Consider the following 55,048-nt stretch of genomic DNA (forward strand, 5'->3'; position numbering starts at 1 on the left):
AGACAGCTACAGACTGAAACAGCAACGCAAAGCCGGGCACGTCCCGACATCGAAGAAGTAACGACTGGCTCAGTTTTACTTTGCGCGATCAGGCGCGAAGTGGCTCAGATTTCAAATGCGTTTGACATCACCATCGTGATCAGCACGCCGAGCAGCGTGTCGAGCGTGCTCTTCACGACGTCGGGCATCTTGATGTCGCCGATCGCCAGATAGAACTCCAGCCCGATCACGACGAACAACGCCACCGTGTACATGTAGGCGAGGTTGCGCGCTGTGTGGTCGTGTTCGGCCGTAGCGAATTGGCGAGCGCTCGCGCGATCGTCGGCCGCGACCTTGTCGGCCTGCACCTGAATGCCCGCCATGCTCTCGGCGTGAGAAAAGCCGGCTTGCCGCATCTTCAGCTCGAAGTCCGCATCGGCCTGCTTCAACGCGAGCAGCTGCTCGGGCGTCACCGACTGGCCGGCCAGCGCCGCCTTCACGGCGTCCACCGAACCGTCACCGAAGCCGAGCTTATCCGCGATCGTCGACGCGGCCATCGCCGCGATACCGGGCACACCGCCGGTCAGCGCCGTTACCAGCCACGGCGCAACAGTTTTCAGAATGTCGAGCATCGTCACACCCCCAGTGCACGGTTCAGCTGCCACCCGTATTCGAATGTCTCGTTCTCCGGCCGGCGCTCGGCCAGTTCGATGTAGAACACCGACTGCTGCGCGGCGATCATGCCGTACAGCACGCGATGCCCGTCCGCCCCGCGCTGCTGCAGGAACGCCTTCAGGGCCGCGATCGTCATCGGGCCGATGCCGCCGTCGACCGAGACATCCGGGAAAGTCTTTTCGTTCTGGTTCAGGACGTTCAGCGCCCGCTGCATGAACTTGACGCCGGTCGGCGGCCCCGTGTTCACGCCGATGTCGAACAGCTTCTCCGCGAGCGTCGACGAGATCGCGTCGACCTGATCGAACTTCGGTCGCCGCCAGTAACGCGACTCGTAGATCGCAACGGCCGTCGTGCGCGGCATGTCGCACATCGGCCCCGTGTATCCGTACGCGCGGGCTTCGGCGGCCGTCACACCCCACATGGTTCCTTCGAGCTTCCCGAGATACCAATTGCCTCGATCGTTCGGATCGTTCGAGAATCCGCCTTCGCGCCCGATCAGCGCGTCGATCTTCGCAGTTACGTTCATTGCTTCCCTCCCCGGCTCAGTGCCTGTTCCAGTAAATCGATACGCTGCTGCTGCAGCCGGTTGAGCGCATCGCCCTCGTTGATGTGCGTGAATACCCAGACGATCGAACCGACCAGAAACGTCTGCACCACGCCGAGACACACGCCGAGCACCCACATCGCGCCCGTCGCCTTGTTCTTCATCGCGTCGACCTTGCGATCGACATCGGCAATCTCGTCGGCCAGCTCGGCACGCGCTCGTTCTTCCGCACGCGAACGGCTCCATAGCAAACTGACATCCTCACGCACCGTTTCCGCCCGCACCGCCATCTCCGCGAGCCGCCGGTCGAGATCCGCGAACGGCTGCACCGATCGCTTGATGTCCTCGACACTCGCCGCGACGGCCCGCATCTGCTGCGTCAACGTCGCGATCTGGACGGCCAGCCCCTCCTGCTTTTCATCACCCATCAAACCCCCGCTGAAAATAAAAAAAGCCGCCCGAGTTGCCTCGAGGCGGCTGCCAGAAATTGATGCACGCGCGTGTTACTTCGGCGGCGACGGTACGACCAGATCGACCTTCTTCGTCGGCTTCTTGCGATGGCCGACCTTCGCCTTGCCCTTGTTGCCGGCGTTCAGCTCCACCGACGTATCCCAACCGTTACCGGCATAGGTATGCCGGACAGAATCGACCAGAAAATCGCCGTCGGCCTCCTGCTTGAACCCCGACAGCTTCACGGTCTTCTCGGCCGATATGTCCGTGCGTCCCTTCATCCGCAGCACGCTGCGCGCGGTGTGCCGGTTCAGCTTCTCGAGACGCGACTTCGCGCCGGCCTTGGCGGCCTCTGGATTGGCGAAGGCATGGCGCTCGGTATGGACAGCGGCGGCGCCCGGCGGGGCATCCGGATTCGGGATCGTGAGGTCGATCTTCTTCCCCGTCTTCTTGTCGTGCACCTTCGTCCGTACTGCAACGAAGCTGGCACGATCAGGAAACGAGATCTCGTAGTCCGTCAGATCGCTCGGCGTCAACGTGATGACCGGCAGCGGCTTGCCGCTTGCGCTCTTGCCGCCACCGATCGGCCCGACGATGAGCTTGCCCGCCTTCACCGTCGCCGTTGCGCCGTACTGCCGCGCGATACGCGTGATGAAATGCAGGTCGCTCTCCCCGAACTGATCCGCGCGCGGAATCGCTGCGTCGACCGAGCACGCGGCAACCCATTTGTTGCGCCGCGCGACGTCGCCGACGATGTCGGCCAGCTTCACATTCGTCCAGCTGCCGTTGCGCTGCGTCTTCGACGTCGCGCGCATGTTGGACGGTCGTCCGCGGATGATGATCGTCGCCGGCGGGCCGCGCAGTACGATCTCGTCGACGGCATACTCGCCGAGCATCGACAGCCCTTGCCCTTCCCACCCGAGCGAGATCTTCAACGTCGCGCCCTTCGGCGGGAATCGGACCTTGCCGTCCCGGTCGTCCAGCTCGATCTCGCATTCGTCCGCTTCGAGCCCCGGTTTGTCGGTCGTCTGGATCCGCAGCACGCGATCCTGAATCACGCGCGTGATGTCGGCCCCGTTCGCGACCACCTGAAAAATTGCCTGCATTGACCCTCCCTCACGACCAAAGCTGAATCGGTTCGTCGCGCGGCGTGTCGAGATCCGGCATCGTGATCAACACGCCCGATCGAAACGGTTGCGGCTCCCGCGCGAGACCCGGATTAGCTTCGTACACGGCCTCGACCGTGCCCTTCAACGTCCCGTAATGGGCATAGCAGAGCGTGTCGAGAATGTCCCCGTCAGAGGTTCGCAAAGTCTTCGCCATAGCGGCCGAACTCCAGGGTGTAGGTTTGCTTGCGCGGCGCACCGTCAGACATCAGCGCCTCCTGCTCTTCGTCGACGCTGTGCAGATACCAGCGCCCGAGCACGTCGCCCGTGCCGGCCGTCAACTGCACCGGCTTCAACTTCGCGCCGATCGCGCGCAGCGTCTCCAACTGGCGGAACCCAGCACCGAGCGACGGAAACACGACGCCCGAAAGCGTGATCGTGTCGCCGCCCTGACTCACTGGCTGCTGCGCCTCCTCGCGATTCAGCCGTTCCTGCGACGCGATCTTGAAGCGCGTCGAGCGCCGCAGCTTGTCGAACGCCGCCGTCGACAGCCCGAAGTGGAACGCATCCCCGTCATCCGTTGATAGCGTCAGCAGATGAGGGGTGGAAGACGTCGCACTGTCGAACAGGCCGGAAAGGACCGAACTGAGACCCGTCGTCTGCGCGAACGTCTGCAGAGCGCCCGCCGTCTGCTCGCCGACCAACGCGGTGAACCGTGTTTTCGTGTCGCCCAACGCGCCCATGACGGACTGCGCGGCCGACTGGATCAACGGGTGATCGACCCCGCCGATCATCTTCACGATGCCGCTGACGGCAGCGCCGGTCGCCGCAAAACTACGCATCACCGTACCGATCTGCGGACTCAGGTCGCCGGCCACCGAGAGCATGCTCGTCGCCCCGCGCAACAGGTCAGCGGCCGACGTGAGATTCCCCGTTGCCAGCTTCGTCAACGTGTCGACCGTGTTCTGGCTTGCGCTGCGATTCCGATCGAACACGCGCACTACGTGCCGCACGCGTTCGGACGCGATGCTCGCCTGCGTTGCCGCCTGCGTCACACTCGAAATGAAGTCCATCCCTTCCCCTTACAGATGCGGCGCATCGAACATCGCCGACCGGTTACTCTTGTCCATCGACTCGCTCATGGTTCGCTGGATCAGCGGATTGATGCGCGCGAGCAGCTTGTCCGCGATCTCCGCGTCCGTGCCGCCCTCGACCTTGATGTGGAACACCGGGGCAAACGAGTTTTGCTGCTCGACCTTGAACGGCCGCGACTGCGGCGAGTCCGGGCCGGCCGCCACCTTCGCGGCCGCCTTCACCGCGTCGCTGTCGCCGTCCTTCGAACCCGTCGCCCACCGCGCCATCGCCCCAAGTAACTTTCCACCGGCAAACGTGCCGACCGCACCGCCGAGCACGCCACCGATGGCCGCACCGATCGGGCCGCCGAGCATGCCGATACCGGCACCGAGCTTCGCCCCGACGACGCCCCCGGCGAGCGACCCACCGATGCTCGCGTACCCTTCCGCCTTCCGCGCGGTCGGCTGATCGCTGCGCGCGACCGCATACGCATCCTTGGCCGCAAATGCGATTTTCAGGACGCTGCCGGCGACGGCCAGCTTCCCGGCGTAGGGAGCGAAACGGCCTGCGACCGTCCGAAACGCACCGATGACACGACCGAGACGACCGCGCGGAACACGGCCGCCGCTGGAGCCGCCACCGGCAAGATCGCCGAGCAGGTCGCCTGCTGCCCCGGCAACGCCACCAAGACCGCCGCCCGGCAGGTTGACGACGAATACGCGCTGCACGCCTCCGGCAGCACCGCTCAACGCGTCGAGTGCCTTACCAACGCGCCCTCCGGCTGCGCCGCCCCCGGCGGCTCCACCGCCACCGCGTCGCGCCATCCAACCGCCGCGCAGGATGTCGAGCACACCGCGCCCCATGTTCCACGCGGCACGGGCACCACGAACGGCAATCGCCGTGCCGATAACGCCAACGACCGCCGCCGTCGCGCCGGGTGCAGCGTCCGACGCGTGCTGCACCGTTTCGCCCGCCCGCTTCGCGACCTTGCCGGCCAGATCCGTCACGGGCCGCAGCGCATCGCCGATACTGCGCATCGCGTCGTCCCACTGCTGGACGACCTCGTTCCAGATCTGCTTCGACGTTGCGCGGCGGTCGGCGAGATCCTTGTCGATCTCACCATTGGCGTCTGCTGCGTTGCGCTTGAGCTTCTGATACAGATCGGCGTTCTGCATGTAGGCCGTCAGCGCCGCTTTGACCTGCATGTCGTTGAACAGGTCGCCGGTCTTCATCGTGTCCTCGAAGGCTCGCATCTGCGCCTGACGCTTGGCGGGATCCAGCTCGCTGTTGAGTTGCTTCGCCACCGCCGCGAGCTGCGCAGCCTTCTTCGGGTCGACGCGCTCGATGTACGCCCGAGCGAGAACGAACGACGCCTCCAGCGTCGACCAGCCCTTGCCGATCGCCTCCTTCATCTTCCCTTCGTAATCGACGCCGGCCTTCTTGTAGTTACGCTCAGTCTCGCCGGAACCGATCTTCGAGAACCAGTTTTTGAGGTTATTCGCCGCCTCGTCGGCGTTGCCGGCGGTCTTCATCTGAACCTGCAGCATCGCGCCGAGCTGCGTCACCGAGTCCTGCCCCGTGATACCGATCTTCTTCATTTCGGCGAGCAGCACCGGGAACCATCGGGCCATGTCGACGGACTCGAACGAGCCCTCCTTGCCGAGATACGCGATGGCCTCCAGCGCTTTCATCATCGCCTTGGGATCCGCGATGTTGGCGTTCTGCTGCAGCGCCTGAATCATCTGCGCGGTCTCGACGCTCGACGCGCCCTGACCAACAGAGAATTTCGCGACGGCCGGGCCGAAGTTCAGCGCCCGGTCGACGTCCATCCCGGCCGCGACCATCTGGTTGACGGCATCGGCCAGCTCGTCGCGCCCCATACCGTTCGACAGCGCGTCGCGACGGATGCGCTCGGACATCGTGCGCTCCTGCTCGGTGCGCGCGATGCCCGCCTTGATGGCAATGTCCCGGATGATCGCCTGATACTGCGCCGATACGGCGGTCGGCACGGCGACCGCCGCACCGAGCTTCACCGCATCACCAGCCGCACTGCGCATGCCGTCGCGACCGGCCGCCAGTCGTTCATGGCCGGCGGCCTTCAGCTCCAGCCCGCGCACCGTCCGGCCGAGCCGGGCATATGCGCGATCAAGCCGGTCGACCTCGAAACCCGCGTCACGCAGCGCACGGACGTTGTTGTCCAGCTTGCGCCGGATCCCGTCAGCCGCGCTGTCGCCGGCAAGATGCAGACGGCGGAACTCCTCCTGCAGCTTGATCGTCTCGCCGATCTGCCGCTGCCACATGCCGCGCTCGCTCGCAGTCTTGCGCAGCCCGACGATCTTCGAATTCGTATCGGCAAACGCCTTACCGAGCGTTGCCGACACCGCACCGCCGATGACGATGCCAAGTGCAATATCGCGTGCCATGTCAGTCCTCGCTCAATCCGTCAGCCACCACAACAATTCGTCGATCGTCATGTCTTCAACCGACTGCGGCTGCGTCCCGTACTCCTTCATTATTCGCCGAGCCAGCGCCTTTACCGTCTCGATTGGGAGCCGGACGAACGGATCGAAAGGATTCGTACGCACGCTGCATGGCGTCGTAATCGACCATGTCCATTGCTTCGATATCGTCGGGAGCGACCTCGGCGAGCGTCGCGAACAGCACGATCTCGCGCAGCTCGTCGTCGCCCTGCGCCTGCTTGCTCGCGGTACGCATGTCGCGCACCTTCGGGCGGCGCATCACCAGCTCGTTGCGCACGACACCGTCGAACGAGACGGGATACTTCAGCGTGATCTTCACGGTTTCCATTCAGCACCTCACAAATGACAAAGGGGCGGTCAATGGACCGCCCCTCGGGTTATCGAAAAGTTACTTTGCCGGCATTGCCGCCGGCCACCGCACTTACATGCCGAGCGCCTTGCGCACATCGGCAAGTTGGTCGACGCCGTCGATGATGCGGATCATGTTGAGCACGTCGATCTCACAGATCACCGCGCCGTCGATCTCGGCCTTGTAGTACGTCAGCTCGGCCGTGTACTTCAGTTCCGACGTGGAGCCCGGCTTCCAGCTGCCGGGATCGTATTCGGACAGCATGCCGCGCATGATGAGCGCGACCGACTTCACCTTGCCGCGCGTGTCGCGGAATGCGCCGCGAAACGTCGCGTTAAATGCGTTGTTGTCGGCCAGGCCGAAGAATTTCAGCACGTCGCGCTCGGCACTGCCCATCGAGAACGCAGCTTGCAAGCCTTCCATGCCCTGATCGATCTTGATGGGGGCGTCCATGCCGCCTGCGCGGTAGTCCTCCGTCTTGATCTTCAGCTTCGGCGGGCTCAGTTCGGGTGCGCGACCGGCGAAGCCGCGCCCGTCGACGTACAGCGCCATGTTGTTCAGAGTTTCCGGGACCATGCGTGACCTCTTACGATTGCGTGTCGAGAACTTCCGTCAGCCACTCGTTCGTGACCTCGAAGCGGAAGATCGGGTTTTCTGCCGGCGGAACGTCCGTGAAGCGGATGTTCCAGTACACCTTGCCCTGTTCGAGCTGCGACGCCGAATTGAGCTTCGGATCCGGGTACACCTCGAAGTTGATTACCGCGCCCTGCATACGCAGATCGCGCATGAACGCTCGCAGCCCTTCGGTGACGTCCTTTACGTACGTCGACGTGATACCTCGATCGACCGCCCACTTATGGCCGGCCTGCACCGCGTCCATCACGATGTCGAGCGTGCGCACCCGCGTCACGAACGACCACTTCGGATCCGCCGACAACGTGCGGTTGCCCCACAGGCGATACCCACCGTCGCGGATGATCGTCGTGATGAACGAGTTATTGAGCAGGTTCGCGCGGCAGGTCTCGTCGCCGTCGAGGAATTCGATCGGCCGCTTCGTGCCACTGATCCCGACGATTTCCTTATTCGATGGCGACGCCCAGAAGCCGATCGCCGCGTCGGTCTGGCAGAAGAGACCCGCAGCGTACGCAGATGCCGGGGCGTCGACGTCCGCGTTCTTCGCCGTGTCCCAATAGCGCACGCCGGGATCGACGAGATACAGCCGCTTGCTGCCGAAGTTCTTCGCGTACGCGATCGCGTCTTCATCGGTCTTGTTCGGCCCGTCGAGGATCGCGATTGCGCGCAGCTTCGCGGCCAGCTCGTCGGCCGCCGTCGCGACCGGCTGCTTCGCGGTGTGGCCCGGCGCGATCAGCAGCCGCGGCTTCAGGTCAAACAGCGACTTGCCGTCAAGCAGCGCCTGCATGCCGGTGCGCGCACCGCCTGCCGACACGCCACCGATAATCGCGGACGTCAGCTCGGCGTCGGTCTGGTCAGCCGCGATACCTACCGCGACCATGACCGTCTTGCTCTGCTTGTAGATGCCTTGAATCGCGCGCGTGATCGGGCTGGCCTCACCGAATGCGGCGGCCGCGTCGTATTCGCTCGTGATGCGCACGGGCACGTTGGGCGCGACAAGGTCCGGCCCCGGCGTGTAAGTGTCAGCGATACCGACGACCGACGTCGAGGGCACGGCGATCGTGCGCGGGCCGGTGTCGACCAGCACGGTCGTTACGCCGTGATAGAAAGAAGTAGCTGCCATTCAGGTCTCCGAGAAGGCTACAAATAGAAAGGCCGCTCAAATGAGCGGCCTGCGATGGGATGTGCGAGCGGTCGTCGCATTCTCGACTCCGCGTTCACTATCAGTCGGATGGCCCGGCGTCCGGATGTTCAATCGCGACCGGTTGCGGCGGCTGCGCTGCTGCGAGCCGTGCTGCGGCGTCAACCTCCAACTGCTTCTTCGCGGCTGCGGCTTCTGCCTCGGCTTGCGCAATGACCTGCGCCTCATCGGGTTCATCGGGCCAAACGACGCCCTCGGGGAACGTCGGTGAATCGACAAGCCGAACCAACGCCATTTGATACGCCGCCCACGCCTTGAAGACAGCTTGCTCAGCCAGCGTCATCATGCCGGCGGCAAACGCATCGGCCTTGCCGAAGTTCTTCTGCACGGCAACGGAGCGTCGCGCGTCGAAGTCCGCCATCGCCGCATCGCGAGCGCGCTGCGCAACGATAGACGGATCAACCTCCCACGATTTTGTGGAGTCGCTCCAGACATGCTCGTCAGAGGGTCGGGGCGTATCGGTCAAACCGGCATCGTCGGGCGTAATGCCGATCACCAGGATCTCTGCGACTTCGCCATTGCCTTTCCGGTAGAGGCGCAGCGTTCGATAGTCCGGCACCAGCGACCACGCGCCATCGCGAAAAACCGGCCACGTCAGGCGCAGGCGATCGGGCAGCGCCACCGAAGTAGCAAATGCCGGTTCCAACCAACGCTCCGGATTAAGCGGATCAGGATCGGCCAGAAAGCTATGCAGGTATTGCCCCGTCTGGCTGTCGTATTGATGTAAAAGCATGTCGAACTCCATTCAATAAGCGCGAATCATCGCCAGCAATGCGATGTTGCGCGGGCGCGCCTCGTTTCCGCCATCACCGTTGACCGTGATGGCGTGGATGTGATCGCCCACTGCACCGACTCCAACGTTGTGAGCGTGGTTGCCTGCGCCATCGGTATCAAATACGTGTGCATGGTCGCCGACCACGTCTGTCCAAGGCTGCACGGGGGAGTCGATTGAAAACGTACTGCCGACACCGCCTCGGTCCGTGTCACCGATCCACTCGGGGGTTCGATAGTTGAGCGGATGACTATGTGCGCCCGCGCCGGCAGTCGCTCCGTGGTGACCGTGCCACCCCTGCGTATCGGTCCACGCGGAATGGCCATGGGCGCCGGCTCCTGCTGCCGATGCGCCATGCGCGTGATAAGCGTTCTGCCCGCCTTGCCACGTCCCGATCGCCCGAGAAACATCAGCACCCCGTCCGTCGTCCCAGCAACGCAGAAACTCCCCGCGCAGTTCCGGCAAACGAAACGTCGTTGCGCCGTCACCCTGCGAAAAACAGCCATTGCTGCCAGCACCCCATGCCGCGTCGGTGACAAGCGCTCCGCTCGCCTGAGCGTAAGCCCATAGCTTCGGGTAGTCAGCCCGCTTGAGCAGCGCACCGTTGCACTTCAGGTAGCCTGCCCGTGCCTGCGTGCGCGGTTCGAACACGATCTGCCCAATCACGGCGCTATCGAAGACGAAGTTTCCAAGGTCGGTTGCATCGACCATGCACTTCAGCCCGGACCCATCGAGATTCCAGCCGACCTTGATCTTGTTGGCACCTTGGTTCGTACCGCCACCTTGCTGGACCGGCGTAAATCCAAGTGCGGGCTGGTAGTTCTGCCCCCTCACCCATTCGGCGTTGACCGCGGCAACGCCGCTTTCGCCGACGGCCGGTGTCGGCACCGTCGGTACGCCCTTAAACGCGGGAGAATCCAGCCCTGCTTTGGACGCAAGTGCGGTCGTGAGAGTCGTGGCGAAATTCGGATCGTTGCCGAGCGCCTTCGCGAGCTTGCTGAGCGTGTCGAGCGACTGCGGAGCTTGCGCAACCAGAGCAGCGACCGTTTCTGCGAGGTCCCCGTGCGTCGCATATTGCGGATGCGGATCAGCCGCCTCAACGTGCTGCTCAAAGTTGCTTTGACCGGCCTCGATCGCCATTTTCAGATAGCGCGTCCGATTCGCAAGTTGCTTTGCCTGTACGTTATCGATACCGTCCGGACCACCCATTACAGGGTCGGACGTTTCGAGCTGATAGATCCCGTCCTCCCATTGCTCGATCTCGACCAGATCACTCATGTTGCGATACTCCCTCTAGTGTATTGCCCGTCCCGAGTTGCCACGCCGTTGTGCCGAATCGCAACAGCCGTGTAATCGAGTGCCGTGAGCTTGCTTCGGGCAGGCGCGTAACGCTCAATTGCCTGCCACAACTTCTCCGCCTGATCGCGGGTCACCGGCCGCCCCAACTTCACGATGTACTCAGCCCACGCACCCGCCTTACCGCGAAACTGTTCCCCGTTACGGACGATCGCCCCATCGCGACGCCCGCCACTGCGGCCCTCAACGATCGTTACCTCGCCGAACCCGAGACGCCGAATCACCTCGCGCACCGCCCATGGCGTGCCCTTCTTTCGATGCAACGCTAATGAGCCTTTCACCAGCGTTCGCCGGGCATCTTCCGATTCAGCGAGTTCCCAGCCATCGACTGCCAGCGCCCACGCGAGCCACGGTAGCCACGCTGCAGGACAGCGGTCAGCGTCCCACAGCGTGCGCAGCACTTCCGGATCGACGGTCGGACGCATCACGCGTGCGAGCGCGGCCTCGAGCGGCGTCTGATTGGACGGGAGAAGCGGCTCATGCGTCATCGACCTTCACCTCCAGATTAATGGCCGTGCAATGCGCGAACTCTCGCCGACCACACAAAACATCGACCGCAGGTGAACGCAGCTCGATGCGAGTAACGCCACTGTCCGGCGCATGCAGGGCGCCGTCGATTGCAGTCCGTGGCATCCCGCCACGAAGCCGTCGTGACTTGGCCACCACGCTGTCGAGCGCCTTACGCCTTGCGTCGAGCACGATGTTCGGGTCCGGCCCGCTACCGACGTAGATCACGGCGTCGATCCCGTACTCGATCTTGGCCGCTCGCTCGACAAGAACGGTATCGTTGAGCGGGCGGACCGTCTCAGGCGAAACCTTCGCGCGCACCAGATCAAGCAACGCCTCATCGGGTACACCGTCACCACGTGCGGACATGATCGTGAGCCGCACGGTGCCGGCTTCAGGGCGATCGACGGCGACATCGAGGACGTCGGCCGACGCATCCATCGCGAACGCGCGGTATGCCGCGAATGGCCCGGCGACGGTCGCGCGCTCCATCGACATCTGCGTGCGCAACTTCAGCCGGTCGTCCGATTCCATGCGCCGTTCGACTGGAGGATTCGCATCCGGATCGCCGGGGTCGACCACCGCTCGCTCCGTATCCAGCAGCACCGCCAGATGCTCCAGGTCGGCTCCCGTCGAAAACGCAAGCATCACGGCGCGGGCTGCGTCGTTCAGTCGCGACGCAGCGCGAATTTCGTCGTATGCCGCGAGTTCGATCAACTTGACGACCGGATCGGACTTCAACGCCGCCGTCCAATCGGGATAGATCGATTTGAAATACTCCAGTTTCATCTGGAACGCCGCCTCGAAGTCGAGCACCTCGACAAGATCAGGCGGGTCCAGCGAAGCGAGATCGATAATCGTCATGTTGGCACCTCGATTTCGACGGCCGTGCCGTCATACTCGCCACGAATCGCGAACGTTGGTTTGCCGTCGATGACCGACAACACCTTGACCTGAGCGAGCTTGATTCGCGGCTCCCATCGGCCGATTGCCCGCGCGGCCTCCGCCTGTGCCGCCGAAATCCATCCGCGCGTGATCGGAAGATCGACCATCAACGGGATGTCCGAACCGTAATCAGGCAGTTCTCGCCGAGTACCCTTGCGCGTGCTGAGGATGTCGCCGAGACTCTGCTTCAGGTGCGCGACGCCGCTGATCGGCGCACCCGTCCATCGGTCCATGCCGACGAGCGCACCGGACCGACTCATCCGCGCTCCTCAAGGCGCTTGAAATCCGGATGCGCATCGAGGTATTCGATCTGTGCTTCCGTTCTTGCGATCGCTTTGCCCGAAAGAACATGCACGACATCGCCGCTCGGGAACACGATCACGCGACTACGGAACCGCGTATCGAGAAATCGCGCGACGGACGGAGCGGCCCGAGTAACGGCCTGCGGAGTGTCTTTTGCCATGGTGATTCCCTCAAAAACAAAACCCCGCCGAAGCGGGGCAAAGCAACTTTGCGAACGTGTGCGTTACAGCGGCGGCGACACGGGCGCACCGTCACCCTCTTCCATGTGCGAATGCTTGAGGAACGACTTACCGCCGATCTCGACGTCGTCCGTGTAACGCGCTCCGCCCTCAACCTGGACGGCAGGGCCACCGTCACCGCCGCCCTTGCCCTGCATCCCGCCGTTGAACGTCAACAGCTTCTCGGTCGTCGTGTTGCCCGTGAACGTCGAATCGGGCACGTCGCCAAGCAGTTGCTGTGTGCGCAACGTCACGCCATCGGCGCGCAGTTCCAGCTCCGTTGCGCCGATGCGGAACACGATGCGCCCGCCTGCCGGCACGTCGACGCGGTACTCGTGCTTCTCGTGGTCATAGACTTCCGATGCCCCGTCCGGGTAGTCCCACGCGGTCTCGTTCGGATTGGACCGCGCCGAACCACCATGCTGATCCGAGTAATACCCCGGAGCCGCGTACGCGCCGGCCAGATCACCGGACGGCGCGAACATCGACGCCTGCTCGCCAACAGACGGCGGACGCCAGAAGCGAACCACGCCCGCTGCGGCGGTCTTCCACGGCATCCAGTCGCTGACCCAATCGCCGATTCGCACGCGACACTGCGGCGGCTGATAGGAGACGGTCTCGACAGTCCCGTGCTGCACCATGCACGCCATGCGGCGATCGATCTCGCCCAGCTCGTAGTCGCTCATGGTTCGCCGCCTCCCGCGTCCGCCGGATTCCAATACTGCCCTTCATTGCCAAGGCCGGTGCCCGGATCAACGCCCCACACGACCGATCGACCGTCCAGGATCTCGTCCAGCTCCATGCCGATACCGAATTCGTGCGTCCATTCGACGAGCCAGACGCAGTACGTATCGAGCTGCGGCCGGAATGGATCCTCCGCTACCTGTACGACCTTGCCCGGCGTGATCGGCAGTTCCCACGTGTTCCCGTGCACCACCATCGCGACACGTGCGGCAACCTCGCGCACGGCCAGCTCGGCCCCGTCGTCGATCGGATCGAACACGACACGGGCCTGCATGCGCGCGATCAGCGCCACGTCGCCCGTGCCATCGTCGTGACCGGGCTCGAACTCGTTCAGCTCGATCGCGATCAATGGTGTTTCGATTTTCTGACCGAGACGCGGGTATGCCTCGATGCGCTTGATCGTCGGCAGCTTCACACGAATGTCGCGCTCAATCGCTTCATGTAGCGCTTTCAGGTTCTCAAGCACGGCGCATCACCTTCTGCAGTTCGTAGTTCACTTCCTGACGGAGAATCACCATCAGCCGAGCCTCGCACGCCTTGGCTGCACGTCGAAACGCTGGATCGCCTGATTGTTGCCATGCCACCGTCACCATCCGGTAAGGCATCCGCTCCTTGCCGACACGCTCGTAGATCGGTCCATCGGGCTTTCGCTTCGATTGTCGCCACGCACCCTGGAACGACTGGCGACCGACTCGCATCCCCTTGCGCGTCCTCGTCGCATTGCCAAGGCGATGCGCCTCGAGCGGGTTCAGGCCGAGCCACACCTTGCCGGTGTCAGCCGAGCGAAGAAAGAAGTAGAGGCGACGACGGATGACCTTCTGCGGGACCTTTGTCGCGGCCCCGACCTCTTTCGCTGTCTGGCTCTTGATCCACCCGGCCGTCTTGCGCAACGTCCGCCGCCACGCTGCCTGCATCGCAGACGGCGACAAGCCTTGCAACACTGCCGTCGCCTCTTTGATGTCGATTTCGATCTTCAGATCGTCCATAGCACCTACTGGAGAATGAGGACGGTCCAGCCGGTGCCGTCCGGATGTGCCTCGAGCACGCGGTAGCGCTCGCCATTCGCGACCAGGATGCTGCCCTGCCGAACTGCAGCAGCGTCGCGGTCGCGCAGGTGGAATACCGGCGCGACGAGCTGTGTGCGCTGGCCGCCGAGATCCGGCCCAAGCCAGGGCGACGCGAACATCCCTTCGACTGACCGGCCGTCGATCGTGATATCCGCGTCTCCCAGGTCGCGTAGCACCGCTGCGTCGACGTCCGAGATCAGATCCCGGAACGCCACGTCACACCTTCAGCTTGATGAGCGCCTTCGGGCGCGTGCACAGATGGATCGGGTTCGATTGCGCTTCGATCTCGACGCCCTTGCCGAAGTCCATCAGCTCTTGCTTCGCGTAGTACGGCAGGCCCGTCGTGTTGACCGCTTCGACGTAGTCGGCCGGCGCAAAGCGCGTGATGAACAGCTCGGCCACGCCCTCCGGCACGGCGTGCGCTTCGTCGTCCGCCACATAGCCGACGTCACCGACGCGCCCGCGATACCGTTCGAACGTGCAGCCGCCGAAGTCGAACGCGTCGCGCGCGTCGCCGCGCAGCTGCGCGGCCATCACGGACGCGAGATACGTTTCCTTCACCGACTTCGCGACGATCAGCTTGTTCCAGAACTCGCGCCCGCACAGCACGCGCACGCCCGTGTACGTCATCGCGCCGAGCGCGTCTTCGATCGCGTCCTGCACCTCGACGCACTTCTGGCGAATCTCGGTCGTCGCGGTCGACAGCTCGAACGGAATCACCGTCTGCTCGATGCCGAAGTATTTGAGCAGATCGATCAAGACCGTCTTTCCGTCCGCATCGAGCACCGCGCCCTTGATTGCGCCGATGCGGTGGAACTCGTGCGTCGCATCGAGTTGCCGGCGCATCTTCGCGAGCCGGCGATTCACGACCGTCTGCATCGCTTCCAGCTCCGTTTCGGAACCAAACGCACGCAGGTTCGCGATTTCGTCGGCCATGATCACTGCGCGCTGCGGCAGGTGCACCGTATTGAACGGGATCATGCTGCGCTTGCTGCCCGCGACAACGGCGGCCGGTGCACCACGCTGGCCTGCCGCGACGAGCGACAGCGTGTCGCCGTCGCGCTCGATCTGCACCGTCGTCGTCGTGATCCCGTCCTCTTCGAACAGGCCGAGCGTACCGATGCGGCCCGGCACATACGGCTGCTCGTTGATCGCAGCACTGAGGGACGACAGCGAAAATGCGTCGTCTTGAAACAGGGCGATGTCCGCCATACAACCTCCAACATGAAATGGATACAAAAAAGGCCACGCGTGCTGCGTGGCCTTGAATCGCGCCGACTGTGGTCAGCGGACGATCACGTGGCGCTCGGCGAGATCACCGCGGCCGGTAACGTCGAGCCCCGTCAAGAGCGCACCGGCCACCTCGGCGAGCCGCACGATGCCGGTTGCCGGACGCGGCGCATCCGACGCCGGCAGCGCCGCATAGAGCACCCCGGCGGCGACTTCGGAACCGTCGTTAGCCGCGTTGTCGTACGGCGCGTACTCGCCGGTGCTCGTCAGGCCGAGAACCTGCCCGGCCGGCAGCGCCGCCCCGGCTTTGACGACGATGCGATCGCGCGAAATCTGCCCTTCGCCCTCCGACACCAGAAATTCGGCCGTCAACACCCCTTGTTGCTTCACGTTCGACATGAGTTTTCCCCTCCTCGGGTTACGTCAAAGTTACTTGCCGCTCTTGCGAGCCGCGTAGATGGACGCCGCGCGCAGCGCATTCGCGACCACGGGCGCGTCTTGCTGCGCGGCCGGGACAGAGCGATGGTTGATCGGCTTCTGCGACGCCGTTACGCGCTCGAACAGCCGCGCGCGAACCTGATCGGGCGTCAGACCATCCGTGACAAAGCCGGCCGTCAGCTCGGTCAGGCTCGCGGCCAGACAGATACCGGCAATGTCCTGTGCGCTTCGGATCGCAGCGTCGACACTCGCGCGGTCACGCAGCCCCGTCGCCAGCACAATGCCTTCCGCGCAGTGCTCGATCTTCGCGTCACGGCACGCCGCGTACACGTGCGACGCCAGCGCCGCAACATCCGGCCCGGCCTGCGGTGCGGGCTGCGGTTGCGGTTGCGGTTGCGGTGCGGGAACGGGTGGCTCGACGTCGTCGGCGAGCATCGCGCGGATCGGATCCGGCACGGCCGAGAAACGCGCGACGTGTCGCGCCGCGCCCGCGTACGCAGCGATACGGATCGGCTCGGCGATCGTGTCGCAGAATCCTTGCTCCTGCGCCTGAGCTGCGGTTAGCCAGGTCTCTGCGTCCATGATGGCCCGGACCTCGTCGTGCGATCGACCGCTACGCTCCACGTAAGCCGCGAGCATGTTGTCCGACGTGCTGTCGAGCAGGTCTGCGAGCTTTCGAAGGTCGGTCGCCTCACCGGCCGCCACCGTATGCGGGTTGTGGATCATCAGCATCGCATTCGACGGCATCACGATTTCTTCGCACGCCATCAGAATCAGCGATGCAGCCGACGCTGCGACGCCGTCGACGCGGCCGGTCACCTTGCCGGCATGCCGGCGCAACGCGTTGTAGATCGTGAACGCGTCGAACACGTCGCCCCCCATCGAATTGACGGCAACGACGATCGATGTCGCCGTCGCGGCGACCTCATCGAGCGTCGATGCGAACAGTTCCCCGTCCGTGCCCCAAAAGCCGATGTCGCCATAGATCCGGATCTCGGCAACCTGCTCGCCGGCCCCGTTCGCCTGCGCGCGGATGTCCCACCAGCGCTTCTTCCCTTTCATTCGCCCTCCCCATTTGAATGATCGCCCATACCGTCGAACGGTTCGAGCGTGTCATACCGAATACCAAGCCGGCGCTCGCGCGCAAGGTCGGCCGCGTTCTCGTTGTCGACCTGCTCCGGATCGTCGCCGCGCGACAGTACGGCACCTGTCCGGCTCGCAAGTCCGGAGCGGATCTCCATCCGCTTCGCCGTGACGTCCTGCACCGGATGGATATACGGCCAGCCCTGCGGCACCCACCGCACCCGCAGATACTCGCGACGACGTCGGTAGTAGTCCGCCATCGGCATCGCGCCCGACAGCGCGCAGGCATCGACCCACCAGCGCCATACCTTCCGGCAAAACTGGTGAATGAACACGTTCCACTGGATCTGCTCGATCGACCTCCGGAACTCGTTCAGGATCACCCGCAGCACGCGATCGCTCACGTCGCGCAGATCGCCCGTCATGACTTCGTACGGCATGCCGACCGAAGCCGCAGCCGCCATCAGTTGCTGTCGCATGAACGGCCCGTAGTCCGTACCCGCGCCCGGCGGCTCGGCGAACTTGACGTCCTCGCCCGGTGCCAGTTCCTGCATGCTTCCCGGTTCGAGCGAAACGACCGGCGAGAACCCGTCGACGTCGTACTGCATTTCCCCGCCCGTGACGGGATCCCCCGGTAAGCCCGGCTCGCTCGGCGGCTTCGTGATAAACCCGGCAAAGAGATTGCTGACCTCTTGCCGGAACAGCACTGCGTCGTCGAAGTTGTCCAGCGACTTGAGCCGAAGCAGCACGGTCGACAGCTCCGGGACGCCGCGCACCTGGCCGGGCCGCAACGCGAGGAAAACGTGCGCGATTTCGTCAGCCGGCACGCGAACTGTCTGCATGTTGCCGGTCGATGCACGTCCGTATTCACCGGGATGACGCTGCAGCAGGTGATATGCAACGCGTCGCCCGTCGGCATTGAACTCGACGCCGTTGATGATCTCGCCACCGCCCGGCACCACCTCGTTCTTCTCCATAGGCAGCAAATCGCCTTCGAGAAGCCGGATCTGCATGGGAACCGCCAAGCCTTCGCTCGGACTTCGGAACTGGCGACGAACCAGTACCTCGCCGTCACTGAAGAACGCCCGCGCGGCAAGCGTCTGCACGCCCGCCATGTCGAACACATCGTCCGCGTCGATCTCCTCGCAGCTATCCTCCCAAAGTTGCTTTTGCATCTTGCGAACCGCGTCGTTCGGATGCTGCGGGTGCGCTTGGATGCCGTTCCCGATCGTGTTCGATACGAGCCGTGCGATCGCCGTTTTCGCCCACGGATCGTTGCGGATCGCGTCCCGAGCACGCGAGCGCAGCAGCGGCAGGTTTTGCGCCGCCGCCGCGTTCGGTCCCGCGCTCGACGCACGCCACGACTTCGCCCGTGCGCCCGTCGTGCTCGCCGACTCGTACGCCGCCGCCTTCAGCCGCGTCGGCACCACGAATCCGCGCCGCGCGAGTGACGGAAAGCCGCGCTTCATCGCACCCCCTTGCCGGCGTGGCGGATCCGGACGATCGACGAACGCCCGGCCGCGCCGTTCAGGTCGCGAATGATCTCGGTGCGTGCCTCGCGCAGTTCGCCGATCGAGCGATATTTCACGCGCCGGTCGGCATACTGGACTTCCAGCTCGCCCTTCGCGATTGCAGACTGGATGTTCTGCAGATCCTGTTTTGTGTATGCCATGCCATTCCCTCGTTTAGCGCCGCTTCAGGTACGTCGAGCGACCCACACGACGCCCCTGAATGCGCGAAACCCCGCTCGGGGGCGGGGTTTCGGTGGGTTTTGCTATCTGCGGCAACGGCCGCGGCGTCTCGATAATCTCGGGCACGTCCGGCGGATCAGGCGGCACCTCGGCCGGCAGTGCCGCCGGCAACGCCTCCAGCACCGGAACCGCATCGAACAGAGTGACCTGCGATGCACGATGCTGCTCGACCTGCCAGTGCGCCTCGGTCATCAGATGCACCTTCACGCTCCGCGCCGCGTGCAGCGCGTACCCTTCGCAATCCAGCGCTTCGTTTCTCGGGCTGATCTTCTTCCACACGCGCTTACCGCCACGCGGCCCCGGAACCTTGACCTCCGCCGTGAGCTGCGAGAGGTAGTCGCTACGGACCGCGCTATACCAGTGCATGCGGCCCGGCCCGTCGCCTTCGAGCTTCAGTCGGTTTTCGAGGATCAAATCCTTCGCGCGGCTCACGCCGACCATGTACGGCCGCAGTCCGTACTTCGCGGCCTTGCTGTTGTTGCGCGTCGAGTCGATCGACGCCTTCGGCACGCTGAAGATCTCCGCGTCGACGTTGCTGCTGCCCTTGACCGCCATGACGTTGTAACCCGCGTGCTGCGCCGCACGCACATACTTGTAAACCGCATCCGACGTCGCACCGTCTGACGAGTCGATCGACGTTGCACGCACACGCAACAACCAGCCGTTCTCATGCCGGTATGCGTGCGACAGCAGCATCGTCAACGCGCCCCATACCCCGCCTGTCATCGGGTCTTGCTGCTGCTCCGTCACGTTGCCGTATATTTCCCCCCACGCGACGAGCCAGCTTTCCTCGCCGCGCCCCCATGCACGCAGGACAATCGCGAGGCGGTCGTGCTGCACGTCGACGCCAAGCGTCAACACCAGACCTCCGAGCGGCACGGTCAACTCCGCGTATGGCAGCGCACGTTGCGCGAGCACGTCCAGCTCGGGCAGATCAGTCTTGTACTTGTACGCCCGGCCCTGCGAGTTGTTCACGAACGAACGCATCTTCGTATCGTCGCCCTCGCGCAGCGCCTTGTCGGCCGTCAGCCACTTCTTGACCAGCTCGGCCATGTTCGAGCCGGGGAACGGCGACACCAGCTCGTTGATGCGGAAGCCGGCAACGCCGTGAAACGGTGCCGTCGCGACCCATCGCCCGCGTCGGACAGCGCGAATACGCGTCGCGTCGTCCCACAACGAGCCGCAATGCGGGCAGGTGTAACGGGCCGTCTCCGGTTGTGCGCGGCCATAAACCTCATGTACGACTTCGGCGCCCTCGCTCCACGTGACGTTTTCCCACGCCAGCTCATGCTCCTCATCGCAATCGGGACACGGCACCAGATACACACGCTGATCCGATGCCGCGTAAGCCTGCTGGATGCGGGACAGGCCGTCGATGGTCGGCGTGCCGCCCAAAATCATCTTGCGTCGCCGGGCCGAATAGCTCTTGTTCCGTTCCTCCAGCAGCGTGATCGAATCGCCCTGCTCGCGCACGTTCGTGTTCGCGTCGTCCGGCTCCTCGACGGCAACGACCGGAGCCGGCGTCGACTTCACTTCGTCTGGCGCGTTCGACGTGATGAACTTCAGGAAGCCGCGTGCGAACGTCTTGTGATCCCAGAGGTTGTTCTTGTCGCGGGCCGCGTGAACCGGCAATCTCGCCGACAGGCGAGGCGTCACCTCGACCATCGGCTCGAATTTCTCTAGGTTGAACTTCTTCGCCGTCTTCTCCTTCGGGAACATGACGATCATCGGGCACGGGTCAACGTCGATCCGCTTGCCGATGTAGTTCAGCAGCACACCATCAGTCCACGCGACCTGCGCCGACTTCATGCACACGACCTTCTGCACGGTCGGATCGTCCAGCGCTTCGTGCATGCCGAACACCCACGGCGTGATGTTCGGGTTATACCGGCCGGGACTGGCCGATCCCTTCGCGCTCAACCTGCGATGTTTGCGCGACCAATCCGTCGTCCCAATCCGCTCCGGCGGACGCAGCATCTTCGCGATCCGGCGAATCACCGCGTGGACCGTCTGGGTCGTATTCAGAAAGCTGCTCAAGGCATCCATATATGTGCTCGTTCAACCATTCGACGTCCACCTCGACGCCGTATAGCGTGCGCAGCTCCTGCACCAGCTTGTCGGACAGCGACAGCAGCTCCGTTTGAAATGCGCCGACCATCAGGCCGTACGCCTGTTCGAGCTGCGCCGCATTGACGAGCTGCCCTTTCTTCTCTGCCAGCGTCAGCAGCTTGATCTCGCGATCGACGATCTCGGTCTTCGCCCGTTCGGCGACGAGATCGATGCCCGTACCGCTGGACCGGCCGGCCGCGACCTCGCGCAAATGCCGGATGTACGCGACGCGGATCTCGTCGATCGACGCCACGCGGTAATCGAGCTGGACCTTGTCGACGAACCGCGAAACGGCCGACTGATCGAGGTCGAGATGGTCAGCGATCTGCTGCTGAGTCGGCATGAATATGACCCCCTATGGAGACTCGCCAGTAGAGAAAAAACGCGGGTGCGAGCCCCCGCGTGTGGCGACGCCCAGAGGGTCCCCGCCTGCTCAAAAAATAGGCAGGCCCGCACCGACCGCGACATCGGCGGTCGTGCCGTCACCCGCTCGGTCCATCGCCCACACGACGCGGTCCATCGCGTCGTCAAACACGAAGCACCGCGCGGTAACGCGCCCCATGCTTCGATCTTCATCCCACGTCGACCAGACCTCGCTTGGCCCGGCGCTCGTCGACTCGATTCGCATTTCAGCGCCCCAATGCAAAAAGCCCCGAGGGCTTTCGCACTCAGGGCTTCGGTATTCATTTCGTAAGGGCGAACGCCCTCCCAACAGATCCCGACAGACAGTTATCGTTGTTGGTCGCGGCGCTCCCGCGATTCAGTACGCCTGTCGGGCGAAGGTTGCGACACGAGTATGCGGTCGCTCATTTATCCAGTGACGCAGTAAAGGATGTGCAAAGTTTACGCGATCCGCTCTTGAAATGGAATACGTTTCATCCTCGCAATTGACGACGCAATGTGTCGTACACCGATCCATCGACCGTATCCAGCAGCGCGAGCATGTCGTGGAAGCGCCACGACCAGTTCTTCCGATACTCGTCGAGCGATACGCCGAGCGCGTGCGCCCGGCCAGCGTCGTCGACCTGTCGCTTGCCGGAACCGGAACAGCAGGGGCAAATGTGCCGGCCCTTTGCATCCGACACCGGCGACGCGGCGATCCGCCCCATCCCGCCGCAGTCGTCGCATGGTTCGTATTCCCGAAAGACTAGCGGCCCGTTACGCCCCTCGAAGAACGGGATACGCTCCTCCGATATACACACCTTCCCGCTGCCCCCGCATACATCACACGCGTGCGTTGACGCCGTGACGGGACGTGCGCGACGCACGACGCCGCGGCCTTCGCACTCGACACACTGATCGTTCACCCACTCGTCCAGCAACCGCAGCGCGAATCGCTCGACGATGTCGACCTTCGAACGCTCGACAGCGTGCCCCGCACGTTGATCGCGACGCTCGTCGCGCGACAGGCCCGTGAACCGCGCACGCTTGAATCGGCCCGACGTCCGGATCATCTGCGCCAACAGCAACGTTGCACGTCGAACCATCGCATGCGTCGGCAGCGGCCCAGCCTTGATTCGAGCAAGCAGGCTCCCGAGATCGTTAGCAAATGCGAGTGCGCCCAAAGTAACTTTAGGATCGGCAATCGGGTCGGTGAACTGACCACGAACGCTCATCGCAACGCCCACCCGCTCTTTCAAATCGATCATCACTCTCTCCTATTTGTCCCAATGTCTCAATGTCTCAATGTCCCAAGGGGAAAGGCTTGCAGGGGTGCGCGCCTGCGACATGCGCGACATGCGCCGCTCACGTCGCGCATGTCGCGCCCCCGCACCCGCGCCCGAGACCGCGCCTTGGGACGTTAGGACATAGGACGTCCACAGCGCGCCAAGGCGGGGCAAGTGGCGCGCTTACCGTGCAGGCACGGCGCGCCACGCGATCAAAGCGGACTGTCGTCATCACCCGCTGCCACCAGTTCGCGCTCCGCTTCCGGCTCTTGCTCTTCCTTCACGTAGTACCAACCGCGCGATCCGGTCGACTCGCGCTTGCGCACCCACCCGAGCGACTTCAACGCCTTGCCGATGCGACGCTGCTCGGCCAGCGTCCATTTCGACGTGTCGAGCTTCAGAATGTCCGCGAGAATCTCTTCCATCGTCGTGCGTGAGACAAACTCGAGGGCCTTGGCGATCTTGTCCTCGTATACGTCGCCCTCGTAGCGCTCCGCTTGCTCGATTTCGAACAGCGGGCGCTCATGCTCTTCCACGTGCCACACGACGCCCGAGCGATACAGGTGCACGGCTTCCGCCCAGAGCTGCTCGCGAACGGCCACAATGCCGTCGATGTCGACCAGCCCGCCGACACGCAGCGGCCAGTAACGCCGATTGCCCGATTCGTCTTTCAGGTACGTGTCGAAGTTGACCGAGCCGGCGAACACGCACTGACGCGGGACGTCGGTCGCACGCTTACCGTAGAAGTTACGGAACCGGTCGACAGCCGTCGCGAAGAAGCTCTTTACCGCCGACGAGTCGGCCTTGTTCAACGAATCCAGCTCGGCCAGCTCGATCACCCACTTCCCGGCCAGCACCGCGTACGTGTCCTTGTTGCCGATCTGGATCGGCGTATCGGTGAACCACGGAGCGCCGGCCAGCACCTTCAGCGCCGTCGATTTGCGATGCCCCTGCTTGCCTTCGAGGATCAGGACGTTGTCGACCTTGCAGCCCGGCTCCATCACGCGCGCGACGGCGGCGATCATCCATTTCATGAACGCGAGCTGCACATACTCGCTGTCGGCGACACGCAGGTAGGTCGACGGCATCGATCGCACGCGCGACACGCCGTCCCATTTGAGCCCTTCGAGGTATTCGCGCACGTCATGGAAGTGCTTCTCGTCCGCCACCAACAGAACCGCGTTCATCACGATATCGGTGCGCACCGAGAGGCCGTAGCGCTGCGACAACCAAAGCGCGCAGCGCTGATCGTCCATGTCAGTCCACTCGCCCTTCACGCCTTGCCGGAACGGCGGTGCCTTGCGCTTCATCACGCGGCCACCGAAGTCGTCCTGTTCGATGACGCCCTGCCAAGCTTTGTGATTCGCCAGGATCATGTGCACGTTGCCGAGCGTCGGCAGCAGCGTGCCCTTGTCCGAACGCGCGAGATCCTGCTCCCATGTGTGCGCGCCGTTCTCTGCCTCCCGGCCATCCCATTCCGGCTGTTTCGCGGCAGCGGACGTCGCGGCGGATTTCGTCGGTGTGTCGTCCGCGGTCGACACCGCAACCGTCGCCGGCCGGATCTCTTCGTTCGCTGGCGCGATGACGCGCAGGATTGCCGCCTGCACTTGCGCTTCGACTGCCTCGACGCCCTCTTCGACGTGCAGGTCGTTGAAATCGGTCAGCTTGCGCTCGCCGCGCTTGGCGAACTCCGGATAGGCGACGCTGACGTCGGCGACCGTCGCTGCCGCCGCGTACGCACGCTTCAGGCCCGTATTCTCGAAGCGCTTACGGCGCAACGGCATTACGTCGTTTCCGTAGCTCACCTCGACATACGGCACGCCATTGTCGTCACGACGGCATGACACGGCGACCATGTACCACGTGTTCTTCGCCTCGATCCGCACCGGGTCGGCACCAATCGCCAGCTCACCATGGAAGGCGAACTCATCGGCGAGCCAGTCGCGCATGCGCTGCTCGATCTTCCAGTCGTCGTCGGCGCAGACCAGCACATGCACATCCGGATACGTCGCACGCAGGTAGCACACGGCCGGGAGGATGCCGCCCGCGTCGAAGCAGACATTGACTGCGAACGCCTCGTCGATCGCCATGCGGATCGACCGCGCGGTCGCGTAGCCTTCGGCGACCAGCACGATTTGGTCGTCTGCGCCGACCTCCCCGAGCAGATACGACGCGCCCTTCTTTTCCATGCCCTTGTTGAAGCGCTTCCCGCCGTCCGGCGTGATCTTCTGCAGGCCGACGAGGCGAGCGTCGTCGCCGTACTGATACATCGGCACGAATATCGTGCCGTCCGCGTCGAAACGTACGCCTTCGGCCGTGATGCGCTTGCGTTCAAGATAGGTGGACTCGCCGTGCTCTGCCGCGCGGTTCCACTGATCGCGCGCGCGGTTCGCGGCGAGCTTCGCTTGACGCGCATCGCGCTCGGCCTGCTCACGGTCGGCGGCTTCCTGCCGGCGACGCGTCTCCGCGAGCACTTCCTCGCTCATCGGTGCGCCGCTCCATTCGAATCGCTCGGTGCCCGGATCGTCGCCCGAGAAGTGGCCGAACGTGCCGCCATAGCCGATTACCGCGCCCTTGCTGATGATCTCTCGAAGCTGATACCAGTATTTCTTGCGCGGCCCGTACCGATGATGTTTGCCGTCCGCGACCGGATGGCCGGCAGGCAGGTCGGGATGACCCGCAGCGCGCAATTGCTGAATGATCTGGTCCAGTGTCGCCATACAAAAATTCCCTCGATCAAAGTTACTTTGGCCGCATGTCGCGGCCAGATCACAATTCGTTGAGTTGCGCGCTGTTAGCTCGCACGACGAGCCGCCTCCAGCTCGACGAGACGACGGTCGCGCTCGACCTTGTGAGAAAAGCTTCGCCATACGGCTCGCCCCGCCGCATAGCACTGCCGCCCGCTCGGCGAGCGGCTGTATTGCGATGCGCTGCGTCGCAACACGCTACTGATCCCGTTCACGTTCACATGTGTCTCCGGTTATTTGCCGCGCAGTCGACGCCATTCCGCCGACATGAGATCGTCGAACGCGGCAAGGTCCAGCGCGCAGAGACGATCGGTAAGCTGGTCGCGGAACGCGTGACGTTCCGCCTTGGTCGCGAGCGCGGCGCATGCGCGCGCAGCTCGCTCGATGAACAGGCGCACGCGCCCGGCTGCGTTCGCTTCCGCAAGAATCGGAGCGAGGCGATCGGGAAACGTGGCGATCAGTTCGGATAGCAAGCGCCCCGCTTCAGCGGGGGCACATTCGAAACGGGATGCGAGCGTCGTGACAGAGCACGCCAGTTGCTGCTCGGGCGAGCAGCAGAGGCCGATGTGTTCGCGGTCGGGCTGGCAACAACCCATTCCGGGCTTAAACCGCTCCATGACGACGACGGCGACGCGCGGCAAGGTTGCGAGCAGCGTGGATCAAGCGCTGGAACAGACGCTGGCCCTTGCGACCAGTCGCGATGATCTGCTCTGCCCGGCCGTCATCGATGCGCTGCTCCCCAAGAACGCGCGTCACGTCGTCTGCGACGCGACCGACGTGAGCCTGAAGGTGCAATGCGGTCGAGACCAGATGCACGTCCACGCCCGGCCCGATGTCGTCATCTGCGCCGTGCTCGTCGACGTATTCGGCAACCAGCCCAAAACGCGCGTTCAGCGCGTGGAGTGCATCGAGCGCGTGCGCCTTTGCCTCCGTCTTTTCCTGCATCCACTCGATCAGCAGCTCGAACATTTCCATCGACAAGCGACTGTCGCCGACACCACGCAGACGCAGACGAAGCGATTCCGGCGTGATGTTCTTACCGCGTCGGATGGTGAGGTGGTTCGCCGCGTCGGCGACACCGCCGGGCGTGTTGCGAACGGACGTATAGAGGACGTCCAGCCATTCGGTACTGTCGTATCGGCAGGTCATATCGGAACATTGGGAATGTGCCGCTTTCATGCTGTCGCGGCAGGAGCGCATTGACTACGATTCATCAAGCGGCTGTTGTGACGGAGATAGGTTCCTCGCGCCGGACACCTGGGCAAGGGGCTTCGGCCCTTATGAAGTAGTCGTGGAGCGCCTGCACGTTCGATACGCGCGGATCGGTAACTCTCGACAGAGCGATCTTGGTCAGCGTGTCGTACGGCACGCCCGCATCTTGAGCGATGCGCCGCCACTTGCCCTTGTTCTTATGCAGTTGCTCGATGACGAACTCCAACCAAGAACTAACACGTTGACTCATATCGTTCCCCCAATTAGGTGCGGGGTCGATTTTAAGTCTTATTTGGCTACTTTTCAATCCACCGACAGACACCGGAAAGTAACGAATGTCTAGCCATATTTGGCAACATCAGGGGATGAACAAGACACCCGCCCGCGAAATCCTCGCGCTCAAGCTGAGGAAACTGATGGACGCCCACCCGACGCTCAACACACAGGGGCGACTCGCTGCGCGCGCAGGACTAGCGCAGCGCACGGTCGGACGAATGCGAAACAATGAAGCCGATCCGCAACTCGGACACGTCGAAGCCGTCGCTGACGCGCTCGGCGTGTCGCTCGTCAGCTTGATTTCCGATGAAACGGCGAGCGGGGGTGGACTTCAGTACGACACGGCAGCCGTTGCGCAACTGTCCGGCGAGGACCGGAAGAAGATCGAGTCGTACATTGAGTTTGTCCTGAGTACCAGCGGCGCTGCCCGCACCGGCAGCCAGGAGACAGTGAATATTTCGGAAACGATGCCCGCGTCGAAGGCACAGACCGCATCGGTTCGACGTGCAGCTCAACAACCATTATCAGACAAAACGTTGAGCATCAATGAAGACCAAAGTCACGCCACCGAGGGAAAGCGCGGACGTCGCTAACCTGTCCGCCTTTCGTGCACTCAAGCTCGAATCCGCTTTAAGCACACCTTCAGAACTCCGCAGCGATCGGGAGTCCGTGACGCGCAACGCCCTACTGGGCGAACTCGCTGCACGCAACTCCCCTGTCATCGCATACGCCGCCGTGCTCATGTCGGAGAACGGCGACATCACTTTGTCGGCCGCCGGGATTGAACAGGAGTTCGCACCCGCGATCCTGTCCGGACTAACTCGCATCCATGACCGGATCGATGAGCGCACCAGCCAACGTCCCCGACGCAATCAGGCCGGTTTCGCACAACTTATCCCGCTCGTCTCAGCTGCGATTCTTGCGGCGACGTACATCAACGTCGTGCCGTGGATGGACGTCGCCCTATCCGTTGCCGGTCAATTGTTGGCCGGCATCGCCGTTATGCGACGCGACCGAATGCATGGCGATCCGAGACAAATAAGACGGGCTGAAGACGTCAGTCGAGGCTGACGGCCGGCCCGAAATAGTCATATTAGGCTTGACCATGCAAGCCATATACGACTAATCTCCGGGTTGCGCAATGTCGCGCAGACCCGGAGATCCACCATGAAAACGACCGATCTGCACGCGGAAACCCGTCACGACTGGCTCCGCAACGAACAAGCACCCCGCATCACGGCGTCCGAACCCGCCCGCCAAAGCAACTTTGAAAAGTCCAAGGTTTTTCGATGGACGATAGTCGCCTGCCTGCTGTTCGTCGCCGTCAACATCTTTCAAGACGACCCGGTCGTCGCGCCGACGACGGCCTACCACGTCACCGTTTAACCGCCCCGACCCTGCCGGGGCATTCGGCCCCGGCGTCATGGAGACCGTCATGACGCGCATTAAAGTCAAAGCCGAACCTCTCTTCGATGTAGAACGACGAGATACCCTCTCACTCCGCACCATCACGCGATACGACCGAAACGCACGCCGTCCGTCGACCCCGATTCTGATCGGGAAGTATGTAGTCGGACGCCGCCCCCTCCCGGACAGCGTACATACGGAATACTTGATCCTCGACGGCACAGAGATCGCCCGCAGGCAGATTTCGATTCCGGACGAAGGCACCTGCGCCGACGCAATCAAGCGTCTGCGCGACACCAAGCGCGCAGCGGGTGTCGTGGCGTCGAAGGCGATCGATAAAGCGAAGAAGCGTGGCAAGGCGCGGACGGCGGTACCGCAGGAGGTTGCGTAATGGACGACCGCACGCAACAGCTCGACCTGACCGCGCCGATCCCGACCGGGAGTGCGAAGGTAGCAGCGGCCGCTGCGGGCGCAACGTCAGCTGACCTGTGGATGGTCCCGTACGGCCAACTTCATTACGACCCGTCCGACAACATCCGCCCCGTTGATCCCGAATGGGTGACGCACCTTACTGCCCTCATCATCGAGAACGGGTACGACAAGGGTTCGCCGCTTCATTGCTACGCGCGAAAGGTTGACGGGAAGGATCTGTTGTTCGTGTACAAGGGGCAGCACCGCTACCTTGCGGCCGGCAAAGCAATCGAAGCAGGCAAGGACATCGGCAAGATCCCGGTCGTCGTCCGTGACGCCAAGACGGTCAACCGCGCCGAAATGGTGATCGACGGCTATCTCAGCAACAACGGCAAACCGTCGTCGCCGCTTGATCTGGCCGCTGCCGTCGCAGAGCTGCGCGACATTCACGGCATGGCGCTTGCGGCGATCTGCAAGCGCCTGAATGTCACCGACCAAACGATCCGCGACGTCGGCCTGCTCGAACGGGCACCGGTCGAACTGCATCAGCTCATACGGAACGGCCAATGTACCGGCACACTGGCCATCGAGCAGATCCGCCTACACGGCGGCGACAAAGCGCTCGAACGCATCGTGTCCGGCCTGTCGAAAGCAAAGGAGGCCGGCAAAGGGAAGGTCACGAAGAAGCATCTAGCCAGCAACACGAAGCCTTACGAGCCGGCCGCGCCCAAAGCGACAAAGATCACCGATGCCTGTGCAAAGCAACTTTTGCAGGCGCTACAGGCAGTCCTGCATGATCCCGTTTTCGGGAAGCTTTCGCCCGGAACGATTCGAGCCGTCCATACGGCACTCTCTCCGCTCGCCGATCTCCTCGACACTCCGCAAAAGGCACGGATTTACCCCGTGACGGCACCGGATCAAGACGGTCGCTGCGTCGCGGCCGATACCCTTCGATCGCCCAACAGCAAGCGTACGAAAAAGCCGATCGCCGAGATCTACGTGGCCCAACCGAAAGCAAATCAGTGGATTTGCGCGGCTATGTACAACCTCAGAGACAGCTTCGCATCCACGCCCCTAAAGTTCGGTGCAGGAACCGCGTCCTACCCGACGCGAATGCAAGCGGTACAGGAAGGTGCTCGATGGCTTAAAAAAGCTCTCGGCTACGAGAACATCAAGCGCCAGAAAGACCTTCCGTTAGTCCTGCAATGGCTCGATGACATTCTGCAGCGCCCCGATCCCGACTGGACACCGGATATGGCGCAGGAGGCAGCGAAATGACCTCGCGCCCGGCCCTTTCTACCCCACGTCCGCTGCCGCGAAAGCGGGAACACGCGGAGAAGCGCCCGGCTATCGCACTGGCGAGCGTCAATGGTACTTCGATGCAGTCGAACAACGACGGGCTGACGCCCGAAAAAGCAATCCAGAAAGACAAAGCGCCGCTCGCGCGGCGCAAACCTATCCAGACGAACGAAGCCTTGGCGGATACCCGCCAAGGCAAGCTCGCGCGGCTCGACTGCCTGCGCATCGAAATCCGCACGTTGATCACCGATATCTCGCACGCGGCCGACGTCGAGTTGCTAGACCTCATGGCCGACGAGATCGGATCGTTCGCTCGCCACAAAGCAGCACAGGATGCGCGCACCTGGGCGGCTACCGCCGGGATCACGCTGGAAACTGGCTTGATGCAACTCGCCCGCGCTCTGCACACGACCTCCCTAGGAGAATGACAATGACAGGTACCCAAATGCACTGCGCCGATGCGCTGACGAACAACGCGTCGACGGAACGCTTACGAGCGTACCTGACTGAGCACTATTCCGACGCTCGGCCCCGCTCGACCGACGACGTTGCATCGTGGGCACTTGCTGCGCTAGACGTCCGGGCTGCACGACTCCACAGGGCAATTGAATCCGCGCGCCAAGGGGCGTTGCGAATATATGGTGAATCTAGCCGCCCGACGCGCCACGCGATCGAGCAAATCACACGATCGCTGCGCAGAATCTATCCCGACCGCACCGAACCGCACGCTGTAGTAACACGGACTGCCGCTGCCCGCGATGTGCTCCTCGAGCGCAACCGGCAAATTGACGTAGAACGCCGGGGGCCAAACAGTGACGATCTATATACAGAAGGCGAATTGCCTGAAGCAGCGGTCGCGTATGCTTTGTCCGCCGCCGGTTGGAATCTTGATACAGCCGCCTACTACTGGCCAAGCTCATGGGCAGCGTGCTGGTTCAAACCGACCACGCCTCGTCGCGATCTCGTGAGAGCCGCTGCACTGATCCTCGCCGAGATCGAACGCACCGATCGGGCTACCGGGAGCATTGCGTGAGAACGTTCGATCTACAAGAATGCGCCGACTTCCTGAAGGTCGACCGCACCACGGCGATGAAACTCGCGCAGCAAGGTGACATCGTCGGCGCTCGGATCGGTCGTGCATGGGTGTTCCTCGAAGACGATGTCGTCGCGTTTCTGCGGGAACAGGCACAACGGCAAACTCTTGAACGCCTTGAGGGACGATCGGCTCCCGATACCGCGGAAACAGACCGTCGAACGCAGGCTGCAATCCAGCGTCAATTGCAGTTGCCCCCAGTGCGAAGACCGGGGAGATCCGCTCGGCCGCTACCGAATCTCCCGGATTTGCCAAACAGTTCCACTAGCACGGGAAAAACCTCGAACGCTACTGAGTTCACCGCGTGACAACTATCGACCGGGAAGTGGCGAGCATTGAAGACACGCGAATGCCTGTCTTCAACCGCCTCCGCCTCTACACAGTGACAATAACACCATTCAATTCGTCACCGATCTCCAGATCGGCGTCACCGTCGTCGAATAGCACCAATTGGTTCTGCTGATCCACTCCCCTAAGGTTCATATTCGAAATCACTAGCTCCTCCTCGACCTTCTGTACACGACTGCTATACCTGAATGACTGTCTGTATTGATTATTATTCGTATACAAGTACTCAATAATCGGATGCGCATCGTAACTCAATATCCAATCGTAATTCACGTCACCCAAAACATTAGCCAGCCGCTCATGATCAGAGAATTGATAGTGATATCTATACAGCTTCTTCCCTTGAGTAAAATACGGAGGATCGATGTAAAAGAATCGATTTTCATTGTCTTGACCATCCGCATCTTCGAGGGCTCGAATAGCATCACCAAAGTAAACCTGAACGCTATCCCTCATCCTCGAAACATACAACACCCTTTTAATCAAATCGAATTTATTAAATCGACATGCAATTCCATACTGCGATGACTGGGACTTTCCACCAATGGGCCCCGCATGAATTACGCCAGAAAAATTAGTTCGATTGAAAAACAAACCAGCCAATCCGCACTCAACGAGCAAATTTTCTGGAACGTCAGAATATTGACGGTAAACATCCATTTCCAGCCATGTTTCGAGCGAAACATCAACACGCTCGATCGCGGAAATCAGTTCCTCAGTTCTAAAGAAAACCGAATACCAAAAAGCAAACACGAGCGGATCACGCTCAAACAACATTACCGATGACACCAGATCTCGCTCAAGCAACCCGAGACTTACTGCCGCGCTCCCCGCATACGGCTCAACAATTTGCTTCCCTTCTAAGCCACTGCTTCTCACGACATTGGCAAAGAACTCGATAGACCGGTTCTTGCTTCCGGGATACCGAAGCGGGTTCATATTCAAAATATTCATAGTCAGGCCGCAAGACGCCGAAATCTTAACAACTGCGCATCCACCCAATCACGCACATTAGCGAAATCAGAAAGTCGCTCTATAACGTATGAGGGGGCACATCGCGACGCCCACTCGGTTCCCTTTTGAACAAGCAAAGGCAAAATATTTCGATAGTAGATATCGCCATATTCGTGCGACAAAATCAGAATCTTTTCCGCAACCGTTTCCCCCGGATTCGGCACGATGGAGAATGGTATAAACATTGCGCACGTAGCCTGAGATGCTATACCTGGCGGCTGAAACCAAGTTGCGTGAAAACGCTTAATCGCCCCGCCCCGAATTGTCTTGTCGACCCAATTCTCGCCGCTCGCAACCTGCCCGAGTATGTACCGTTTTCCGGCCGCCCCATCTCGTCGCGGCCTCCAGCAAATGACGTCGATTTGCTCGTCCTTTGGGCTTAGCGACACGCCCGCGGGAACCTGACTCACAACCGCTCCTTCGCCGAAAGCAGCATAAATAGATGCCAGCTTCGCCAAGAAGCCCGTGCCATTTGGCCGAGGAAAACCGAACGAGTATGAATGTCCCCTTACCTCGCCAGCAGCGGCAATCGTGGCGCACACTTGGAAGTAATCGCGTACCACATTCGTGAGTTTAGGTACGTACACCCCTGAAAGAACAATTCCTTTTTTTGTATGCGAAAGAAGCAAACAAAAAATATATGCATACATACCTTCATTTGGCGCACCTTTCAACTGCAAGCTAGATCCCGACTCACTATATTCGAAGGGATACGCTCGACCAAGTTGCGCTATACGCGAATCGATCTCGGAAAATATATCAAGCAAAAAACCTTCTTCACTTGATTGCCCCTCCTCGAAGTCACTATCCTCGCTATTACGCCTCGTATCCCATATACGACTTAAGTCACGAATACTGACAGTCAGATACTCCGAGGCAAGAACTTTAAATTCCAACCAATCAACGGTATGCTGAACACCACAGTCAAGCGGCATCGAAGACAGCGCCATACTAACCCCGAGATTTAGGCTTCTTTTTCGAAGAATACTTACTCATGTAGTCATGGACCAGTGCAGCCTTGCGCATCAACTCATATCCAGTATTAAGCATGGTGGGATCGCCATCATACTTACCGATTAGCTCTAGCACCGCGCCCATACGTTGTTCAGCGGCAATCAACGCCATTCCAAACTGACTTGCACCGGACACTTCAGCATATGCAACAGCGAGCGTACTACCACTCCGTAGTTTCTGAAGTGCTCCTTGATTGACCAGACACATACCCAGGTTTCGCAGATCTGGGTTTTGCGAGTCGACCAGTGCCTTTTGCCCCTGCGACTTGGATCCATACATATAGAGCAGGGTTTCGCCGAGATTTTCTTCCTTTATTTTCTTTATGGGATTTTTCGCGGGAGCCTTATTCCATCCCGGTTCCAATCCTAAAAACTCCAAATACTCCTTCCTACCGAGAGCCGTATAAAGGTGCGAAAATGCAAATCGCCCAGACTTAGTTCGATCACTAATATCGAATCCACATCGAGTTTCCGCCTGCTCCAAAACAAACAAGGCACCAATATAATCGCGGATCGTATTATTCGTATCGCCAGTTTGATAGGCAATTTGATCAATTGAGATACTGCCTTGCTCACGCTTATACCACTCGTAAACAAAGCGCGCCTTGGCGTATGCATCCCAACGATGCGGGCCGTTAATATGCTTGAATCCGATAAATGCTTCCGCGTCAGTCCGCCGCTCGACGCGATATACCATGATTTCTTCGAGCGAGTTTCTCACTCGTTGTGCAAGATGCTTAGGCACACTCACACGGCACTTGGCAGCCAGGGCGGGATCACGCAGCACCTTGATTGCCGCAAGTCTTCGATTACCCTCCAAGACAGTGAAAGGGCCGCTGTCCGGGCCCATCACGATGAGGGGCTCTAGATCAATGTACGTGTTCGTTTCGATCGACGCGATAAGCTCATCAAGGGCGGCAATTTCACGGTAGGCACTGATGATCTGGACGTCCGACTCGGTGGCGTACTCGTCGCCGGTCATCAAGCGCGGATTGTCCTTGTCGAACACCAACAAGTCGGGCGAAATCTTCTTTGTTTCTTCGATCCCAATAACCGGAGCGATCGAAGATTTACGTCCGGAAGGTTGGAGCTTTCTCGTTGTCATCAATATGCCTCTGTGGACCGCGCTTGTGCGCGAACAGCATGGTATCACTTCGCAAATATCGTTAGGCCGGTCGGCCGCCACGACGCAAGGTCACTCACCAGAGCCTTGCTGCAAGGTCGCTTCCTCGCAAATTTGCGTATCGCATCAATACTTTTGGGTCTGTGTGCCCCGTGATCTTCGCTATCTGTATGTCCGTCAATGTCGTACGTTCATACAACCTGGATGTTGCCTCGTGTCGGAGGTCATGAAAGACAAGGTCTCGACAACCTGCTGCGCTGAAAATTCGACCAAACTGTCCTGACAGGCGAGATGTCACACGTTCCAGCACCTTGCTCCGCAGCAGCGGAAGATTCTCGGCGCGCATCGCAGACTCAATCTCAACGACCCAGGGGAACAGGTAGCCGTGATCGAAGGAAAAACCGCCCATGGCCGGGTCGCGAGACATCACTGCATCCACGTACCGGCCGTACGAAGCAATTGCCACGCTGGTCAACGGGACCGGCCGCTTGCTACCGTTCTTCGTGCGATCGAGGCCAATGGTCCGCCCGGCAACATCTACTTGGGACGGAGCCAGGGTGTACATCTCTCGCATACGCATCGCCGACTCGATCGCAAGTTCAAAGAGAAAGTTCAAAGCAGGGCCATACGGAAGATCGAACGCGCGCTCCTTACCATGAGGCTTCTCACCGGCCAAAATTCTACGAATTTCGGCCTCCTCTGAGGGTGATGGCCGGCGGTCGCGATGATGATCGGTCTTCGGCGTCAGGTTCTGAGCCCCAACGGCCGCCGCGTCATCATCGGTGTAGGTCGCATACCGTTTTGGCAGCAACCTCAGTGGATTAGTGGCCAGCATTGGCGATCCGGACCTGACGATCCAGTCAAGGCAGCGAGCAAGTGCTCCCACGTAATGGCGAATCGTTGACGGCGACAGCACATCACGGCGCTTCATCGACGTAACCCATTGCTCCGCCCATCCGTAGTCAACGCGCATCAAGCTCACTCCCGCGAGCCGAGTGATCAGTGAATTTAGTAGATGACGATCTGAGACGGGCACGGCCACACGACGGAGGTACTCCCGAATCCCCTCGTCCACGGTCACACACGCCTGCCTCTGCAGAACAACGTCCTCCGGCACTATGCCTGCGTCCAGCAGTTGTTCGAGTCGGGCAACGTACGCGTCGCCTTCTGCCTCGGTCCCGAACGTCAAGGAAAGTGGCTTCGGCAGCAAAGCCGCCCGCTTTATCGTGTACTCCCACGTGCCTGACGGCCTCAATCGCTTGTTTGCCATGTCGCCAATTAACTCGCCTCGATTACCAACTAGCCGATCCACGGGCGGTTGCCGCCGGTTTTTGGTTGGTTACAGGCGACTTTTTACCACTCTAGGCGACTGATTTCCATCTTGAAAACTCGCCAGAAAAAGAAAAAGCCCTGACGAATCAGGGCTTTTTCTCTTCCTACCTGGAGGCGCGAGCCGGAGTCGAACCGGCCTAAACGGCTTTGCAGGCCGCTGCATAACCGCTTTGCTATCGCGCCAAAAGCGGACTGTCCGAATACCTGGAAGGCATGCGACAGATTTTTATCCGAGGACCATCGGTCCATCAAATAAAAGGGGAAGCCTTGCTTCCCCGATACCTGGAGCGGGAGACGAGTCTCGAACTCGCGACCTCAACCTTGGCAAGGTTGCGCTCTACCAACTGAGCTACTCCCGCATTGTCCTACACCAGCAGCGCTTTGCCATTCAACACGCTGCCAGAAAAATCTGGAGCGGGAGACGAGTCTCGAACTCGCGACCTCAACCTTGGCAAGGTTGCGCTCTACCAACTGAGCTACTCCCGCGTTGTCCTGCACCAGCAGCGCTTCGCCATTCAACACGCTGCCGAAAAAATCTGGAGCGGGAGACGAGTCTCGAACTCGCGACCTCAACCTTGGCAAGGTTGCGCTCTACCAACTGAGCTACTCCCGCGTATTGCTGCGCTACTGCTTTCCGTCACACGCTTACTTCGTCGTGCAGCGGAGAAGCGAGATTATGTCGAAGGCACTTTCATGTGTCAAGGGCTTTTCGCGCCCTTTTTCCAAAAACCTTCGGCACCGACACCGCAAGCAGCCGCTACCAAGCCCTTACGCGCCGCCGCGCTCGCGAATCTGCGGCCACGCGAGCTTCATGTAGTACAGCATCGACCAGATCGTCAGCACCGCCGCCAGATACATCAGCCATTCGCCCCACACGCGCGTGTCGATCGTCGCGACGCCGAGCGGCAGCGGCCCGTAATACAGCAGCATCGGGATCGCGACCATCTGGCATGCGGTCTTGAACTTGCCGAGCTGGTTCACCGCGACGCTCTTCGACGCACCGATCTGCGCCATCCATTCGCGCAGCGCCGAGATCGCGATCTCGCGGCCGACGATCACCAGCGCGATCGCCGCGTCGACCCGCGCGATCTGCACGAGGATCAGCAGCGCGGCGGTGACCATCAGCTTGTCCGCGACCGGGTCGAGGAACGCGCCGAACGACGACGTCTGGTTCCACTTGCGCGCGAGAAAGCCGTCGAACCAGTCGGTCAGCGCCGCCAGGATGAATATCGCCGCCGCCGCGAGGTTGCGGTGCGCGCCGCTCATCACCGTGTCCGGCAGATAGAACACGCCGACGACGAGCGGAATCAGCACGATCCGGACCCACGTCAGGAAAATCGGGAAGTTGAACGGCATGGCATGCGGGTCAGTAAAGGATTCGCAATTGTGCCGTGTCGACCGGCCTGCCACAAGAACGCGCGATCGCAACGCGGGATCGCAGGCCCGAGCGGCCGGTCGCACGGCCCGTCAATGAAGCTGCTTGTAGATCTGTTCGGCGAGTGCGTGCGAGATCCCGTCGACGCTCGCCAGCTCCTCGACGCTGGCGGCGACCACGCCGCGCAGTCCGCCGAACCGCGCGAGCAGCCGCTGGCGCCGCTTCGCGCCGACGCCGTCGAGCTCCTCGAGCCGCGACGTCTGGCGCGCCTTCGCGCGCTTCGCGCGCATCCCGGTGATGGCGAAGCGGTGCGCCTCGTCGCGGATCTGCGCGACCAGCATCAGCGCCGCGCTCTCCTTGCCGAGCTCGAGCGGCGTGCGGCCGTCCGCGAACACGAGCGTCTCGAGGCCGACCTTGCGCCCTTCCCCTTTCGCGACGCCGACCAGCATCGACGTATCGAGCCCCAGTTCGGTGAACACCTGCCGCGCGATCTCGACCTGCCCCTTGCCGCCGTCGATCAGCACGATGTTCGGCAACAGGCTCGACGCCTCGGCCTGCCGCGTCGATTCGCCGTCGATGCCGGTCGCGGCGTCGGCGGCGGCCGCCTGCGCGGCCAGCTCGACCATCTTCTCGTAGCGGCGCGTCAATACCTGCCGCATGGCCGCATAGTCGTCGCCCGGCGTGATGCCGGCGATGTTGTAGCGACGGTACTCGCCCGACTGCATCTTGTGATGGTGATAGACGACGCACGACGCCTGCGTCGCCTCGCCCATCGTATGGCTGATGTCGAAGCACTCGATGCGCAGCGTCGCGAGATCGTCGCATTCGAGGCCGAGCGTCTCGGCGAGTGCGCGGGTACGCGCCTGCTGCGAGCCCTGCTCGGACAGCAGTCGCGCGAGCGCGATCCGGGCGTTCTGCTCGGCCATCGTCAGCCACGCGCGCCGCTGCCCCTGCGGCTGCCGCACCAGCGATACCTTGTGGCCGGCCTGCTCGGACAGCAGCTCGAGCAGGTCGCGGCTCGCGGGCGCATGGCTGACGACCAGCACCGGCGGCACGCGGTTGCCCAGATAGTGCTGCGAGATGAATGCATCGAGCACCTCCGCCTCGACGGACGCGCCGGCGACGCGGGCAGCCGCCCCCCCGTCGCCGTCGCCCTCGCCTTCCACCGGCTGGTCCGGCATCGCGGCGGCGGCATCGTCGACGCCATCGGCCTCGTCGCCGAGCCCGCCTTCCGCGAGCGTCAGCGCGCTTTCGACGTGCGTCGGGAAATACGCCTTGTCGCCAAGATGGCGGCCGCCGCGCACCATCGCGAGGTTCACGCACACGCGCCCGCCCTGCGCGACGACGGCCAGGATGTCGACGTCGCTGTCGCCGCCGACCTCGATCGCCTGCTGGTGCAGCACCGTCGCGAGCGAGCTCATCTGGTTGCGCACGGCCGCCGCCTGCTCGAACTTCAGCTCGGCCGCGAACGCGTGCATCTTCTGCTCGAGTTCGTTCATCACCTCGGACTGCCGCCCGAGCAGGAAGCGCGCGGCGTTCGACACGTCGATCGCGTAGTCGTCCTCGGTGATCGCGCCGACGCACGGCGCCGTGCAACGCCCGATCTGATGCAGCAGGCACGGCCGCGTACGGTTGTTGAACACCGAATCCTCGCAGGTGCGCAACTGGAATACGCGCTGCAGGATCTGGATGCTCTCGCGCACCGCCCACGCACTCGGGAACGGCCCGAAATACTGGTTCTGCTTGTCGACCGAGCCGCGGTAATACGCCATGCGCGGAAAGCGGTGCGCGGTGAGCTTCAGGTACGGATACGACTTGTCGTCGCGAAACAGGATGTTGTAGCGCGGCGCGAGCGCCTTGATCAGGTTGTTCTCGAGCAGCAGCGCCTCGGCCTCCGAGCGCGTGACGGTCGTCTCGATGCGCGCGATGCGCGTGACCATCATCGCGATGCGCGGCGACAGCTGCGTTTTCGTGAAGTAGCTCGACACGCGCTTCTTCAGGTCGCGCGCCTTGCCGACGTAAAGCACGGCGCCCGTTGCGTCGTAATAGCGGTAGACGCCCGGCATGTGCGGCAATTGCGCGAGGATCTTCTTCGGTTCGAACGGAGTATCGGCGGCTTCTGGGGATGTCATGCGTGATCCGGTGCCCGCTGGCGCGGAACGGGTCCATTAGAATCGCCAGTTTAGAGCATTCACCGGCCCGCTTCGATGTCCCGCACCACGCCCGCCTCCGGCTCCGACTCCGTCCCCGCCATCGCTTCGCCGCGCTCCATCGGCGAACCGATCGCATGCGACCTCTTCTGCACCGTGATCGACAACTTCGGCGACATCGGCGTGTGCTGGCGCCTCGCGCGCCAGCTCGCGCACGAGCACGGCTGGCAGATGCGCATCTTCGTCGACGATCTGCGCACCTTCGCGCGACTGCTGCCGCAGATCGACCCGCACGCCGGCCGGCAAACGCTCGACGGCATCGCGATCGAACACTGGCACGCGGAAGTCGGCGACGCGCTGCAGATCGCCGACGTCGTGATCGAAGCGTTCGCGTGCGAGCTGCCGGGCGCGTATCTCGCCGCGATGGCGCGACGCGCGCCCCGCCCGGTGTGGATCAATCTCGAATACCTGAGCGCCGAGGACTGGGTCGCCGATTTCCACCTGCGCCCGTCGCCGCATCCGCGCTACCCGCTGCTGAAGACGTTCTTCTTCCCCGGGCTGTCGGCCGGCACCGGCGGCGTGCTGAAGGAGCGCGACCTCGACGCGCGCCGCACCGCATTCGAAACCGACGCGGCCGCGCGCACGGCCTGGTGGCAGCACGCGACCGGCGATGCGCCGCCGCCGTCCGGCACGACGGTCGTGAGCCTGTTCGCATACGAAAATCCGGCCGTCGACGCGTTGCTCGCGCAGTGGCGCGACAGCGCGACGCCGATCGTCGCGCTCGTGCCGGCCGGCCGCATCTCGCCGGCCGTCGCGCGCTTCTTCGGCACCGCATCGTTCGACGCCGGCGCGCGCGCCACGCTCGGCAATCTGACCGCCTACGGGCTCGCCTTCGTGCCGCAGGCCGACTACGACGCGCTGCTGTGGGCCGCGGACGTCAACTTCGTGCGCGGCGAGGATTCGTTCGTGCGCGCGCAATGGGCGCGCAAGCCGTTCGTCTGGCAGATCTACCCGCAGGCCGACGATGCGCATCTGCCGAAACTCGACGCCGCGCTCGCGCACCTGGCAGCCGGCCTCGCCGACGCGCCGCGCGCGGCGCTCGAGCGCTTCTGGCATGCGTGGAACGGCGTGGGCACGCCCGATTGGGACGATATCCGGCAGCACCGCGCGGCGCTGGACGCCAACGCGACGCGCTGGGCCGACACGCTGGCGGGCGTCGGCGATCTTGCCGGAAAGCTGGCGGAATACGCAAAATCTCAGTTAAAATAAGCGGTTATCCGACGGCTGACCACGCAAGCGCGCACGCTTGGGGCTCTTGGCACCTACCGGAACGCACCGCTTGCGCCGTCAGCCGTTGCGCAACGCTCAGGCACCCATTTATTTGATTGGATCAGGACAGTTTTTTTATGAAGACCGCACAGGAACTCCGCGTAGGCAACGTCGTGCAAATCGGCAGCGACGCATGGGTCATCGCAAAGACGGAATACAACAAGTCGGGCCGTAACGCCGCCGTCGTCAAGATGAAGATGAAGAACCTGCTGACGAACGCAGGCCAGGAAGCGGTCTACAAGGCCGACGACAAGTTCGACGTCGTCGTGCTCGACCGCAAGGAAGTGACGTACTCGTACTTCGCCGACCCGATGTACGTGTTCATGGACGCCGACTACAACCAGTACGAAGTCGAAGCGGAAATGATGGGCGAAGCGCTGAACTACCTCGAAGACGGCATGGCTTGCGAAGTCGTGTTCTACAACGAGAAGGCCATTTCGGTCGAACTGCCGACGATCCTGGTTCGCGAGATCACCTACACGGAACCGGCCGTCAAGGGCGACACGTCGTCGGGCAAGGTGCTGAAGAACGCGAAGCTCGCAACGGGCTTCGAGCTGCAAGTGCCGCTGTTCTGCAACACCGGCGACAAGATCGAAATCGACACGCGTACGAACGAATACCGCAGCCGCGCGTAAGCGCCTGCGAACTTCGCATCGAACAAAGCGCCCTGCGGGGCGCTTTTTGTTTGCCTGCGCGCAACAGCGCGCACATGCCGGCACGATCGGCAACACAAAATCCAGCACTAAAGGTATTCAATTTGTATCATCGGTAACTGTTTTATAGCGGCCGAGAAATAATGCACGTCGGGCGTTCCGGGGGGCATAAAATCAGTTTTTAATCCGACACGCGGCTGCGGCTGGCTCGATGGCCGACAGCCCGCCTCTCTTGACTCGACTCGCGTTCACCATGCCACACGCCCTGATTGTCGAAGACGATCCCAACAGCCTGTCCGGCCTGACCGCGCTGCTCGCCGCAGACGGCTTCTCGGTCGACACGGCCACGTCGCTCGCGGAGGCGCGCACGGCGCTCGGCCGCGCGATCCCCGACGTCGTCCTGGTCGACCTGAACCTGCCGGACGGCAGCGGCTTCGACCTGCTCCAGCACCTGCCGCAGCAGCAGCCGAACGGCTCGCTGCCGGTGATCGTGCTGACCGGCAATGCGACGGTCGAGAGCGCGATCGAAGGCTTGCGTCACGGCATTTGGGACTACCTGCTGAAGCCGATCAACATTCCGCGGCTGCGCAGCCTGCTCGCGCGGATTCCCCGCCCCTACGAACTGATCGACGAAGTGCAGGCGCTGCGCGCGTCGCTGCGTCGCCTCGGCCGCTTCGGCGCACTGGTCGGCTGCAGCGAGGCGATGCAGCACGTGTACGACATGATCGAGCACAACGCGCGCACCGAAACGGCCGTGCTGTTCGCGGGCGAAGCCGGCACCGGCAAGAAGCTCGCGGCGCGCACGCTGCACGATCTGAGCCGCCGCCGCAAGGGGCCGTTCCTGTCGTTCGACTGCCGGATGATCGCGCAGGCGAACCGGCATGGCGCGTCGCTCGACAGCGTGCTGTTCGGCCATGAGCGCGGCGCGTTCGACGGCGCCGAGCGGCGCGAAACCGGCCTGTTCGAACAGGCCGGCGGCGGCACGCTGTTCCTCGACGAAATCACCGCGCTGCCGCTCGTGCTGCAGGAAGCGCTGCTGCATGCGCTCGATTCGCAGAACTTCATGCGGATCGGCGGCACGAGCTCCATCGCGAGCGACTTCCGGCTGATCGCGGCCACGCGCCGGCCGGCGCGCGAGGCCGTTGCCAACGGCACGCTGCGCGAAGATCTGTGGCTGCGCCTCGATGCGGCGTCGATCACGATGCCGCCGCTGCGCGAGCGCGACGGCGACGCGCTCGCGATCGCCGATGCGCTGATCGACGAACTGAACCGCGAGGCCCGCGCGACCGGCCGCAGCACGACCGACAAGCGCGCGGCGCCGGGCTTCGTGCGCGAGTGCCTGTCCTACGAATGGCCCGGCAACGTGCGCGAGCTGCACGAGCGTGTGCGCTTCGCATACGACGCATCGGGCGACTTCATCGAAACGCTGCGCGCCGGCGAAGCGAGCTTCGCGGCCGGCGCCGCGCTGAACGGCAGCAGCGTGCAGATCAAGGTCGGCACGCCGCTGTCCGACGTCGAAGACCTGCTGATCCGCGCGACGCTCGACGCGGTCGGCGGCACGCGGCATCGTGCGGCCACGCTGCTCGGCATCAGCCCGAAGACGCTCTACAACAAACTGCAGCGCATGAAGGTCAATTGAGCGGGCGGCAATCGTCGTCGGCGCGGACCGGCACCGACGATTAGTTCGTCGAACAAGTGTTGCCCTCCGCTTCGCGCACCAACGAAAAAGCCACGCAAATTTGCGTGGCTTTTTCGTTTCGGCGACGGCAGCGCGCCGACTGCGTCGCCCCTTATGCGAGCACGCTGGTCAACAGCCCGCGCGCCTGCAGATACTCGGGCTGCGCGATCAGCTTGTCCCACTTGAGCGCCTTGCCGCGCGCACGCATCCGCTTGATGCGCCGCACCGACTCCGGCGACGGCCGCGCGCTCAGTTCGTTCAGCACGACTTCGGCGGCGTCGGGCTGGTTGCAGACGAGCACCATGTCGCAGCCGGCCGCGAGCGCCGCGTCGGCGGCCTGCGTGAGCGTGCCGCCTTCGCGGGCGGCCTCCATCGACAGGTCGTCGCTGAAGATCGCGCCCGTGAAACCGAGCCGCCCGCGCAGGATGTCCTGCAGCCACACGCGCGAGAAGCCGGCCGGCCGCGGGTCGACCTGCGTATAGATCACGTGCGCGGGAATCACCGCCGACAGCGACAGGCCGAGCCAGTCGTACGGCGCGACGTCGTCCTCGAGGATCGCGTCGAGCGGCCGGTCGTCGGTCGGCAGCGCGACGTGCGAATCGGCTTCCGCGAAACCATGCCCGGGGAAATGCTTGCCGCAGTTGGCCATGCCCGCGAGCGACAGCCCGTGGTTCAGGCTCTTCGCGAGCAACGTGACGACGCGCGGGTCGCGATGGAACGCGCGATCGCCGATCACCTTCGAATGTCCGTAGTCGAGATCGAGCACGGGCGTGAAGCTCATGTCGATCCCGCAGGCGCGCAGCTCGGCGGCGAGGATGTAGCCGACCGCGGTGGCGACCTTGGTCGCGAGCAGCACGTCGCGATCCCACAGCTCGCCGAGCCGGCGCATCGCCGGCAGCACCGTGAAGCCGTCGGTGCGGAACCGCTGGACGCGGCCGCCTTCGTGATCGACCGCGATCAGGATGTCCTCGCGCACCGCGCGGATCGAGTCGGTCAACGCGCTCAGCTGCGCGCGGTTCTCGAAATGCCGCGCGAACAGGATCACGCCGCCGGTGTTCGGATGCGCAAGGCGCCGCGCATCGTCGCGCGACAGGGCCGTGCCGACGACGTCGAGCATGACCGGGGCGGGAGTCGTTTTCATCGAATCAGAAAATCCGTCAGGAAAGGGTTCGGGGAACGGGTGCAGGCGGCGGCGCATCGGTTTCGGCGACGACGAACGACACGGCGTAGTCGCGCTCGTCGCTGACCGTCACGCGCGCGGTGATGCCGCGCGCGGCGAGCCAGTCGGCGAGCTCTCCCGACGCGACGACGTACGGCTCGCCGCTGCGCTGGTTGAGGGTCTGCAGCGCGCGCCACGTCATCGGCCAGTGCATGCCGAGCCCGATCGCCTTCGAGAACGCTTCCTTCGCGGAAAAGCGCGTCGCGAGAAACGCGATGCCGCGCGCCTCGGAGCGCGCGCGCCGCGCGTGGAACACGCGCAACTCGTCGGGGCCCAGCACCTTCTCGGCAAACCTGCCATCGGTGCGCTCGAGCACGGCCGCGATGCGGCTCAACTGGACGATGTCGGTGCCGATGCCGTAGATCGCCATGTCAGCGCGCGCCGCGATGCACGAACGATGCCGGGTGGCAAGCCGAGCCGGCGCGCACGGAACGCATCGTCAGCGCGCGCCGCCGTGAAGCGCGGCAACGCGTGCGGCGACCATGATGGCCTTCATCTCGCGCACGGCATTGTCCCAGCCCGCGAAGATCGAATGCGCGACGATCGCATGGCCGATGTTCAGCTCGACGATCCCGTCGATGGCGGCGATCTGTTGCACGTTCGTGTAGTGAAGACCGTGACCGGCGTTGACCTTCAGCCCCAGCTGCGCGCCGGCCTGGACGCCCGCGACGATGCGCTCGTATTCGCGCTGCTGCTCGGCTGCGTCGTGCGCGTCGGCATAACGGCCGGTATGCAGCTCGATCACCGGCGCGCCGGCCTCGTGCGCGGCGCGGATCTGCGTCTCGTCCGGATCGATGAACAGCGATACGCGCACGCCGGCGTCCGCGAGCTGCTTGCAGGCCGCGCGCACGACCTCGAAGCGGCCGGCGACGTCGAGGCCGCCTTCGGTCGTCAGCTCCTCGCGCTTCTCCGGCACGAGACACGCGTCATGCGGACGCACTTCGCATGCGATGTCGAGCATCTCGGCCGTCACCGCGCATTCGAGGTTCATCCGCGTCTTCAGCAGCGGGCGCAGCGTGCGCACGTCGGCGTCGACGATGTGGCGGCGATCCTCGCGCAGGTGCAGCGTGATCGCGTCGGCGCCGGCTTCTTCGGCGGCGAGCGCCGCGCGGATCGGATCGGGATAGGCGGTGCCGCGCGCGTTGCGCAGCGTGGCGACGTGGTCGATGTTCACGCCGAGGTCGATGACGGTGGGCGTTGTCAGGAAAAAGCTCATAGGTTTTGCAGGTCGATCAGGATCTGGCGCGTGGCGAGCGGCGTGCCGCCGAGATAGGTGTTCAGCAGGAAGCGCATCAGCGTCTTGCTCTGCGCGACCGTCTGGGCTCGATGGTAATCGTCCTGCTCCATGTCGAGCAACGTCTGTCCGGTGACGACCGGCCAGTGCGACGGTACGTCGTCGTCCGCGTTGCGCACGCCGCGCTCGGGATCGAACACGTAGCGGCGCTCGGGCTCGACCGCGCGGCGCGCCACCGTGCGGTTCAGCGCCATCGCGTAGCCGGTCTCGCGCAGCAGCACGCGCTCGAACGAGCGCAGCACCTGCACGGCCGGTTCGCCGTGCGCGAGGCGCGTGAGCGTCAGCACGTAATGGTTGAACAGCGGCGGCTGCGGATCTTCGCGCGCGCAGAATTTCACGAGCAGCTCGTTGACGTAGAAGCCGCACAGCAGCCCGTCGCCGCCGAGCGGCAGCATCCCGCCGACCCACTCGGCGCCGGTGAGCGTGCGCACTTCGGATTTGCCGGACCACGACAACAGCAGCGGCTGGAACGTCTGCAGCACGCCGCGCAGCGCGGAATGGGGGCGCTTCGCGCCCTTCGCGACGAGCGCGAGCCGGCCATGGTCGCGCGTGAGCACGTCGATGATCAGGCTAGTTTCGCGGTACGGATAGCTGTGCAGCACGAACGCCGGCTGCTCGGCGATGCGGAAATCGGACGTGCGAGACGTCGCGCGCCGCGCCTTGCGGCGCGGCGGTTCGGGCGGGGCCGGCAGCGGCGCGTCGTTCGCGCCGGCGGCCACCGCGTCTTCGGTCGACGTCAGCGCGTCATTCGTACCCATAGGCACGCAGCCCCGCCTCGTTGTCGGCCCAGCCGCTCTTCACCTTCACGAAGGTCTCGAGGTACACGGGGCCGTCGAACAGCTTCTCCATGTCGAGCCGCGCCTCGGTGCTGATCTGCTTGAGCTTCTCGCCCTTCTTGCCGATCACCATCGCCTTGTGCATATCGCGTTCGACGAGGATCGTCGCGAAGATGCGCTTCAGCCGCCCTTCCTCCTCGAACTTGTCGATCAGCACGGTGCTCGTGTACGGCAATTCGTCGCCGGTCCAGCGGAACACCTTCTCGCGCAGGATTTCGGCCGCGAGAAAGCGCGAGCTGCGGTCGGTCAGCTCGTCCTCGCCGTAGATCGGCTGACCTTCCGGCAGGTGCGGCTTGATCGTGTCGAGCAGGTGCTTGATGTCTTCCGGCCGCTGCGCGGACAGCGGCACGAGCTCGGTGAACTCGCGCAGCGCGCTCATCTTCTGCATGAACGGGAACAGCGTCGCCTTGTCGCCCACGCGGTCGATCTTGTTCGCGATCAGGAGCGTCGGCGCGCCGGGCGGAATCAGGTCGAGCACCTTCTGGTCGTCGGGCCCGAAGCGGCCGGCCTCGATCACGAACAGGATCAGGTCGACCGACGTGAGCGTCGACGTGACCGCGCGGTTCAGCGAGCGGTTCAGCGCGGTGCTGTGGCGGGTCTGGAAGCCCGGCGTGTCGACGAAGATGAACTGCGCGTCGTCGAACGTGTTGATGCCGGTGATGCGATGGCGGGTCGTTTGCGCCTTGCGCGACGTGATGCTGATCTTCTGGCCGACGAGTGCGTTCATCAACGTCGACTTGCCGACGTTCGGGCGGCCCACGATCGCGATCATGCCGCAGCGGAAACCGGTAGGAGCGGGAGTGTTCATATCGTTTGGGAGACAGGTTCGCAACCGGCCGCGCGGCGCGCGGCACGATCGATGGGCAATTCAGTGGCCGGCATCGGCCGCGCGCGCCTGGGCGGCCGCGAGGCTCGCGCCGCCCGGCGGCGTCTCGGTGTCGGACGCTGCGCCGTCGCGCGGGCGCGGCGTCGTGCGGGAGGCGGGGTCGGACGCAGCGGCTGATTTGTCGGCGCTGGCCGAGGCCGGATCGGCCGGCTGGACGGCTGCTTGACCGGCCGCTTGGCCGGTCGGCTTGTCAGCGGCGCGCGGTGCGCCTTCCGCGGGCTTGTCGGCCGCACGCAGGGCAGCTTCGCCGCGCTCCGGCGACTTCTCGGCCGGCTTGTCCGCCGGCTTGTCGCCCGACGGCTTCGCCGCGCGGTCGGTCTTGTCCGCCACGGTTTCGACATGCGCGGCGCGGATCGCGGCCATCGGCGCCTGAGCCGGCCGCTCGGCCGGCTCGGAAGCGCCGCCGGACGCCTTCACGTCGCGTGCCGCCGCACGTTCCTTCCGTTCCGGCGAGCGCAGGTCCAGCGCTTCCTGAACGCCCTTCACGCCCGGCACGATTTCGGGCTCCGCATGCTTCGATCCACGGGCATTCTTCGAGCGCTTCGGCTTCGAGGCCAGCATCGGCGCGGCGGCCAGCACCTCGTCGAGCGCCTTCTTCGCGGCAGCCTGCTCGGCCGCCCGCCGGCTCGCGCCGGAGCCCGACACCTTCACGTCGAGCTTCGGCACCGTGCATTCGACCTCGAACTGCTGATTGTGCGCCGCACCATGAGTCGCGACGACGGTGTAGGTGGGCAACGCGATCTTGTGCCCCTGCAGATACTCCTGCAGCAGCGTTTTCGCGTCCTTGCCGAGCGTGCGCGGATCGATGTGGTCGAGGATCGGTACGTACAGCCGCTTGATGACCCCTTGGGCGGCTTCGAAGCCGCCATCGAGAAACACGGCCCCGATGATGGCTTCGAATGCGTCCGCGAGAATCGACGGGCGGCGGAACCCGCCGCTGCGCAACTCGCCCTCGCCCAGTCGCAGCCCGTCCGAGATATTCAGGGCCTGAGCGATTTCATACAGCGACTGCTGCTTGACGAGATTGGCGCGCACGCGCGACAGATCGCCTTCGTCCAGCTTGCCGAAGCGCTGGAACAAAAGGGCCGCCACCGCGCAGTTCAGAACGGAGTCGCCGAGAAACTCGAGCCGTTCGTTATGCGTGGCGCTGTGACTGCGATGGGTCAAAGCCTGGCGCAACAATTCCGCATTGCGAAATTCGTAGCGCAGCCGGCTTTCCAACTGGGATAGGGGCATGTGCAGGAGTATAACGCGGGCGCCGGTCGGGCCGAAGCGGCACGGCCGGACGCGAAAAGGCGTGACGAGGCGGTGTTACCGCCGGTTCTTAAAGTAGTTCGGCAATACGCGACGCGGCCCGTGCGTCGCGCATTGCGTGCGAGTCGACTGCGATCAGTTGAAGGAACCGATGCGCTTCAGGTCGCTGAAGTTCATCCAGATGAAGAACGCGCGACCGACGATGTTGTTGTCCGGCACGAACCCCCAGTAGCGGCTGTCCGCGCTGTTGTCGCGGTTGTCGCCCATCATGAAGTAGTGGCCGGGTGGCACCTTGCAGATCACGCCGCGGCTGTTGTACGTGCAGTTGTCGCGATACGGATAGTCGTATGCGCCCATCACGAACGGCGGCACCGCGGGATTGTTCAGGATCGCGTTCTTCTTCGTGCCGAGCGTTTCCTCGAACTGCTTCGCGTAGTTCTGGCGCTCGTCGTCGAAGTAGTCGGGCAGCGGCGTTTCGGGCACCGGCTGGCCGTTGATCGTCAGCTGCTTGTCCTGATAGGCGACCGTGTCGCCCGGCAGGCCGACGACGCGCTTGATGTAGTCGACCGACTCGTCCTTCGGATAACGGAACACGACGACGTCGCCGCGCGACAGCGGCTTGCCCTGCGTGATCTTGGTGTTTGTGACCGGCAGACGCAGCCCGTATTCGAACTTGTTGACGAGGATGAAATCGCCGACGACCAGCGTCGGCACCATCGAGCCCGACGGAATCTTGAACGGCTCGACGACGAACGAACGCACGACGAACACCGCGAGGATCACCGGGAAGAAGCTCGCCGTGTATTCGAGCCACCACGGCTGGCGCAGCTTCTCGTCGCGCAGCTTCGCACGCGTCTGCACCGCATTTTCGTCCGCGAAACGCTTGTCGATGCGCGACTGCTGGCGATCGAACTCGTCGATCGCCACGTCGGCCGCCTTGCGTCGCCGCGGCAGGAACACCAGCTTGTCCAACACCCACGCCACGCCCGTCACGACGACGAGCACAAAAAGAATCAGCGCAAAATTCATAAAAGGATCAGTCCTGTTATTTGTCTTCGACGCGCAAGATCGCGAGGAACGCTTCCTGCGGGATCTCGACCGAACCCACCTGCTTCATGCGTTTCTTACCTTCTTTCTGCTTCTCGAGCAGTTTCTTCTTTCGCGTGATGTCGCCGCCGTAGCACTTCGCCAGCACGTTCTTGCGCAGCGCCTTGATGTTCTCGCGCGCGACGATGTGCGCGCCGATCGCGGCCTGGATCGCCACGTCGTACATCTGGCGCGGAATGATTTCGCGCATCTTCGCGGCCACTTCGCGGCCGCGGTACTGCGACTGCGAGCGGTGCACGATGATCGACAGCGCATCGACCTTGTCGCCGTTGATCAGCATGTCGACCTTCACGACGTCCGACGAACGGTATTCCTTGAACTCGTAGTCCATCGACGCATAGCCGCGCGACACCGACTTCAGGCGATCGAAGAAGTCGAGCACGATCTCGGCCATCGGAATTTCGTACGTGAGCTGCACCTGGCGGCCGTGATACTGCATGTTGATCTGCGAGCCGCGCTTCTGCTCGCACAGCGTGATCACCGAGCCGACGTAGTCCTGCGGCATGTACAGGTTCACGGTGACGATCGGCTCGCGAACCTCGGCGATGCGGCCGGGTTCCGGCATCTTCGCCGGGTTCTCGACCATGATCGTCGAGCCGTCGCTCTGCACCACTTCATAGACGACCGTCGGTGCGGTCGTGATGAGGTCCATGTCGAACTCGCGCTCGAGCCGCTCCTGCACGATTTCCATGTGCAGCAGCCCGAGGAAGCCGCAGCGGAAGCCGAAGCCGAGCGCCTGCGACACTTCCGGCTCGTACTGCAGCGACGCGTCGTTGAGCTTCAGCTTCTCGAGCGATTCGCGCAGCGCGTCGTACTGGTTCGCCTCGACCGGATAGAGGCCCGCGAACACCTGCGGCTTCACTTCCTTGAAGCCCGGCAGCGGCTCGGTGGCAGGCTTCGCCACGTGCGTGACGGTATCGCCGACCTTCGCGGCCGTCAGTTCCTTGATGCCGGCGATGATGAAGCCCACCTGCCCGGCCGACAGCGATTCGAGATTGCGCGACTTCGGCGTGAACACGCCGACGTGCTCGACCGGATACTGCGCGCCGGTCGCCATCATCTTGATCTTGTCCTTCGGACGCAGCGTGCCGTTGACGATGCGCACGAGCATCACGACGCCGACGTAGTTGTCGAACCACGAGTCGATGATCAGCGCCTGCAGCGGCGCGGCCGGATCGCCCTTGGGCGGCGGCACCTTCGCGATCAGCGCTTCGAGCACGTCCTCGACGCCGAGCCCCGTCTTCGCGCTGCAGCGCGTCGCGTCGGTGGCGTCGATGCCGATCACGTCCTCGATTTCCTCGATGGCGTTCTCGGGGTTCGCGGCCGGCAGGTCGATCTTGTTCAGCACCGGCACGACTTCGACGCCGAGCTCGATCGCCGTGTAGCAGTTCGCGACCGTCTGCGCCTCGACGCCCTGGCTCGCGTCGACCACGAGCAGCGCGCCCTCGCAGGCGGACAGCGAACGGCTGACTTCGTAGGAGAAATCGACGTGCCCCGGCGTATCGATCAGGTTCAGGTTGTAGACCTTGCCGTCGCGCGCGCGATAGGACAGCGCCGCAGTCTGCGCCTTGATGGTGATGCCGCGCTCGCGCTCGATGTCCATCGAGTCGAGCACCTGCGCTTCCATTTCGCGGGCGGCGAGGCCGCCGCATACCTGGATGATGCGATCCGCGAGCGTCGACTTGCCATGGTCGATGTGGGCGATGATCGAGAAATTGCGAATATGATCCATTCAGTGCCGATCAAGCGAAAAAGGCGCGCTCGACGACTGCGGAGCACGCCTTGTAAGTCGGTGAAAAAACGGCTTATTTTAGCCGAAAAGGCCTTTGCCGGGCGGTAATTTGGGGCGGCCGGCGAGCGCGTGCCCGACCGCGAGCGTCCGGAGCCGCCGGCCGCCTGCACGCGCCGGGGCCGGGTCAGCGCCGCGCCGCGAACGCGCCGCGCACCGCCGCCTCGTCGAACCGGTGGCGGCACACCTCCACGCCGTCGAGCAACAGCACCGGCACGTCTTCGTCATAGCGGGCGACGAGTGCCGGATCGGCGTCGATGTCGACGTAGTCGAGCGCGACGCCTAACTCGGCCGCCAGCGGCGCCAGCGCGTCGCGCATGTCATCGCACAGGTGACACCAGCCGCGGCCGTAAAGCGTGAACATCGGCGCGTGACTTACTTCTGGCTCGGGCGCGGACGCACCGGCACGAACTGCGTGTTGTCGCCGCGCCGCACGAGCACCGCGACCGCCTTCTGCGGATCGAGCTGCGCGGTCACGTCGGCGAACTGCTTCGCGCTCGTGATGTCGGTGTCGCCGACGCGCAGCACGATGTCGCCGCGCTGCAGCCCGGCGCGCGCGGCCGGGCCGTCGACGCCGTCGATCTGCACGCCGTTCTTCAGCTTCAGCGATTTCATCTGCTCGGCCGGAATGTCGCTGACCGTCAAGCCGAGCGAATTCGCCTGGCGCGGCTTCTGCGGCGCGCTCTTGCGCTGCTCGGCCTTCGCCGTCGTCTCCGCCGGCGTCTCGGCGATCGTGATCGGCAGCTCGCGCGCCTGGCCCTTGCGCCACACGGTGACGGTCGCCTTCGCGCCGGGCTTCGTGTCGCCGACCATGCGCGGCAGGTCCGACGCCGCGTCGACCGAACGGCCGTTGAACTTCAGGATGATGTCGCCCGGCTGGATGCCCGCCTTGTCGGCCGGGCCGCCCGGCTCGACGCTGCTCACCAGCGCGCCTTCCGCCTTCGGCAGCCCGATCGAATCGGCCACGTCCTTCGTGACCTCACCGATCGCCACCGCGATGCGGCCGCGCGTGACCTTGCCGGTCGCCTTCAGCTGATCGGCCACGCGCATCGCTTCGTCGATCGGAATCGCGAACGAGATGCCCATGAAGCCGCCGGTGCGGCTGTAGATCTGCGAGTTGATGCCGATCACCTCGCCCTGCATGTTGATCAGCGGGCCGCCCGAGTTGCCGGGGTTCACCGCGACGTCGGTCTGGATGAACGGCAGATAGTCGCCCGTGTTGCGGCTCTTCGAACTGACGATGCCGGCCGTCACGGTGTTGTCGAGGCCGAACGGCGAACCGATCGCGACCACCCACTCGCCGACGCGCACCTTGGTCGAATCGCCGATCGCGACGACCGGCAGGTTCGCTGCCTGGATCTTGACCACCGCGACGTCGGTCCGATCGTCGACGCCGATCAGCTTCGCCTTGAATTCACGCTTGTCGGTGAGCGTGACGTAGATGGTGTCCGCATCGTCGACGACGTGCGCGTTCGTCATCACGTAGCCGTCTGCCGACACGATGAAGCCCGAGCCGACCCCGCGATTCTGCTCGGTGTCCGGCGGATTGTCGGGCGTCGGCGCGCCCTTCGGGCTGCCGCCGCCGTTGCCGGGCGCCTGCGGCAACGGAATGCCGAAGAAGCGCCGGAAGAATTCCGACATGTCGCCGTTGTCGAAGCCCGGCGGCAGGCTGCCGCGCGGCCCTGGCACCGGCACGTTCGCGGTCGTCCGGATGTTCACGACGGCTGGCCCGACCTTTTCGACCAGATCGGCGAAGTCGGGCAGGCTGCCCGGGGGAGGCGTGACAGCGGACGCGGTTTGCGGGACGAACGGCAGGCAGGCACACAGCGCCGCCGCCGCGAGCACTTTGCGCAGCGTGATTTTCGTCATGTCGGGAGCCGTAGCGTTACTTGGAAGCCTTGTATTCTATGGCAGACGCGAACTGCTGCAACGTGGCCGGGGGCACTTCGCCGAGCACGGTGATCCAGTAGTCGCCGCGGCGCTTCACGAGCACGTGCGTCGCGCCGGTGCTGCCCGCGCCTTCCTTGCGCGTATTCTTTTCGGCCGGCTCGATGAAGACCGAGATCGTCGCCAGCCCGTCGGTGAAGACGGCCTGGTCGACCGGAATCGGCGGATCGCCTGCGTCGCGCGCGGCCATCGGCCGGCGCACCTCGCGAATCTTGCGGAAGCCGGCGATCGTCGGCGCGATCTGCCAGCCCTGCGCTTCCATGTCGACCGTCGCGACCGGCGGGCGGACCACCGTCCAGCCGCTCAGATTGCGCATGCCGGCCGCGATCGCGGACTTGTCGCCGGCGGCGCCGCCCGTCTGCAACTGCGAGAACGCGACCTGCTCGAGCACGTGATCGCTCGCGTCGAGCGTCTGCGAACGCAGCAGCAACCCGGTGCGCGCATCGGCCCACAGCTTGTACGTGAAGCGGTACGCATCCTTCGGCACGAGCTCGACGACCTGCGCATCGACGCCGGCGACGCGGTCGCGGCCGAGCAGCTTCGCGTCATAAACGGACATCACGTGCTCGCCCGGCGCACCGAGCAGCGCGGGGAACGAATCGCGCGTCTGGCGGCGCTCGACCACGCACAGCTTGCGCTCGGGGACGAACGTATACAACTCGTCGTTGTGCCGCAGCACCTTGCGCGGCTTGCCGTCGAGCGACTCGATGCGCTCGAATTCGCCGTCACGCGACGCGACGTGCGCAATGCGCGACGATTGCACGTAGCCGCCGCGCTGGTAGACGAACGTGCCTTCGTAGCTCTGCTGCTGCGCCGCCTGCTGGATGCGGTCGAGCCAGTCGGCCGCGCCCTTGCGGGTGGCGACGGGATCGTCCGGTTGCTGGGCGCTGGCGGGAAGGGATTGAACGGACAACAGGGCGGCTGCGCAAAGCAGGAGGGCCGGCAGCCGCTTCCATCCGGAGATGGCGTGATTCAACTGCAATGTCCGCATCGGGTTTATTGGCCTGGCGTGGTGGACACCGCGGCGCGGATCAGCGGCATCGAGCCCGTAACGACGGGCTGCTGCGCAAATTGCTGATGCGCTTCGAGGTATTGATCGAGACTGGCGTCGCGGATGATGTTGACGTCCTGCAGCGCCGGCTGCGTAGACGCCTGAGCGACCGTCACGCGCTGCAGGCCGCCGCTTTGCGGCGCGCCGACCGATGCGACCTGGACTGCGCCCGGCACGCCGGCCGTCTGCATCTGCGGCACGACGATCCACGTCAGCGTGGCGGCCGCGGCGGCCACCGCGAACGCCGGCACGACCCTGCGGCGCAGCGACAGCAGCTTGCGCGCAGCCGGCGCGGCGGCCGGCGCCAGCAGGTGCGGCTCGCTGTCGAGCGCAGCCGCCATGCGCGCGGTGAACGCGACGCTGCGAGCCGGCGACAGCGTGAGCTCGTCCGAGCGCAGCGCATCGCCGATCAGATGGTACTGGGCCCACGTCGCGCGATCCGCGCCGTTCAGCTCAGCCAGAAACTGCCCGTGATCCGGACCGTCGAACAGTTCCCCGTCGACCAGAGCGGAAAGGCGCTCGCC

The 55,048-nt window shown here is 63.5% G+C and carries 62 protein-coding genes and 4 tRNA genes (1 of these 66 cut by a window edge); 11 read left to right on the plus strand and 55 right to left on the minus strand.

From position 1 onward, the window contains the following. Positions 1-104: 104 nt before the first annotated feature. The 33 genes from C3Y15_RS09140 to C3Y15_RS09295 all read right to left on the minus strand — a co-directional run bounded on the left by C3Y15_RS09140 (position 105) and on the right by C3Y15_RS09295 (position 26,866). Complete coding sequence (locus tag C3Y15_RS09140) at positions 105-611, minus strand: hypothetical protein (RefSeq protein WP_243860200.1); 507 nt, start codon at positions 609-611, stop codon at positions 105-107. A gap of 2 nt (positions 612-613) precedes the next feature. Then, on the minus strand, positions 614-1,180 hold the full coding sequence (locus C3Y15_RS09145) for a glycosyl hydrolase 108 family protein (RefSeq protein ID WP_124260043.1): 567 nt from the start codon (positions 1,178-1,180) through the stop codon (positions 614-616). Continuing rightward, positions 1,177-1,626: a hypothetical protein gene (locus C3Y15_RS09150; RefSeq protein WP_034194254.1), complete on the minus strand. Its 450-nt coding sequence runs from the start codon at positions 1,624-1,626 to the stop codon at positions 1,177-1,179. Before C3Y15_RS09150 ends, C3Y15_RS09145 begins: the two co-directional genes overlap by 4 nt. A 75-nt stretch (positions 1,627-1,701) precedes the next feature. Next, on the minus strand, positions 1,702-2,754 hold the full coding sequence (locus C3Y15_RS09155) for a contractile injection system protein, VgrG/Pvc8 family (protein WP_059668606.1): 1,053 nt from the start codon (positions 2,752-2,754) through the stop codon (positions 1,702-1,704). Between the two features lie 10 nt (positions 2,755-2,764). Next, complete coding sequence (locus tag C3Y15_RS09160; RefSeq protein ID WP_034194256.1) at positions 2,765-2,971, minus strand: tail protein X; 207 nt, start codon at positions 2,969-2,971, stop codon at positions 2,765-2,767. Continuing rightward, positions 2,946-3,827, minus strand: a complete 882-nt coding sequence (locus tag C3Y15_RS09165) for a phage tail protein (RefSeq protein WP_059668607.1) — start codon at positions 3,825-3,827, stop codon at positions 2,946-2,948. The genes C3Y15_RS09160 and C3Y15_RS09165 overlap by 26 nt, the downstream gene beginning before the upstream one ends. Before the next feature lie 9 nt (positions 3,828-3,836). Beyond that, positions 3,837-6,251 (minus strand): phage tail tape measure protein, encoded by a 2,415-nt coding sequence (locus C3Y15_RS09170; protein ID WP_124260042.1) that lies wholly within the window; start codon positions 6,249-6,251, stop codon positions 3,837-3,839. A 55-nt stretch (positions 6,252-6,306) separates the two neighbouring features. Further along, positions 6,307-6,636 (minus strand): phage tail assembly protein, encoded by a 330-nt coding sequence (locus C3Y15_RS09175; RefSeq protein ID WP_059668609.1) that lies wholly within the window; start codon positions 6,634-6,636, stop codon positions 6,307-6,309. A gap of 93 nt (positions 6,637-6,729) precedes the next feature. Continuing rightward, the gene (locus tag C3Y15_RS09180) at positions 6,730-7,233 is read right to left on the minus strand and encodes a phage major tail tube protein (protein WP_059668610.1); all 504 of its coding nucleotides are present in this window, start codon (positions 7,231-7,233) and stop codon (positions 6,730-6,732) included. Positions 7,234-7,243: 10 nt separating this feature from the next. Continuing rightward, a complete protein-coding gene (locus C3Y15_RS09185) occupies positions 7,244-8,413 on the minus strand; it encodes a phage tail sheath family protein (RefSeq protein ID WP_124260041.1) in 1,170 nt (389 codons plus the stop codon). Positions 8,414-8,513: 100 nt separating this feature from the next. Further along, positions 8,514-9,224, minus strand: coding sequence for a tail fiber assembly protein (locus tag C3Y15_RS09190; RefSeq protein ID WP_243860201.1), 711 nt, complete (start codon positions 9,222-9,224; stop codon positions 8,514-8,516). 12 nt (positions 9,225-9,236) lie between these two features. After that, positions 9,237-10,541, minus strand: coding sequence for a phage tail protein (locus C3Y15_RS09195; protein ID WP_124260040.1), 1,305 nt, complete (start codon positions 10,539-10,541; stop codon positions 9,237-9,239). Next, positions 10,538-11,107 (minus strand): phage tail protein I, encoded by a 570-nt coding sequence (locus C3Y15_RS09200; protein WP_124260039.1) that lies wholly within the window; start codon positions 11,105-11,107, stop codon positions 10,538-10,540. Before C3Y15_RS09200 ends, C3Y15_RS09195 begins: the two co-directional genes overlap by 4 nt. After that, complete coding sequence (locus C3Y15_RS09205) at positions 11,097-11,990, minus strand: baseplate J/gp47 family protein (protein ID WP_124260038.1); 894 nt, start codon at positions 11,988-11,990, stop codon at positions 11,097-11,099. Before C3Y15_RS09205 ends, C3Y15_RS09200 begins: the two co-directional genes overlap by 11 nt. Next, positions 11,987-12,331, minus strand: coding sequence for a GPW/gp25 family protein (locus tag C3Y15_RS09210; RefSeq protein WP_059456083.1), 345 nt, complete (start codon positions 12,329-12,331; stop codon positions 11,987-11,989). Before C3Y15_RS09210 ends, C3Y15_RS09205 begins: the two co-directional genes overlap by 4 nt. Continuing rightward, complete coding sequence (locus C3Y15_RS09215) at positions 12,328-12,534, minus strand: hypothetical protein (protein ID WP_124260037.1); 207 nt, start codon at positions 12,532-12,534, stop codon at positions 12,328-12,330. The genes C3Y15_RS09210 and C3Y15_RS09215 overlap by 4 nt, the downstream gene beginning before the upstream one ends. Before the next feature lie 63 nt (positions 12,535-12,597). Continuing rightward, positions 12,598-13,278 carry a phage baseplate assembly protein V gene (locus C3Y15_RS09220; protein WP_059668613.1) on the minus strand — a complete coding sequence of 227 codons (681 nt, stop codon included), beginning with the start codon at positions 13,276-13,278 and terminating at the stop codon, positions 12,598-12,600. Next, complete coding sequence (locus C3Y15_RS09225; protein WP_124260036.1) at positions 13,275-13,802, minus strand: hypothetical protein; 528 nt, start codon at positions 13,800-13,802, stop codon at positions 13,275-13,277. The genes C3Y15_RS09220 and C3Y15_RS09225 overlap by 4 nt, the downstream gene beginning before the upstream one ends. Beyond that, positions 13,795-14,322 carry a phage tail protein gene (locus C3Y15_RS09230; RefSeq protein ID WP_124260035.1) on the minus strand — a complete coding sequence of 176 codons (528 nt, stop codon included), beginning with the start codon at positions 14,320-14,322 and terminating at the stop codon, positions 13,795-13,797. The genes C3Y15_RS09225 and C3Y15_RS09230 overlap by 8 nt, the downstream gene beginning before the upstream one ends. Before the next feature lie 5 nt (positions 14,323-14,327). Continuing rightward, positions 14,328-14,618: a hypothetical protein gene (locus C3Y15_RS09235; protein WP_059460922.1), complete on the minus strand. Its 291-nt coding sequence runs from the start codon at positions 14,616-14,618 to the stop codon at positions 14,328-14,330. A gap of 1 nt (position 14,619) precedes the next feature. After that, the gene (locus C3Y15_RS09240; protein ID WP_059723229.1) at positions 14,620-15,615 is read right to left on the minus strand and encodes a major capsid protein; all 996 of its coding nucleotides are present in this window, start codon (positions 15,613-15,615) and stop codon (positions 14,620-14,622) included. A gap of 72 nt (positions 15,616-15,687) precedes the next feature. Beyond that, the gene (locus tag C3Y15_RS09245) at positions 15,688-16,032 is read right to left on the minus strand and encodes a head decoration protein (RefSeq protein ID WP_034194272.1); all 345 of its coding nucleotides are present in this window, start codon (positions 16,030-16,032) and stop codon (positions 15,688-15,690) included. A 30-nt stretch (positions 16,033-16,062) separates the two neighbouring features. Continuing rightward, the gene (locus tag C3Y15_RS09250; protein WP_124260034.1) at positions 16,063-17,133 is read right to left on the minus strand and encodes a head maturation protease, ClpP-related; all 1,071 of its coding nucleotides are present in this window, start codon (positions 17,131-17,133) and stop codon (positions 16,063-16,065) included. Further along, complete coding sequence (locus C3Y15_RS09255) at positions 17,130-18,623, minus strand: phage portal protein (RefSeq protein ID WP_124260033.1); 1,494 nt, start codon at positions 18,621-18,623, stop codon at positions 17,130-17,132. The genes C3Y15_RS09250 and C3Y15_RS09255 overlap by 4 nt, the downstream gene beginning before the upstream one ends. Next, on the minus strand, positions 18,620-18,826 hold the full coding sequence (locus C3Y15_RS09260) for a hypothetical protein (RefSeq protein WP_006497114.1): 207 nt from the start codon (positions 18,824-18,826) through the stop codon (positions 18,620-18,622). Before C3Y15_RS09260 ends, C3Y15_RS09255 begins: the two co-directional genes overlap by 4 nt. Positions 18,827-18,839: 13 nt before the next feature. Beyond that, entirely contained in the window at positions 18,840-20,825 is a 1,986-nt protein-coding gene (locus C3Y15_RS09265) for a terminase gpA endonuclease subunit (RefSeq protein ID WP_185499747.1), read from the minus strand. After that, positions 20,788-21,357 (minus strand): MarR family transcriptional regulator, encoded by a 570-nt coding sequence (locus tag C3Y15_RS31975; protein WP_185499746.1) that lies wholly within the window; start codon positions 21,355-21,357, stop codon positions 20,788-20,790. Before C3Y15_RS31975 ends, C3Y15_RS09265 begins: the two co-directional genes overlap by 38 nt. A gap of 90 nt (positions 21,358-21,447) precedes the next feature. After that, a complete protein-coding gene (locus tag C3Y15_RS32220) occupies positions 21,448-21,642 on the minus strand; it encodes a hypothetical protein (RefSeq protein ID WP_124260031.1) in 195 nt (64 codons plus the stop codon). A 247-nt stretch (positions 21,643-21,889) separates the two neighbouring features. Beyond that, the gene (locus C3Y15_RS09275) at positions 21,890-22,663 is read right to left on the minus strand and encodes a zinc finger-like domain-containing protein (RefSeq protein WP_124260030.1); all 774 of its coding nucleotides are present in this window, start codon (positions 22,661-22,663) and stop codon (positions 21,890-21,892) included. Positions 22,664-22,893: 230 nt separating this feature from the next. Next, positions 22,894-25,401: a VapE domain-containing protein gene (locus C3Y15_RS09280; protein ID WP_124260046.1), complete on the minus strand. Its 2,508-nt coding sequence runs from the start codon at positions 25,399-25,401 to the stop codon at positions 22,894-22,896. A gap of 260 nt (positions 25,402-25,661) precedes the next feature. Beyond that, entirely contained in the window at positions 25,662-26,045 is a 384-nt protein-coding gene (locus tag C3Y15_RS09285) for a hypothetical protein (protein WP_124260029.1), read from the minus strand. Then, on the minus strand, positions 26,032-26,577 hold the full coding sequence (locus C3Y15_RS09290) for a hypothetical protein (protein ID WP_174388102.1): 546 nt from the start codon (positions 26,575-26,577) through the stop codon (positions 26,032-26,034). Before C3Y15_RS09290 ends, C3Y15_RS09285 begins: the two co-directional genes overlap by 14 nt. 64 nt (positions 26,578-26,641) lie before the next feature. Next, positions 26,642-26,866, minus strand: a complete 225-nt coding sequence (locus tag C3Y15_RS09295; RefSeq protein WP_243860202.1) for a hypothetical protein — start codon at positions 26,864-26,866, stop codon at positions 26,642-26,644. 139 nt (positions 26,867-27,005) lie between these two features. Here C3Y15_RS09295 and C3Y15_RS09300 point away from each other — a divergent pair, with 139 nt between their 5' ends. From C3Y15_RS09300 to C3Y15_RS09335, 8 genes are all read left to right on the plus strand, one after another. Further along, positions 27,006-27,509, plus strand: a complete 504-nt coding sequence (locus C3Y15_RS09300) for a helix-turn-helix transcriptional regulator (protein ID WP_124260045.1) — start codon at positions 27,006-27,008, stop codon at positions 27,507-27,509. After that, positions 27,463-27,987: a hypothetical protein gene (locus C3Y15_RS09305; RefSeq protein WP_185499745.1), complete on the plus strand. Its 525-nt coding sequence runs from the start codon at positions 27,463-27,465 to the stop codon at positions 27,985-27,987. Before C3Y15_RS09300 ends, C3Y15_RS09305 begins: the two co-directional genes overlap by 47 nt. A gap of 96 nt (positions 27,988-28,083) precedes the next feature. Continuing rightward, a complete protein-coding gene (locus tag C3Y15_RS09310; protein ID WP_124260026.1) occupies positions 28,084-28,302 on the plus strand; it encodes a hypothetical protein in 219 nt (72 codons plus the stop codon). A gap of 49 nt (positions 28,303-28,351) precedes the next feature. Continuing rightward, the gene (locus C3Y15_RS09315; RefSeq protein WP_124260025.1) at positions 28,352-28,714 is read left to right on the plus strand and encodes a beta-hexosaminidase; all 363 of its coding nucleotides are present in this window, start codon (positions 28,352-28,354) and stop codon (positions 28,712-28,714) included. After that, complete coding sequence (locus C3Y15_RS09320) at positions 28,714-30,012, plus strand: pyridoxal phosphate biosynthetic protein PdxJ (protein ID WP_124260024.1); 1,299 nt, start codon at positions 28,714-28,716, stop codon at positions 30,010-30,012. The genes C3Y15_RS09315 and C3Y15_RS09320 overlap by 1 nt, the downstream gene beginning before the upstream one ends. Beyond that, positions 30,009-30,461 (plus strand): hypothetical protein, encoded by a 453-nt coding sequence (locus tag C3Y15_RS09325; protein WP_243860203.1) that lies wholly within the window; start codon positions 30,009-30,011, stop codon positions 30,459-30,461. Before C3Y15_RS09320 ends, C3Y15_RS09325 begins: the two co-directional genes overlap by 4 nt. Before the next feature lie 2 nt (positions 30,462-30,463). After that, positions 30,464-31,066: a hypothetical protein gene (locus tag C3Y15_RS09330; protein WP_124260023.1), complete on the plus strand. Its 603-nt coding sequence runs from the start codon at positions 30,464-30,466 to the stop codon at positions 31,064-31,066. Then, entirely contained in the window at positions 31,063-31,434 is a 372-nt protein-coding gene (locus tag C3Y15_RS09335) for a helix-turn-helix domain-containing protein (RefSeq protein ID WP_124260022.1), read from the plus strand. Before C3Y15_RS09330 ends, C3Y15_RS09335 begins: the two co-directional genes overlap by 4 nt. A 67-nt stretch (positions 31,435-31,501) precedes the next feature. Here C3Y15_RS09335 and C3Y15_RS09340 read toward each other — a convergent pair whose 3' ends face one another. The 10 genes from C3Y15_RS09340 to uvrC all read right to left on the minus strand — a co-directional run bounded on the left by C3Y15_RS09340 (position 31,502) and on the right by uvrC (position 39,463). Then, complete coding sequence (locus tag C3Y15_RS09340; protein ID WP_124260021.1) at positions 31,502-32,428, minus strand: DNA adenine methylase; 927 nt, start codon at positions 32,426-32,428, stop codon at positions 31,502-31,504. A gap of 2 nt (positions 32,429-32,430) precedes the next feature. Then, positions 32,431-33,438: a hypothetical protein gene (locus tag C3Y15_RS09345; RefSeq protein WP_124260020.1), complete on the minus strand. Its 1,008-nt coding sequence runs from the start codon at positions 33,436-33,438 to the stop codon at positions 32,431-32,433. Between the two features lies 1 nt (position 33,439). After that, a complete protein-coding gene (locus tag C3Y15_RS09350; protein ID WP_124260019.1) occupies positions 33,440-34,606 on the minus strand; it encodes a ParB/Srx family N-terminal domain-containing protein in 1,167 nt (388 codons plus the stop codon). 94 nt (positions 34,607-34,700) lie between these two features. Further along, on the minus strand, positions 34,701-35,597 hold the full coding sequence (locus C3Y15_RS09355; protein ID WP_243860204.1) for a site-specific integrase: 897 nt from the start codon (positions 35,595-35,597) through the stop codon (positions 34,701-34,703). A 468-nt stretch (positions 35,598-36,065) separates the two neighbouring features. Next, a tRNA-Cys gene (locus tag C3Y15_RS09360) sits at positions 36,066-36,139 on the minus strand. Positions 36,140-36,239: 100 nt separating this feature from the next. Next, a tRNA-Gly gene (locus C3Y15_RS09365) sits at positions 36,240-36,315 on the minus strand. Between the two features lie 51 nt (positions 36,316-36,366). Then, positions 36,367-36,442: transfer RNA gene (locus C3Y15_RS09370), tRNA-Gly, on the minus strand. A gap of 51 nt (positions 36,443-36,493) precedes the next feature. Then, positions 36,494-36,569, minus strand: a tRNA-Gly gene (locus C3Y15_RS09375). 155 nt (positions 36,570-36,724) lie between these two features. Beyond that, on the minus strand, positions 36,725-37,312 hold the full coding sequence (pgsA, locus tag C3Y15_RS09380) for a CDP-diacylglycerol--glycerol-3-phosphate 3-phosphatidyltransferase (RefSeq protein WP_069246182.1): 588 nt from the start codon (positions 37,310-37,312) through the stop codon (positions 36,725-36,727). A 111-nt stretch (positions 37,313-37,423) separates the two neighbouring features. Then, the gene (gene uvrC, locus C3Y15_RS09385) at positions 37,424-39,463 is read right to left on the minus strand and encodes an excinuclease ABC subunit UvrC (RefSeq protein WP_059735225.1); all 2,040 of its coding nucleotides are present in this window, start codon (positions 39,461-39,463) and stop codon (positions 37,424-37,426) included. Between the two features lie 75 nt (positions 39,464-39,538). Between uvrC and earP the strand changes: the two genes are divergently transcribed. From earP to C3Y15_RS09400, 3 genes are all read left to right on the plus strand, one after another. Then, the gene (earP, locus tag C3Y15_RS09390) at positions 39,539-40,750 is read left to right on the plus strand and encodes an elongation factor P maturation arginine rhamnosyltransferase EarP (RefSeq protein WP_069246181.1); all 1,212 of its coding nucleotides are present in this window, start codon (positions 39,539-39,541) and stop codon (positions 40,748-40,750) included. A 137-nt stretch (positions 40,751-40,887) separates the two neighbouring features. Further along, positions 40,888-41,445 (plus strand): elongation factor P, encoded by a 558-nt coding sequence (gene efp / locus C3Y15_RS09395; protein WP_011883975.1) that lies wholly within the window; start codon positions 40,888-40,890, stop codon positions 41,443-41,445. Positions 41,446-41,716: 271 nt separating this feature from the next. Then, positions 41,717-43,102 carry a sigma-54 dependent transcriptional regulator gene (locus C3Y15_RS09400; RefSeq protein ID WP_059695507.1) on the plus strand — a complete coding sequence of 462 codons (1,386 nt, stop codon included), beginning with the start codon at positions 41,717-41,719 and terminating at the stop codon, positions 43,100-43,102. Positions 43,103-43,253: 151 nt separating this feature from the next. Here C3Y15_RS09400 and nagZ read toward each other — a convergent pair whose 3' ends face one another. The 12 genes from nagZ to C3Y15_RS09460 all read right to left on the minus strand — a co-directional run. Then, positions 43,254-44,282 carry a beta-N-acetylhexosaminidase gene (gene nagZ / locus C3Y15_RS09405; RefSeq protein WP_069246180.1) on the minus strand — a complete coding sequence of 343 codons (1,029 nt, stop codon included), beginning with the start codon at positions 44,280-44,282 and terminating at the stop codon, positions 43,254-43,256. A 16-nt stretch (positions 44,283-44,298) separates the two neighbouring features. Beyond that, the gene (gene acpS, locus C3Y15_RS09410; RefSeq protein ID WP_034194217.1) at positions 44,299-44,730 is read right to left on the minus strand and encodes a holo-ACP synthase; all 432 of its coding nucleotides are present in this window, start codon (positions 44,728-44,730) and stop codon (positions 44,299-44,301) included. A 69-nt stretch (positions 44,731-44,799) separates the two neighbouring features. Next, positions 44,800-45,576: a pyridoxine 5'-phosphate synthase gene (pdxJ, locus tag C3Y15_RS09415; RefSeq protein WP_011883971.1), complete on the minus strand. Its 777-nt coding sequence runs from the start codon at positions 45,574-45,576 to the stop codon at positions 44,800-44,802. Beyond that, on the minus strand, positions 45,573-46,412 hold the full coding sequence (gene recO / locus C3Y15_RS09420; protein ID WP_011883970.1) for a DNA repair protein RecO: 840 nt from the start codon (positions 46,410-46,412) through the stop codon (positions 45,573-45,575). The genes pdxJ and recO overlap by 4 nt, the downstream gene beginning before the upstream one ends. Further along, the gene (era, locus tag C3Y15_RS09425) at positions 46,399-47,298 is read right to left on the minus strand and encodes a GTPase Era (protein WP_041493796.1); all 900 of its coding nucleotides are present in this window, start codon (positions 47,296-47,298) and stop codon (positions 46,399-46,401) included. The genes recO and era overlap by 14 nt, the downstream gene beginning before the upstream one ends. Positions 47,299-47,358: 60 nt before the next feature. Beyond that, positions 47,359-48,612: a ribonuclease III gene (rnc, locus tag C3Y15_RS09430; protein WP_034194218.1), complete on the minus strand. Its 1,254-nt coding sequence runs from the start codon at positions 48,610-48,612 to the stop codon at positions 47,359-47,361. A gap of 153 nt (positions 48,613-48,765) precedes the next feature. After that, a complete protein-coding gene (lepB, locus tag C3Y15_RS09435) occupies positions 48,766-49,659 on the minus strand; it encodes a signal peptidase I (RefSeq protein ID WP_011883967.1) in 894 nt (297 codons plus the stop codon). Positions 49,660-49,675: 16 nt separating this feature from the next. Beyond that, positions 49,676-51,469, minus strand: coding sequence for a translation elongation factor 4 (gene lepA, locus C3Y15_RS09440; RefSeq protein WP_011883966.1), 1,794 nt, complete (start codon positions 51,467-51,469; stop codon positions 49,676-49,678). A 184-nt stretch (positions 51,470-51,653) separates the two neighbouring features. Further along, positions 51,654-51,890: a glutaredoxin family protein gene (locus tag C3Y15_RS09445; protein ID WP_011883965.1), complete on the minus strand. Its 237-nt coding sequence runs from the start codon at positions 51,888-51,890 to the stop codon at positions 51,654-51,656. A gap of 11 nt (positions 51,891-51,901) precedes the next feature. Then, entirely contained in the window at positions 51,902-53,395 is a 1,494-nt protein-coding gene (locus C3Y15_RS09450; protein WP_059460869.1) for a DegQ family serine endoprotease, read from the minus strand. Positions 53,396-53,411: 16 nt separating this feature from the next. Next, the gene (locus C3Y15_RS09455; protein WP_011883963.1) at positions 53,412-54,464 is read right to left on the minus strand and encodes a MucB/RseB C-terminal domain-containing protein; all 1,053 of its coding nucleotides are present in this window, start codon (positions 54,462-54,464) and stop codon (positions 53,412-53,414) included. Positions 54,465-54,469: 5 nt separating this feature from the next. Beyond that, positions 54,470-55,048 carry the 3' portion of a sigma-E factor negative regulatory protein gene (locus C3Y15_RS09460; RefSeq protein ID WP_011883962.1) on the minus strand. It continues 39 nt past the right edge of the window, so only the last 579 of its 618 coding nucleotides appear in the window; its start codon lies beyond the right edge, outside the window; its stop codon occupies positions 54,470-54,472.

Origin of the sequence: Burkholderia sp. B10 (assembly GCF_004368385.1) — a bacterium.
Lineage (GTDB): Bacteria > Pseudomonadota > Gammaproteobacteria > Burkholderiales > Burkholderiaceae > Burkholderia > Burkholderia vietnamiensis.

Excerpts from the sequence above, each read along its gene's own strand:
- earP (WP_069246181.1), top strand. The coding sequence starts at position 39,539 with ATGTCCCGCACCACGCCCGCCTCCGGCTCCGACTCCGTCCCCGCCATC.
- C3Y15_RS09215 (WP_124260037.1), bottom strand. The coding sequence starts at position 12,534 with ATGGCAAAAGACACTCCGCAGGCCGTTACTCGGGCCGCTCCGTCCGTC.
- C3Y15_RS09260 (WP_006497114.1), bottom strand. The coding sequence starts at position 18,826 with ATGGCATACACAAAACAGGATCTGCAGAACATCCAGTCTGCAATCGCG.
- C3Y15_RS09210 (WP_059456083.1), bottom strand. The coding sequence starts at position 12,331 with ATGAGTCGGTCCGGTGCGCTCGTCGGCATGGACCGATGGACGGGTGCG.
- C3Y15_RS31975 (WP_185499746.1), bottom strand. The coding sequence starts at position 21,357 with ATGCCGACTCAGCAGCAGATCGCTGACCATCTCGACCTCGATCAGTCG.
- lepA (WP_011883966.1), bottom strand. The coding sequence starts at position 51,469 with ATGGATCATATTCGCAATTTCTCGATCATCGCCCACATCGACCATGGC.
- C3Y15_RS09245 (WP_034194272.1), bottom strand. The coding sequence starts at position 16,032 with ATGTCGAACGTGAAGCAACAAGGGGTGTTGACGGCCGAATTTCTGGTG.
- C3Y15_RS09220 (WP_059668613.1), bottom strand. The coding sequence starts at position 13,278 with ATGAGCGACTACGAGCTGGGCGAGATCGATCGCCGCATGGCGTGCATG.
- C3Y15_RS09445 (WP_011883965.1), bottom strand. The coding sequence starts at position 51,890 with ATGTTCACGCTTTACGGCCGCGGCTGGTGTCACCTGTGCGATGACATG.
- C3Y15_RS09240 (WP_059723229.1), bottom strand. The coding sequence starts at position 15,615 with ATGGCGGACATCGCCCTGTTTCAAGACGACGCATTTTCGCTGTCGTCC.
- efp (WP_011883975.1), top strand. The coding sequence starts at position 40,888 with ATGAAGACCGCACAGGAACTCCGCGTAGGCAACGTCGTGCAAATCGGC.
- C3Y15_RS09450 (WP_059460869.1), bottom strand. The coding sequence starts at position 53,395 with ATGACGAAAATCACGCTGCGCAAAGTGCTCGCGGCGGCGGCGCTGTGT.
- rnc (WP_034194218.1), bottom strand. The coding sequence starts at position 48,612 with ATGCCCCTATCCCAGTTGGAAAGCCGGCTGCGCTACGAATTTCGCAAT.
- pgsA (WP_069246182.1), bottom strand. The coding sequence starts at position 37,312 with ATGCCGTTCAACTTCCCGATTTTCCTGACGTGGGTCCGGATCGTGCTG.
- C3Y15_RS09290 (WP_174388102.1), bottom strand. The coding sequence starts at position 26,577 with ATGACCTGCCGATACGACAGTACCGAATGGCTGGACGTCCTCTATACG.
- lepB (WP_011883967.1), bottom strand. The coding sequence starts at position 49,659 with ATGAATTTTGCGCTGATTCTTTTTGTGCTCGTCGTCGTGACGGGCGTG.
- C3Y15_RS09305 (WP_185499745.1), top strand. The coding sequence starts at position 27,463 with ATGAAGACCAAAGTCACGCCACCGAGGGAAAGCGCGGACGTCGCTAAC.
- C3Y15_RS09145 (WP_124260043.1), bottom strand. The coding sequence starts at position 1,180 with ATGAACGTAACTGCGAAGATCGACGCGCTGATCGGGCGCGAAGGCGGA.
- C3Y15_RS09280 (WP_124260046.1), bottom strand. The coding sequence starts at position 25,401 with ATGGCGACACTGGACCAGATCATTCAGCAATTGCGCGCTGCGGGTCAT.
- uvrC (WP_059735225.1), bottom strand. The coding sequence starts at position 39,463 with ATGACATCCCCAGAAGCCGCCGATACTCCGTTCGAACCGAAGAAGATC.
- C3Y15_RS09175 (WP_059668609.1), bottom strand. The coding sequence starts at position 6,636 with ATGGAAACCGTGAAGATCACGCTGAAGTATCCCGTCTCGTTCGACGGT.
- C3Y15_RS09165 (WP_059668607.1), bottom strand. The coding sequence starts at position 3,827 with ATGGACTTCATTTCGAGTGTGACGCAGGCGGCAACGCAGGCGAGCATC.
- C3Y15_RS09400 (WP_059695507.1), top strand. The coding sequence starts at position 41,717 with ATGCCACACGCCCTGATTGTCGAAGACGATCCCAACAGCCTGTCCGGC.
- C3Y15_RS09350 (WP_124260019.1), bottom strand. The coding sequence starts at position 34,606 with ATGACAACGAGAAAGCTCCAACCTTCCGGACGTAAATCTTCGATCGCT.
- C3Y15_RS09190 (WP_243860201.1), bottom strand. The coding sequence starts at position 9,224 with ATGCTTTTACATCAATACGACAGCCAGACGGGGCAATACCTGCATAGC.
- C3Y15_RS09180 (WP_059668610.1), bottom strand. The coding sequence starts at position 7,233 with ATGGTCCCGGAAACTCTGAACAACATGGCGCTGTACGTCGACGGGCGC.
- C3Y15_RS09140 (WP_243860200.1), bottom strand. The coding sequence starts at position 611 with ATGCTCGACATTCTGAAAACTGTTGCGCCGTGGCTGGTAACGGCGCTG.
- C3Y15_RS09330 (WP_124260023.1), top strand. The coding sequence starts at position 30,464 with ATGACAGGTACCCAAATGCACTGCGCCGATGCGCTGACGAACAACGCG.
- C3Y15_RS09160 (WP_034194256.1), bottom strand. The coding sequence starts at position 2,971 with ATGGCGAAGACTTTGCGAACCTCTGACGGGGACATTCTCGACACGCTC.
- pdxJ (WP_011883971.1), bottom strand. The coding sequence starts at position 45,576 with ATGAGCTTTTTCCTGACAACGCCCACCGTCATCGACCTCGGCGTGAAC.
- C3Y15_RS09285 (WP_124260029.1), bottom strand. The coding sequence starts at position 26,045 with ATGGAGCGGTTTAAGCCCGGAATGGGTTGTTGCCAGCCCGACCGCGAA.
- nagZ (WP_069246180.1), bottom strand. The coding sequence starts at position 44,282 with ATGAAAACGACTCCCGCCCCGGTCATGCTCGACGTCGTCGGCACGGCC.
- era (WP_041493796.1), bottom strand. The coding sequence starts at position 47,298 with ATGAACACTCCCGCTCCTACCGGTTTCCGCTGCGGCATGATCGCGATC.
- C3Y15_RS09155 (WP_059668606.1), bottom strand. The coding sequence starts at position 2,754 with ATGCAGGCAATTTTTCAGGTGGTCGCGAACGGGGCCGACATCACGCGC.
- C3Y15_RS09205 (WP_124260038.1), bottom strand. The coding sequence starts at position 11,990 with ATGACGATTATCGATCTCGCTTCGCTGGACCCGCCTGATCTTGTCGAG.
- C3Y15_RS09195 (WP_124260040.1), bottom strand. The coding sequence starts at position 10,541 with ATGAGTGATCTGGTCGAGATCGAGCAATGGGAGGACGGGATCTATCAG.
- C3Y15_RS09275 (WP_124260030.1), bottom strand. The coding sequence starts at position 22,663 with ATGATCGATTTGAAAGAGCGGGTGGGCGTTGCGATGAGCGTTCGTGGT.
- C3Y15_RS09300 (WP_124260045.1), top strand. The coding sequence starts at position 27,006 with ATGAACAAGACACCCGCCCGCGAAATCCTCGCGCTCAAGCTGAGGAAA.
- C3Y15_RS32220 (WP_124260031.1), bottom strand. The coding sequence starts at position 21,642 with ATGCGAATCGAGTCGACGAGCGCCGGGCCAAGCGAGGTCTGGTCGACG.
- C3Y15_RS09340 (WP_124260021.1), bottom strand. The coding sequence starts at position 32,428 with ATGAATATTTTGAATATGAACCCGCTTCGGTATCCCGGAAGCAAGAAC.
- C3Y15_RS09250 (WP_124260034.1), bottom strand. The coding sequence starts at position 17,133 with ATGAAAGGGAAGAAGCGCTGGTGGGACATCCGCGCGCAGGCGAACGGG.
- acpS (WP_034194217.1), bottom strand. The coding sequence starts at position 44,730 with ATGGCGATCTACGGCATCGGCACCGACATCGTCCAGTTGAGCCGCATC.
- C3Y15_RS09200 (WP_124260039.1), bottom strand. The coding sequence starts at position 11,107 with ATGACGCATGAGCCGCTTCTCCCGTCCAATCAGACGCCGCTCGAGGCC.
- C3Y15_RS09255 (WP_124260033.1), bottom strand. The coding sequence starts at position 18,623 with ATGAAGCGCGGCTTTCCGTCACTCGCGCGGCGCGGATTCGTGGTGCCG.
- C3Y15_RS09320 (WP_124260024.1), top strand. The coding sequence starts at position 28,714 with ATGGACGACCGCACGCAACAGCTCGACCTGACCGCGCCGATCCCGACC.
- C3Y15_RS09185 (WP_124260041.1), bottom strand. The coding sequence starts at position 8,413 with ATGGCAGCTACTTCTTTCTATCACGGCGTAACGACCGTGCTGGTCGAC.
- C3Y15_RS09230 (WP_124260035.1), bottom strand. The coding sequence starts at position 14,322 with ATGGACGATCTGAAGATCGAAATCGACATCAAAGAGGCGACGGCAGTG.
- C3Y15_RS09455 (WP_011883963.1), bottom strand. The coding sequence starts at position 54,464 with ATGCGGACATTGCAGTTGAATCACGCCATCTCCGGATGGAAGCGGCTG.
- C3Y15_RS09170 (WP_124260042.1), bottom strand. The coding sequence starts at position 6,251 with ATGGCACGCGATATTGCACTTGGCATCGTCATCGGCGGTGCGGTGTCG.
- C3Y15_RS09355 (WP_243860204.1), bottom strand. The coding sequence starts at position 35,597 with ATGCGCGTTGACTACGGATGGGCGGAGCAATGGGTTACGTCGATGAAG.
- C3Y15_RS09150 (WP_034194254.1), bottom strand. The coding sequence starts at position 1,626 with ATGGGTGATGAAAAGCAGGAGGGGCTGGCCGTCCAGATCGCGACGTTG.
- C3Y15_RS09345 (WP_124260020.1), bottom strand. The coding sequence starts at position 33,438 with ATGGCGCTGTCTTCGATGCCGCTTGACTGTGGTGTTCAGCATACCGTT.
- C3Y15_RS09315 (WP_124260025.1), top strand. The coding sequence starts at position 28,352 with ATGACGCGCATTAAAGTCAAAGCCGAACCTCTCTTCGATGTAGAACGA.
- C3Y15_RS09325 (WP_243860203.1), top strand. The coding sequence starts at position 30,009 with ATGACCTCGCGCCCGGCCCTTTCTACCCCACGTCCGCTGCCGCGAAAG.
- recO (WP_011883970.1), bottom strand. The coding sequence starts at position 46,412 with ATGGGTACGAATGACGCGCTGACGTCGACCGAAGACGCGGTGGCCGCC.
- C3Y15_RS09310 (WP_124260026.1), top strand. The coding sequence starts at position 28,084 with ATGAAAACGACCGATCTGCACGCGGAAACCCGTCACGACTGGCTCCGC.